The sequence below is a fragment of the Streptomyces sp. NPDC005878 genome (genome assembly GCF_040629815.1).
In the GTDB taxonomy this organism is placed as follows: Bacteria; Actinomycetota; Actinomycetes; order Streptomycetales; family Streptomycetaceae; genus Streptomyces.
On record NZ_JBEXWK010000014.1, the window covers coordinates 1 to 57,671 of the forward strand.

The window sequence follows — 57,671 nt, forward strand, 5'->3', positions numbered from 1 at the left end:
GCGTCGTGTCTGCGGAGCAGACCGCGCGCCGCCGCTACGCGGCGGTAGAAGGAAACGCTCCGCGTTTCCTAGACTGGTGCTCCGCACCAGAATTCCCGCACTTCGTGCGGGAATTGACGGGACTCCGTCCCGGATGCCGGTCCACTCCGTGGCCCGGCCAACGGCACGCGCTCCGCGCGCACCTGACAGCTGGTTAGAGAGGCGGGCTAGACCGGTACCTCGACTCCCCGCTCCTGTAGGAGAACGAGAGCCTTGCCGATGCAGTCATTGACTGAGATCCCGTCAATCCGGACAGGATCGGACAGAGGCCCTCCCGTCGCGGCGAACGTCCACTGGCGCCGCTCACGCTCCGGATCGACCCTCAAGAGAGCGTGGATTCCCTGCTCCCCGAGCCACTCCATCACGAGGATCGCCACGTCCTCCACACCGCTGTCAGGATCCGACTTGACCGATCGTCGCCTCACTCTGTCAACGACAGAACCCTACCGGTTCACGCCAACTTCACACAACGGTATGCGTCATACTTGAGAGGCAGATAGGTTATGGGCTGAGAGGCGAGGTCCCCAAACCTCAGCCCCGGGAACCATCGGCGTCTCACTGGCACCACTGAGCGCCGTTCAGTTCTTTTCAAAGCTATCAGTAATTTACGGCAGAATAGAGCCGACAGGATGCCGGAAATGAAGCTGAGGCCGCATCAAGTCGAGGCAGTCGACGCAGTCCTGAGAATGCTCCAGACGCCCTCGGGCAGAATTTCTCCCGGGGGACTGCGTACCCAGGTCATCGCCGCGACCGGATCCGGCAAAACCCTCATCGCCGCCGCCTCCGCCCAGCGCCTCCGGGCGCACCGCGTGCTGGTCCTGGTTCCCACCCTGGACCTGCTGACGCAGACGGCCGCCGCCTGGCGCGCCGGCGGCCGAACCGGAGCGATGGTCGGGGTGTGCTCCCTGACGGCCGCAGAATCAGACGGCATTCCCTGCACCACCGACCCGAACAAACTCGTGGCGTGGCTCAGTGCTCTGGACAGCGTGACCGTGTTCGCCACCTACGCCTCCATCGGCCGCGGCATCCTCCAGCACGCCCACCAAAGCCGGACTGGCACCGTGGGATCTCAACAGGGGGCAGGTCTGGAGCGGTGGCCAGTCGTGCGGGCCGGTGCACTGCCGCTGGCGGCGCAGCCCGCGCACTCCAGGCGGGATTGGCGCGGGATGTGCGGGGGAGACCTGCCCCGCCCGCCGCGCGCTTGACGCTTCATGACCATTGGCCCCCAGCGTCTGTGACGTCTGAGGGCGAAGGGATCTGCCGTGGTGATGTGCAATTACGGTCGGAAATACTCTGTGGGGCCTGACCACGAGGCGGTATGAGCGTTGTAGAGCCAGACTCCGACCTTTGTAATACCCCCCGAATACGCCGAACCATCAAGGGTGAAGTTGTAAGGCACGGTCTCGTTGACTGCGAACTTCCCCTGCGTGGGGCGGTTTTGCATATCAATCAGCATGCTGCCAGCCCACGCTTCGAAGCCTACTTGCGTTCCCGCGCCGCCGATGTCCTTCACCTCTCCTTGGACCTGAACGGAGCGATTGAGCCAGGTGAGACTGCCCCGGGCCGAGTGGGTGCCTAAGCCAGAGGAAACTTCAAAGGTGGTGGCATCGGCGAGGGCGGGGCCTGCGGCGAGCATGGTGACCGCTGCGGCACCCACCAGAGTGGCACCGGCTAGCTTAAGACGCATGAAATCTCCTTATACTCGCGGGAGTCGTGCGTGCATACGAATCTACGCCATCACAATGTCGCACATAGATCATTTTCGGCCAGGATGCCAGTGTCCGAAAGTCTGGCTGTATTGAGCTTCTTCGATGTGGCCACCGATCGGGTGACGGTGCGTGAAGTGAAACGAGCGAAGCCCCCGGGCTATTGATCGAGATGTCTAACGTCTCACTTCCGTTGATTCAGCGTCTTACGGACACCCCAACCGGAACGGGCCACTTCCCCGTTCCGGTTGGGGAGTTCTCGTGTGTCAGGCGGCTGTTCGTCCCGATGGCGCTAACGTCGTGAGCGGCTCCGGAGTCTTTGAGCGGTGACGCCGCTCGGCCAGGCCCGGGCTGGCTCCTACGTACGTGTTCCGCACCCAGAACCGACGACGCAAGGGGAATCGATTCCATGACCGTCACAGCAGCACGCCGCACCATGTCAGCGCGCCGCTCAACCGCCCGCATGGCGGCCGTTGCGGCCCTGTCCGCCGCCGCACTCCTCGGCGGCGGTCTCACGGCCCAGGCCGCCACACCCGCCCGCACGACGAGCGCGGCCGTGCAGCTCGCGCCTGCCGGTGCGCTTGCCACCCGTTGCTACTACAGGGTCAACGCCAGCGGCGGTCTGCTGATCCGCAGCGGTCCCGGCACCAACTACTCGGTCGTCGGGTCCTACGCCAACGGCTCCACAATCCTCGCGTCGGCATCCACCACCAACGGCTTCCGCCAGGTGGGCACCAACCGCTGGGTCTCTTCGGCGTACACCGTCCGCATCACCAGCTATCCCTGCGAGTGACAGGGACCCGCGCCGCCGTTGTCGGTAACTAACGCTCAGCGTGAGGTACTTGAAGGGCGGGTGCGTCGACGCTCGACCGCACAAGCTCTGTCCCAGCTGTCACAGAGCGTTTCGGAGTGCGCTGACGGTCACTTCATCATGGAAGTGTTACGCCGTTTACGGATCGCGCCTCAGACGGTCCGCACCTGGCGGCGACGCTTCATGGATCGTGGTGTCGACGGCTTGTGTGACGAGCCCATGCCAGGGGTCCCGCGCAAGATTCACCGACGCTGATGCGGAAAGGGTGATCGTGAAAACCCTGGAGGAGACCCCCGGGAACGCCACCCACTGGTCAACGCGGCCGGTGGCTGCAGCCACCGGTATGTCGCAGTCGACGGTGTTGAGAATTTGGCGGGCTTTCGCCCTTGCCCCGCACCGTTCCCAGACCTTGCACCACATGCCCGTGCTTGCGGAATCTCGCAAGGTCACGGCCCGGACCACACCCTGCGTCAAGGATCAGCGAAGGCACGGGCAAGGAGCCCGCGAACCGCTCAACACGATCCGCCATCTTCGGAGCATGCACCGCCGCGTAATCGCCGGCGTGGTCGCTCTAGACGGCGACCGACTCCGCTACTGGGTCCGACTGCGCCCTGCGGGATGTGGTGCGTGACTGCACTCCCCCATCCTGGCCTGCCCCTGCACCATCGACCAGCGGCTGGAACGAAGAGGGATCAAGCTCATAGCCCCACCCCAGCGATACAGACGACTGTGCAGTGCCGATCGTCACCCTGAAGCGCAAAGGTCAGTGACGCCGTGCGCCGGGAGCAGGCCACCCGTTGGTTCAAGGGCGCCCGCCGCGCCGAACACCATGTCCAGGAAATCTACGGCCGCGGCTCCGCAGGGGGCGATGTCCCGGATCACGCTTCGGACTCGAGGGGCTTCAGTATCGCCGTGAACTCCTCCAGGAACGCCTGGCGAGAGGTCACCGGCCCCGCGGGGCGGATCACGAACTTCGACAGGCCCGTGTCGATGTAGCGGCGCAGCTGGGACCGGGCGTCGGACCAGCCCCAGCACAGCAGGGTGCGGGGGTCGGGCACATCGGGGCGGTCCTGGCGGAGGCGGGTCAGCAGGGCGTTCACAGCAGCGCTGTCGGTGTCGGGCTGGACGACCGTCAGGTACATACCGTAGTGGTCTTCGTCGATCGTCCGGTTCGCGCGTTCGGCGGCGAGGGCGATGCAGGCACGGCACGCTTCGGCCTCCGGCGGACGGAGGTTGCTGCCGAGCCAGCCGTCGCCGAGACGGCCGATCCGGTCCAGGGCCACGGGTACCCGGCCGCTCAGCCACAGGTCCAGCGCTCTCGTGGGCCGTGGGACCGATGCCTCCTCCAGGTGGAAGAACTGGCCGTGGTGGGTGACGACCCGCTGTGTCAGCAGCGCCCGCACCACCTTCAGTGCCTCTTCGAACACCGCGGCCCGGCGCCCGGCCGGCACGGGGTACATGGTCCGGTCGGGGCGCCGGGCGGGGCGGATCCCGAAGACGGGCAGGACGCGGCCCGGCGCGAGGGCCGCCAGGCTCGCCAGCTGTGCCGCGACCAGGGCCGGGTTGCGTCCGGGCAGGACCAGCACGCCCATACCGAGCTTGAGCCGTGTGGTGACAGCGGCCGCGTGGGCGACAGCAACCAAGGGGTCGAGCGTGTCGGGGGCGGAGACCAGGTCCGAGAACCACACCGAGTCGATGCCGTGCGCCTCCACGTCCGCCACCAGGGCGCCCAGGTCGGGATGGTCCGACCGCGCGGCACGCTCGGGCACGCTGCCCACACCGATGCGGACCTTCATCGCGGCACCCCGGCCTCGGATCCCGCCGCCGCTGCGTCCCTCGTGCCGCCTGCCGGGCGCGGTCGCCTCACGGCCGGGCCCGCAGCAGCCGCCCCAGGGTGGTGGCCTTCGCCAGGACCGTGCCATCGGCCGCGGCGGTGACACCCTCGGCGAGGGCGACGCCTTCGGTCAGGGTCGCCGTCGTGGTGAGACGGCGCCAGGCGTGGACGGGCACGTGGCGGCTCCAGCGGACGCCCAGGTCGAGCGTGATCGGCTGCACGGTACCGAGGCCTTCGCTGCGGAAGACGCACTCCAGAAGGAAGCTGTCGAAGAGCAGCAGGTCCACGGCGGCCCCATGCGTGGCGCCGCCGATGAGCTCGGGGCGGCCCCGGACCCAGACGTCACAGAGCGGTTTGCCGTCCCCCAGCCCGGCCGGGCTGAGCGGGTAGTCCACGGCCCGTACGTCCAGGTGCTTGAAGAACGCCACCTCGTCGGCCAGCCAGGTCACCTCCGGCGCGGAGTCCGGCGGTGAGGCATCGTCGGCGGAGGTGTCGTCCGTGACCAGCCGGGGGTCGAGCATCCAGGCGTCGGCGGTGAAGACGCGCTCGGCGTCCTGCAGCAGGTCGATGCGGAGCAGCTCGCTCTTCCCGCCCTTGCGGATGGTTTCGACTCGGCCCTCGATGGGGCCGGGTGCCGCCGCCTTCGGATAGGCGCCCTGGATGCCGCCCAGAACGAGACCGGTTGCCGCGGCACGGGCCACCTGGCTCGCGAACGCCGCTATGCAGCCGCCGAAGACCCGGTCGGCGAACAGCCACTCCTCGCCGACGACGCCCTGGAAGCCGGAGCCGGACGGTGTGACGGTGAACGCTGTTTCAAGCGACAACATTCTCTCCCTTGATACGGACCACGGCGGCGGCCACGATCCCCTGATGTTCGACCGAGGTCAGCAGCACGACCCGGTCGCCGGGGCCGGAGACCGCCGCCCGCGTCAGGGCGGTGACCAGCTGGAAGGCACCCGCCGCGGAGTGCAGCTGCCCCACCGTCTCTGTCACCGGCGGCAGCGGCGTCGCCTGTGGACACACGGTCGTCAGCGCTGTGGACTCCGCGTCTTCCCATGTCCCCGAGCCCATCGTCGCCCACACCTGCCCGGGCGAGGCGCGGTCCAGCACCCGCTCCGCCGCCCTGCGCACGGCGGTCTTGGTGTCGCCGTCCGTGACCACCAGCGACGTGACGGCGAGGACCTCGGCCAAGCCGCCCGTGGCGTCGGCCTCAAGGCGGACCAGGGCGCAGCCTTCCGCCAGCGGAGCGGTGCCGCTCCGGACCCAGGTGCGTGCTTCGCTCAGTTCCTCGACGGCCCCGGCGAGCAGGACATCCGCCCGGCCCGTCAGCAGCAGTCGCCTGCAGTACCCGAGGGCGAGCAGTCCGGTCGTCGTGCCGCCGGCGAGGGTGGCGTTGGGGCCCTGGAGCCCGTGCCAGATGGCGGTCTGCCCCGCGATGCTGTTCATGGTCGCGTTCTGGATGGACGAGGGCTGCACGTGGTGCGGGCTCTTGCGCTCCCGCGAGGCGCGGTTGACTTCCAGAATGCTCTGGGCGCTGCCGTTCGTCGTGCCCAGGACCAGGCCGGTGCGGGTCGGGTCCACGTCTTCGGTGAGTAGCCGGGTGGCTGCCGCGATGCTCAGGGCGGTCGCGCGGCCCATGGTGCGGGTGCCCTGGCGGCCGAGGTACTCGCGGGGCTCGAAGTCGGGTACCGGCCGGGGCTTGTCGGGCAGCGGACGTCGTGCCGTGGTTCCTTCCGCGAAGGCCTGGTCCTCCGTTCCGTACGGGGACAGGGCCGACCATGCGGTGATGATCACGGCGTCTCCTCGAAGCGGCCGAACACGGTGATCGCGTTGTTGCCGTTGAACGCGAAGCCGTTGTTCTGCACGATCGTCACGTCGGCGGGTACGGAGTGGTTGGGTACGCAGTCGATGGCGCACTCCGGGTCCATGGTGCGGTGGTTGACGGTGGGCGGGAGGAAGCCTTCGTTGATCGCGATCGTGGAGGCGATGGCGCCCAGGGCACTGGAGGCGCCCATGGAGTGTCCGAGCATCGACTTCAGCGAGACGACGGGGGGCGGGCTGTCGCCGTACACCGCCTTGATGGCCCGTACCTCGGTCACGTCGTTGGAGGGGGTGCCGGTGCCGTGGGCGGAGATGAGGTCCACATCGCCGGGGGCCACCCGGGCGTCGCGCAGGGCGGACTCCATGCACGCCTGGATGCTCTTCTCCTCGGGGGCGAAGGCGTGGTGGGCGTCGCAGTTGATCCCGTAGCCCAAGACCTCCGCGAGGATGGTCGCCCCGCGGCCGCGTGCCGAGGTCAGGCTCTCCAGGAGGAGGATGCCCGCCCCTTCGCCGCTGAGGATGCCTTGGCGGTCGGCGTCGAAGGGACGGCAGCGGTCGGGCGACATGATGCCGAGTCGGTGGAACGAGGCGAAGGAGCGCCGGCACACGGCGTCGGCGCCGCCCACCAGGGCGTAGTCGGCGTCGCCGAGCCGGATGGCGTCGAGGCCGTCCCCGATGGCGTAGTTCCCGGCCGAGCAGGCGGTCGGGAACGTTATCGGGGCCACGTTCTGGAGCCCGAACTCCCAGGCGATGGAGGTGGAAAGCCGGTGGGTCCAGGCGCGGTCCACCAGCGCCGGGTCCATCTGGTCGGCTCCGTGCAGGAGGGTCTGCTCGGCCAGCGCGTCGAGATCCTGTGACTCGCCGTCGGCGGTGCCCACCGCGATGTGACCCGGCCGGTCTCTCAGGTCCTCACCGGTCAGCCCGGCCTCAGCCAGAGCCATCGCGGCGGCGGCCACGGCGAAGGAACTGGCTCGGCCGAGCGTCTCCACCGAGGTGCGCGCGATCCAGTCGGCCGGGTCGAACCCGGTGACCTCACAGCCCAGGGAGTGGGCGAATCCGGTGGTGTCGAACGCAGTGAGCGGCGCGACCTCGTTGCGTCCGGACCGCAGCCCTTCGGTGAACGCCGCCGTGCCGATGCCGATGCTCGACACCGGGCCGCGGCCCGTCACCACGACGCGTTCGAGTCCGCTTGTCATGCCTCGGCCAGGACGTCGTGGATCGCGGCCAGGCTCACCATGCGTTTGGCCTTGTCCTGTTCGATGGTGATGCCGAGGCTGTCCTCGATGGCCGTCATTATCTCAAGGACGGCCAAAGAGTCGACGCCGAGCTCTTCGTAGAAGTGCGTCGTCTCCGTGAGTTCGCCGGGCTCGACCTCCAGAATGTCGCAGACGATCTTCTTGACGCTTTCCCGCAGGTCGGGCGTGATCTCTACCATGTCGGTCTCCTCAGTCTTCGGGGCGTAGCGGTCGGTCAGGCGCCCACGACGTGGACTCCGCCGTCCACGTGGACGATCTCGCCGGTGGTCGCGGGGAACCAGTCGGACAGGAGTGCCACGCACGCCTTGGCGGCGGGGGCGTGGTGGGCGGTGTTCCAGCCCAGCGGGGCACGGTCCGCCCAGACGCCGGCCATGTCCCCGAATCCGGGGATGCCCTGTGCGGCGGGTGTGTCCAGGGGGCCCGCGGCCACCAGGTTGACGCGGACTCCCTGGGGCCCGAGGTAGCGGGCGAGGTAGCGGGAGCAGGATTCGAGGCCCGCCTTGGCGACGCCCATCCAGTCATACAGCGGCCAGGCCTGGGAGGCGTCGAAGTCCAGGCCGACGATCGATCCGCCGTCTTTCATCAGAGGCAGGCACGCCACCGACAGGGACTTCAGGGAGTACGTCGAGGTGTGCACGGCCAGGGCCACGTCGTCCCAGGAAGCGTTGAGGAAGTTGCCGCCCAGGGCGGACGGCGGCGCAGCGCCGATCGCGTGCACCACACCGTGCAGCGCCGGTACGTGCTCCCGTACGTGGTCCGGCAGCGCCCGCAGCTGCGCCGTGTCCGTGACGTCCAGGTCGATGACGGGGACCGGGCCGTGCGCCCCGGTGGGCAGCCGCTTGGCGATGCGTTCGGTCAGACCGCGCCGGGGGTAGGCGGTGAGCAGGACGTGCGCGCCCTGTTCCAGAGCGATCCGCGCGATGTGGAACGCGATGGAGTTCTGCGTGAGCACCCCGGTGACGAGGATGTTCTTGCCTTCGAGAATTCCCATGCCCTGCCCTCACCACCCCATGGCCAGGCCGCCGTCCACCGGGAGGACTGCTCCGGTGACGTACGCCGCGTCCGGCCCTGCCAGGAACCGCACGGCCTTCGCGATCTCTTCGGGCGCGGCCGTACGCCCGAGCGGTATGCGTTCCTTGGCCGCGTCCTTGACCTTGTCGCTGAGTGCCGCCGTCATGTCCGTGTCGACGAAACCGGGAGCGACGACGTTGGCGGTGATGTTCCACGGGGCGAGCTCACGGGCGAGCGACCGGGCGAAGCCGACCAGGCCCGCCTTCGACGCGGCGTAGTTGGACTGGCCGCTCTGCCCCTGGAATGCGACGACGGACGAGACGAAGACGAGCCGGCCCGTGCGGGCTCTCATCATGCCGCGAGCCGCGCGTTTGGCGACGCGGTAGGCGCCGGTGAGGTTGGTGTCGAGGACCGCCTCGAACTCTTCCTCGCTCATCATCGCCAGGAGTTTGTCCTGGGTGATGCCCGCGTTGGACACCAGCACCTCGACAGGTCCCTGCCGCGCCTCCACCGCGGCGAAGGCGGCGTCCACGTCCTCGCCGCTCGTCACGTCGCACCGCACACCGAACAGTCCGTCCGGTGCCTGCCCCGACCGTTGGGTCACGGCCACCGTGTCACCGGCGGCCGCCAGCTCCAGGGCGATGGCCCTGCCGATCCCCCGGTTGCCCCCCGTCACCAGTACCGAGCGTGTCACGCTCCCTCCCCGGCGGGGGTGTTCAGCGGTGCGACTGCGCCCAGGGCATCCACCAGGCGCTGAGGCACCGGCGTGCTGCCCGAGCCGTCGCCGGCCACGGTGACGTAGACGATGTGACCGGTCGCGGTGGTCGCGCCCTCCTTTCGGAAGGCGAAGTCGAGGGTGAAGCTCTTCTTCCCGATCCGCGCGGTGCTGACCAGGACCTCGGGCTGGTCCCCGTACCCGATGCCCGCCTGCCAGTCGATCTCCACGTGGGCGACATGCACGTCGACACCCATCTCGGACCAGGTGGAGTACGGCAGCCCCCGCGCGAGGAAGAAGCCGTCCACGGCCTCGTCGACGTGCGCGAGGTACCACATGTTGAACATGACGCCTTGGCGGTCGATTTCAAAGAATCTCGGCTGGATGGGGTGCGCGAACACCTGGTCGTCCTTATTCATGATCTCTGTGCCTTCGTTCGTGTACGGGTCAGTGGGGACACGGCCGGGCGGCCGTCTCACCACGAGAACGCCTCCTCGTCACGGAGATCCACCCCCAGCGTGGCCTTGCCCAGGTATTCCAGGCATTCCTCCGGCTTGGCCGGCATCACCGATCCGTACTGCAGCTCCCGCAGGAGCCGTTCGATGGGCCGGGAGCGGCTGACGGCGGCCGAACCGCAGACCGAGAGGGCGATCCCCGCAGCCTCGTGGCCGAGGTCGGCTACCGCGTACTTGGCGGCGTGCACGAGCGTGTTGGCGGTGGTGCCGCCGCGTTCGCGGTCGACAGCCTCGCCCGCTCGCTCCACCAGGGCGCGGGTGGCATGCAGACGGGCGGCGAGCAGCCCCAGGTTGCGCTGGACGGTGGCGGACCGCGCCCTGCTCGGTGAGGCCGTGACGTGGTCCACGACAGCCTGGCACACGGCCTCGGCGATCCCGAGGTAGGCGCCGGTGTAACCGGCGACCATCCAGTGCGGTTCGCGGATCACCTTCGTCAGGGACAGCCCCTCGATCCCGAGGACCAGCCGGGACGCCGGCACCGTGACGGCGTCCAAGGCCATGTCCGCCGTGCTCGTCCCGTACATGGCCGTGAGATTGTGGATCTCCCCGAAGGTGACGCCCGGGTCGTCCCGGCTCACCAGCAGGTGCGAGACGCGTCCGGGATCGTCGGAGTCCTCCGGCCGGGCGGGGACCGCGTAGTAGTCGGCGATGCCGGCCAGCGAGACGAAGGACTTCCGGCCCGTGATCACGAAACCCGCACCGTCGGCCTGGCGCCCGTAGCGCGTGCGCAGCCCGCGCAGTTTGGCACCGCTGGCCGGTTCGGACGCCGCCGACGCGAACATCTTGCCACCCTCCACCACCTCGGCGAAGAGCCAGGAGCGGAACTCCTCCGCCATCGGTGGCAAGGGGGTGTCCGCGGTTTCACACAGCGGTCCGATGACGGCGTTGTGCATGTTCAGGCCGAGCGCCGCCGCGCCGTTGTGGAACCCGATGACGGACAGCACCCGCCAGTAGTCGGCGAACCCGAGCCCCGCTCCGCCCGCTCTGCGGGGGACGAGCAGGCTCAGGAAGCCGGCGTCGGCGAGCAGCCGGTAGGGTTCCCTCAGATCGCCCTGGCGGTTGTCCACGTCGGCGGCGAGGGCCGCGATCTTGCGGCCCACCTCGTGCGCGCGGTCCAGGAGTTCGTCGAAATCGCCGGGGATCGTCACCCTGTCTCCTTGAGTGGGGGGAAGTTCGCGATCGGTTGCGGGAGGTCGGCCGCGGGCCGTGCCGCGAGCGCCGGACGGTCGGTCTTTCCGCGGTCGTTGAGCGGGAGCGCCGGGACGGCGACCACCCGGTCCGGCACCATGTAGAGGGGCAGCTGGGTGCGCAGCAGCGCGAGGACCTCCCGCTCGGGGAGCGTGCCTTCCACGTACGCCCAGAGCTCGCCTTCGTACGCACCGCTCTTGGCGACGACCGCCACCGCCGCCACTCCGGGCGCGTCGAGCAGCACGCTCTCGATCTCGCCCGGGTCGATGCGGTACCCGTGCCGCTTGATCTGGGAGTCCTTGCGGCCCAGCAGCACGAACTCGCCGTCGGCGGTACGCCGGGCGAGGTCTCCCGTGGGATAGGCGCGGCGCACCACGCCGTCACGGAAGCGGACCCGGCGGGTGGGATCGACGAGGGCGCCGTCCTGCAGGTATCCGAGGAAGACGGTGGCGCCGGCGACGTGGATCTCTCCCTGGCCGGAGGTGGGCCGGCCGTGTTCGTCGAACACCTCCACCGTGTCACCGGGGACCGCGCGTCCGACCGCTGCCTGCTGCGCGGCCGTCCAGGACCGGGGGACGCGGAGGTAGGTGCAGACGTTCGTCTCGGTCGGGCCGTACAGGTTGTAGACCGGCCGGTCGCCGGCGATCCGGAGATAGCTCTCCAGAGCCGCGGGAGGGAAGGGCTCCCCCGCGTACAGCAGGACGCGCAGTGCGGCCAGGGATGTCTTGGCGATGCCGCCGCGTTCCAGCAGACCGACGTAGAGCGAGGGCACCGCGTACAGCACGCTGATCCGCTGGGCGTGGAGCCAGTCGACCACGTCAGCGGGGAACGCCTTGATCCGCTCGGGCATCAGGACCGTACAGGCGCCGACGGCTGCGGCGGAGAAGAGGTCGAACGTGCTCAGGTCGAAGGTCAGGGCGGCCTGTGATCCGATCCGGTCCGTGGGCCGCAGCCCCAACTCCGCCGCGGCCCATTCGGCGAAGTGCGTGACGTTCGCGTGCGACAGCAGCACGCCCTTGGGCGTGCCCGTGCTACCTGAGGTGAACAGGACGTACCCGCCCGCGCGAGCGGCCTCCGGCAGCGGCCCGGCCGGTACGCCGTCGGCTACGCGCAGCAGCCCTATGCCGTCCGCGAGGGCCTCGGTGTGCGCGTCTGCTCCGCCGGACACGGCCTCGACAGCGCCGGCCCGGGAAGAGGCGGTGGTGAGCAGCGCCGTCAGCCCGGCCTGGCGCACCATACGGCGGGTCCGGGCCGTCGGGCTGCGGGGGTCGAGCGGTGCCACGACCGCCCCGGCGCGCAGGGCCGCGTGGATCGCGAGCACCGCCTCGAACGACTTGGGGATGAAGACGCCGATCCGGTCGCCGGGCTCGACCCCCTGGGCGGCGAGTTCGGCGGCCATGGTGCCCACTGCGGCGTCGAGTTCCGCGTACGTCCACGCGCGGTCACCGTCCACCAGGGCAGGACGCCCAGGGTGGGTCAGCGCGGCGCGGGTGAGCAGGCCGTCCAGGCGCCGCTGCGCGCGCTCGGGGGCCGGCCCCGTCAGGCCGGTCACCGGGCCGTTCCCAGCAGCACGCGCAACTGCCGCGCGCCGAGCGCGGAGTCGATGTCGAGGGTCACGGCGTCCGCGGTGTCCTGCGCGCGGGCGGCACGCAGCGTGGCGTAGAGCTGGACGAGGCCGGCGAGGCTCCCGAAAGCCGAGAAGTCCGCAGTGGCGGCGGGGACGACGGCCCCGGTGGCAGCGGGGGCCGGGACAGCAGCCCCGGCCGCTTCGGGGGCTGCCTCCACGCGTCGAAAGAGGAACGCCACGGCCGCGTCGGTGCGGGACGGCGCGGCCAGCGGCTCGCCGTCCCGTGCCAGCCCGGCGTGGGCGGCCAGGGGGCGTCCCTCTGCCGTCACCAGTTCGACGCCGATCAGCAGCACCTGGTCCATGCCGTCATCGAGGATCGTGTCCACCAGGTCCAGGGCCTCGGAGCGCACGTCGCCGCGGAGCGCGACGCAGGTCGTCGGTCCCGTGATGGCGTAGTCGCGGGCGATGACTCCGAGGATCGTCGTGGGCACCGACTGGTAGAACAGCAGGGGGTTGGCGGTCTGCCCGGATTCCAGCAATCGGCTGCCGAGGTCGGAGGTGACGGTGTCGCCGAAGAGCGTCGCCAGAACCAGACCCGTCCGTGCCCCCTGCTTGCCCAGGGTGGCGCCGTCCACGACGTCTGCCAGGCAGCGGTCGACCGCTGCCTTGACCAGCGGGCTGAAGGCGGACTCGACGAACCCGGGCACGCGGCGCGTCTCGGACGGCTCGACGACGAGATGGCCCGCCTGGATGCCCGACGGCACGACGAGTGCCTCGGACACCAGAAGTCGTTCGGTTTGCGTGTCGGTCATGCTCGCTCCCACAGCAGTGCTGTGTTGACCCCGCCGAAGGCGGAGTTCGTCGTCAGGGCGCGCCCGATGCTCGATCTGCGAGCCCCTTCGGTCACGTAGTCCAGGTCGCATTCGGGGTCGGGCAGCGAGAAGTTCGCTGTGGGAGGCAGCAGTTGATGTCTCAGTGCCAGCAGCGTGATCACGGATTCGACGGCTCCGGCCCCTTCGAGGGTGTGCCCCGTCGTCGATTTCGTGGAGCTCGCGGGCACGTGAACGGCCCGCTCGCCGAACACCCGGCGCAGTGCGGCGGTTTCGGAGGTGTCGTTGGAAGGGGTGCCCGTGCCGTGCACGTTGACGTAGTCCACCGCGTCCGGGCCGAGGCCGGCGATCCGCAGTGCGGACTCCATGGCCTGGGCGGTGCCACGGCCCTCCGGGTGCGGACGGCTCGCGTGGTAGGCGTCGGAGGCGATGCCCCACCCCGCGACGCGGGCCAGCACCTCGGCTCCCCGGGCGAGGGCGCTCGCCTCGGACTCCAGCACCAGGCACGCCACTCCGTCGCCGAGCAGCAGACCCGTACGGTCGTGGGAGAAGGGACGTATACGGCCGTCCTTGGCGAACGCGCGCGCCGAGTCGAACTTCGCGAAGAGTTCCCGCTCCACCAGATAGGCGCCACCGCACAGCAGCGCGTCGGCCCGCCCGCGGCTGATGAGACGGCTCGCGTGGACGATGGTGTCGGCGGAGGCGACGCAGGCGTTGGTGAAGGTCAGGCGCAAAGGGCCCAGGCCCAGCGCGCCGGCGAGGCCGTGGGCGAGCTGGCCCGGCACACTGTCCGGGAGGAAGGACGCCTCGGGCCTCTCGGCGGCGCCCTCCACGGAGCGCCAGTACCGTGAGATCGGACGGTAGTCGCCCTGGCTGCCGACGAGGGCGCCGGAGATCCGCGACGGGGCGATGCCCGCCATCCCGATCGCGGCCCTGGAGCAGGCCAGGAGTACGTCGTGCTGGCGCGGTGGGGCGTCGTCGGTGAAGTCGACCCCGGGGATCTGCGGACCGTCCCCCTCATACACGGCCGCGGAGGCACACCGAAACGGCGTGGTGTCGAACCGCTTGACGCCTCGGAAGGCATGGCGGCCCGCGAACGGGCCATCGAGCAGCGCCTGTTCCCCGAAACCGAATGCGGTGAAGACCCCGAAGCCTGTGACGACGACGCGTTGCGACGCGCTCATCGCGGCTCCCCGGGACCGGCGGCCTTCGCGGTCAGCGCGTTCACGTGGGCCGTGATCCGGCTGATGCTGGAGAACGTCTCCGCGCGGGCTTCCCGCAGGTCGAGTTCGATGCCGAACTCGGTCTTCAGGCTGTGGCTGAGCCACGCGAGGGAGAAGGAGTCCACCATGATTTCGGTGTCGTCCGCGACGACTTCCACCCCGGCCAGCGTGCGGCTGTCCACGAGGATCTTCCGTATGTCCTGCGTCGTGATCATCGGGCGCCCCCGCTCTCCGCGGTGGCGACGGAACGCTTCCTGACCACCTCGTCGACGAACTCCCCGAGCGTTGCGGTGAGCATCAACTTCAGCAGTTCGTCCGGGAAATCGATGTCGTACTCCCTTTCGAGTTGGACGGCCACTTCCAGGGCGCCGATGGACTCCAGTCCGACCCCGTCCGGTCCGAGGGACGTGTTGACGTCGATTTCATCGCCGAGTTCCATGCCCACGACATCCTCGATGACATGAATGACGAACTCGAGAACTCGCTGCCGTTCCTCTGACTCCCGAAACTCCGCAGGCATGGCTGTGTCTCCTCAGTTCAACGGTCTGTCGTGATGTCTCCACGGCGGAGACAGCCGGGTACTCGCGCGGTCAGCGCAGCACGTCTCGCAGGACTCGGGCGAACCTCTCCACCTCGGCCATTGAGTTGTAGTAATGCGGTGAGACGCGCACAGCTGCCTCCACGCCGACCGCGTTCATGTACAGGGGTGTGTGGCTGCCCTGGGCGGTCCACACGTTGACCCCGGCGGTGTGTAGGGCGCCTTGGACGTCCCGGGCGGGCATCCGGTCGTGCACGAAGGTGACGATCGAGGCGTGCCGGCTGCCCGGGTCGATCAGCCGGGTCCCCGGCAGCTGGGCAATCGCCTCGCGCACCGCCTCGCGAACCATGCCGGGGCCGTCATCAGTACGGGCCAGATGGTGGCGGGCCGCCGCTTGGAGGCCCATGACGCTGGAGTTCGAACGTTCGGCGTACTCCAGCCTCCGGGCGCCGGTGCTGTGCACTTCGTAGTCGTCGCCGCCGGTCATGTCCGCGATGTGCAGGTCGTAGAAGGGCAGCGCGACAGCCTCACGCAGCCGGGGGCTGATGGCGGCGAATCCCGTGCCGCGCGGCCCCCGAAGGAACTTGCGCCCGGCACCGGTCAGCAGGTCGCAGCCGATCGATGTGGCAGAGACCGGCAATTGGCCGACGGCCTGGCAGCCGTCGACGCCGTAGTAGCACCGCCAGGGGGCGAGGATCTTTCCGATCTCCTCCACCGGTGTCACGATCCCGCAGCCGGACGGCACGTGCGGTACGGAGACGAAGGCCACGTCGTCCCCGATGTGTGTGCTCATCCAGTCCAGGTCCAGGTCACCGTCGGGCAGGACCGGCACGACCTCGACGCGCAAGTCCAGGCGGCGGCGCAGCTCCGTCCAGAGGATGAGGTTCCCCGCGTACTCGTAGGGGGTCACCCAGACGCGGTCACCGGCCGCGAAGGGGATGTGCGAGACCACCGAGGACCAGGCACGCGTGGCGCTGTCGAAGAGGGCGATGTCGTCGCTCGGTGCGTCGATCACCCGCCCGAGCGTTTCGTACACCTCGCGTTCGAGGGTGTCCGCGTGACGCTGTTCGGCCTCGTAGGAGCCGCCGTCGGCCTCCTCCGCGAGGTAGTCGGTGACGGCCTGGGTGACAGCCGCGGGCATGAGGCCGGCACCCGCGTTGTTGAAGTGGACAGGCATGCGTGCACCCTTCGATCAGGAGACCTGGGCGGTTTTCGCCTCGGGCTCGGTCAGCCAGAGGTACGAACTGCGGCGGACGACGACGATCAGTACCAGCGCGACACCGAGGGCGGCGCCGACCAGATACCACGGGCTCGAGGCCGAGCCCCCGTCATCGGTGAGCATCAGGCTCAGCTGGGGCATGGCGATCAGGCCCACGTTGACGCCCGCCGAATACAGCCCCATGTTGCGGCCGGTGACGGAAGGGTCCGACACCTCGCTGACGTAGTGGAGCAGCGCCGGGAAGACGATCATTTCGGCGGCGGTCCAGAGCAGCGTCGCCCCGACGAGCGCGGGTCCCGACGTCGACAGGCCCATCAGCACGAAGCCCGAGGCCGCCAGCACGTAGCCGGCCAGCAGCGAGACGAAGTGGCTCACGTGGCGCATCGCCGTGTTCAGCGGCACCTCGAACAGCACGATGGCCACCGCGTTGACGAAGAAGATCGCACCTGCCCAGTAGCTGGGCAGACCCCGTTCGTGGATCACGTACGCGCTGAGGAAAGTGGGCGGCAGCGCGTACGCGAGGTGGATGGGCAACGCCAGCAGGAAGATCGACCAGAAGCGTGTCTCGCCCTTCAGCGTGGGCGCCGTCAAGCGGCCGCGCGCCGTCTTCCCCTCCTCGGCGACCGTCCCTCCGGAGGTCCTGATGATGAGGTAGACCGCAGTGCCCAGGACGACACAGGCGTTGATGAGGAACAGTCCCACCGGGCGCCAGGCGAACACGAGTCCGCCCAGCGCCGGTCCGATCCCCATGCCCACGTTGATGGCCAGGCGGTTGCAGGAGAAGGCGACCTTGCGGTCCTCCTCCCGGGAGTGACGCACGGTCTCCGCGTACGCCGCAGGCGTGAACGCCTCGTAGAAGAATCCCCAGACGAGGCTGCCGATGATCAGCATCACGGCGCTGTGGGTGAGCGGCAGGACCGCCACCAACGCCGCGTTGCCGACCAGGCCGCTGATCATCACCGTGCGTGCCGACACGAAGTGCAGGACGGGCCCAGCCGCCAGGTCGGCAGCGAGGGCGCCGAGGCCGTAGGCCCCGACGATCGAGCCCACCTGCCCCGCGGAGTAGTCATTCCGCTCCACCAGGTAGGCCGCCAGGAAAGGGAACGCCATGGTGCCGGACCGGAAGAGCAGCGTGGTGATGAACAGCGTGCGCAATTCGGGAGCCAGCCCGCGAACGGCGCGCAGAGTAGTGCGCAGCATCAGATCAGGTACACCTTGTCCTTCAGTTCCTGGATCTTCCGGTAGTCCGTGAGGATGGCCTCCTCGGTCTCCCCGGTCATGAAGATCCGCAGGGGGCTGGTGAGGAGGTCTACCGTGCGGCGGAGCCGGCCGCCCGGCTTCACCTTCACACTCGGGAAGAACACGGTGGGCAGGGCCGCGATCTCGCGTACGACGTCCTCGTCGATTGCGCGCACCTCGCCTTCCTGCACGCTGGGGGCGTTGTAGACCACCGCGGGCTGGCGTCGCGTGTAGACACCGTCGCCGTAGCGACGGAGGAACTCCTCGGGCCGCAGGTAGGACAGTGCGATCAGATCGGCCTGGTTGTGGCCCAGGCAGATCTGGTGGAAATCGGGCTGCATGTTGCCGTTGAGGCGGGCGCCGATCTCCACCAGGGCCGGGCCGTCAGAGGTCATCTTGACCTCGGTGTGCGTGGGCCCGAACCGGATGTTCATGGCCTTGAGGACCTCGTCGACGTACGCGATGAGCTCCGGCACCGGAGAGGCGTCGGCCGGCATCAGGACGTCCTTGTCGTAGACGTTCTTGCCATTGGTGAGGGTCTTCTCGTACTTCCACACACCGCAGACGAAGCGGTGGCCGTCATGGCTGACCGTGTCGACGATGTACTCCTCGCCGTCCAGGTAGGACTGGATGAGTACTTCCCGGTTGGGCAGGTCGAAGATGTCGCGCGAGGCGAGGACCTCCTCGGCGGCCGTGCGCACCTCCTCCGCCGAGCCGCAGATGTAGACCCCGTCAGTGGAGGCGGAACTGAGCGGCTTGATCACCACGGGGTACTGGCCGCGCTCCTCGGCCCAGTTGACCAAGGTCTGGGGGTCGGAGCTCTTCAACTGATCGGCGCAGCGCAGGCCGGCCTCGCGCAGCACTTCGATCATCTGGTACTTGTCGCGACGGGCGGTGGACAGCCGGGAGCCATTGCTGGCCGTGCCGATCAGTTCACTGAGCCGGTCGGACAGCGGCACCCCGGGCTCCTGTCCGGCGAGCACGGCGCTGACGTTGTACGGGCCGAGCTCCTTGACGAGCTGGTCCTCGTCGTGGAACACCAGATCGCCGACGTAGGAGTTCATGTCGGGCAGCAGCATGGAAGTCATCCACTCCGGGGTGCTGCGGACGTGGACTACCTGGGCCCCAAGCCTGGTGAAGGCCGCGGGCAGGAAGTTGCCGGTCGAGTAACCGTCGACGATGGCCGCTACGGGCGGAGTTGACGACAAGGAACTACCTTCTTTCGCGATGATGCGATGGGCGCGGGTCAGTATTCGGTTCCGAAGCGGACCCGCTCCGGCTCGTACAGATCGGCCAGAGCGGTCATGACCGCGGGCGGGTATTCGGCGAGGCGGTGCAGGAAGTGCAGCCACCAGTTCTGTCCGTAGACCGTGGCGATCCGGCAGGGTATGCCACGCTCCCGGTACGACTTGAGCAGCGGCGGCCGGCAGCCGTGCAGCATCTCGATCTCCGTGACGCGCTCCAACAGCCCGCGCTGGTCGAGGAGTTCGAGGAGTTCCGCGTCGTGGGTGGCGACGGCCACGGGATTGCCGTGCGCCACGATGCGCTCCAGGAGCAGGGCGTAGCGGTCGTTCAGTTCGGGACCGCGGGGCAGGGCGACGTCCGGCGCCTCGTTGTAGACGCCCTTCACCAGGCGGATCTTGCGTCCCATGGGCAGGACGGTGGCGAGATCGGCCTCGGTGCGGTGCAGGTGGGCCTGCATCGTCAGGGAGACGTTCTCGTGGTCCTCGGCCAGCCCCTTGAACACGGTGAGGATGTCGTCCACGAGGGACGAGCGCTCCATGCTGATGATGATGCCGATGCCCTGCGGGGCGGCGTCCCGCAGCAGGACGGCGGTGTTGTCGGCGGCGGTCTGGGGGGAGATGAGCGAACCCACGTTGGAGAGGTCGAAGCCCAGCTGGGTGGGGTGGTCGAGGCCGGCGCTGAGGTGGTCGTCGATCAGCGCGGCGTACTCGGTCATCACCTCGCGGACCTCACCGGCGTCGCGCGCTTCCTCGCCCACGAACTCCACGCCGGTCGTGTACCCCTTGGCCTCCAGGAGGGGGAGGCGTTCGAACAGCTCCGCCCGGTCGGCCGCGACGATGTAGCGGCGGGCGGCCGGGGCGAGCAGGGAGGCCAAGAGCGGGTCATCGACGAAGGCGGAACGGCAACGGGTGTCAGCGGCGAGCTGCTTGAGGCCTCTGGTGGCCAGACGGAGCAGGGACGGGTCCAGGGCGGCTGCGGCCTGGGCGTCCACGACGTGGTTCATTGCGTGTCCTCTCGTGTAAAGCGACAGACGGGTTTCCTCGGGCGCCGCGGACAGCACAGGCAGGCACTCGGGCACCTGAGGCACCTGAGGCACCGTGGTCAGCTCAGGCAGCGGTGACGCTCCGGGCAAGGGCTGCCGCCTCGGCGAAGGTTCCGTTGCCGTCGATGGCGGCCGGGTCTCCTCCGTCTCGGCGCCAGGCGCGGTACTTGGAGGCGTAGCTGAGCAGGGTCTCCTGGTTCTCGCGGCCCTTGGTGCGGGTCAGGACGCCCGCCCACAGACCGTCCCAGCGGGCGTAGGCGTGGTCCTCGAGGAGGACTTGGTGGGCCCGCTTCATGTTCCAGAAGGGCACGCCCGTGTTGAGGTGGTGCACCAGGTGGTAGTTGTCGTGGTGCCGCCCCAGCAGGAAACGCTCGATGGCCCAGCCGTGACGGTTGCGGGTCATGAGGATCTGCTTGTTCTCGCTCTCCGGCAGCGGGTAGTGCTCGGCGAGCTCCGACAGCCAGCCGATGGCGATCGCCGTGGTGAAAAGCGGGACGAACCAGAGCAGTGCCAGTTCGAGCAGCCAGCCCTGCCAGGCGCAGAGGCCGATGATGCCCGCCCACTGCAGGAGCAGCACGACGCGCTCGGTGGAAAGGCGGACCGGCATGGAGACCGCGACGTTCTTGGGGTTGAAGAGAATACGGTCCTGAATGACGTAGGAGACGTATTCGAGGGTCCTCATGCCGCACACCGCGAGAGCAATGTTCTTGATGAAGAACTTCTTGTCCGAGACCTGGTGGTCGTAGATGCCGACACCCACGTGGAACTCGTAGTCGGGATCTTTTTCGGGGTCACCCAGGTAACGGTGATGGAACCCGATGTGAGAGTTCCGGTAAGGGTTGTACAGGTGGAGCACTGTGTAACCGGAGAAGAACGTCCCCAACGTGACGTTGAGACGACCGTTCTTGGTCAGAACCTTGTGAGAGGACTCGTGCAGGAGGTTTACGAACGCACGCTGAGTCGATCCGATCAGGATGATGGAGATCGGATAGAACCAGTACGAGATCCCCACGCACAGGTAGACCGACGCCGCCACCAGCAGATAGTCGAAGGCTAACGCCAGCGGGGCATGATAGTTGTCCAGTACACAGAGTTCTTTCAGACGCCTGCGAACTCCGCGATCGAGCTTGCTGAAGTCGAGACTCAGATCGTCGGCTTCTTCTTTGCCGATCGCCTCCTTGCCGACCTCTCCCTTCTCGTTCCCCTCATTGATTACTCGCTGAGCAGACAAGGTAAATCCCTTCCGTAGAGAATGGAATATCCACCTCGGCGCAGCACGAAGCGCCACAGCACATTCAAGGCATGAGGACACTGGCCAGAACAGGCCTGTCAGATCACGCAGAAAACGCCATAAGCGTCGAAAGAGGGAACCGGCTACAGCGATGAGTGTAGACCGAAGACATATGCAGGCACATGTTGAAATTCGCTCCCCCGTTGGAGTCGTTTCGACCCACGGAGTGAAACATGATCTCGCCATCGGGATCAAGGGGGTTCCGGCCGACCGGTGACATCTCGCCGATCAGTCCTGGCCGAAATAGTGTGCAATCCAGAGGGACATAATGCTCATGAAGGGTGTAAGTCGAATGTTCTGTTTGCCGATGATGGCGTGAACCATGTGACTGGATGATGGCGTGAACCACGTGACCGGTCGCGAAACCTTCCGGGCGGCACCACATCGTGGGCGCGGGACGCGGCGACGGGCTGCTCCGAGACAGTTCGGCGCCCACGGGCCGGCGGGGTGGACAAGTCGTAGCGTCCAGAGCCTGATCATTTGAGTACGTGGCGTGCTTGAGCAGCAACGACGGCGACTTCGGCCGGTGTCGTCTTGGCCGCGTTAGCGATGGCGCTGACCGGGTACTCGCTGATCGCACTCACCAGACGGAACCAGACGGAACGGGAGTGGCGAGCGTTCGCTTCACCTGCTTCGACAAGGAGACGCCATGCCCGCTTGGAGACGGTTGTGCGGGAACCACCACTTCAGGGGCCACAAGTCCGTCATGGTCTCCGTCGGACCGCCGAAACGCAGACCGCCGGATTACCGGTCGTTCCCGTCAGGACCACAGATGCTTGAGGGTGACTGCGGGGAGCGCATACGGGCCGCCTGGATGCGGCGCGGTTGATCCTTATGGATCGCGTACCAATGCCCCAAGAGGCTGAGAACGAGGACACGCACACCGTGGATCTTCGGGACGCCGCTGCCGCTCTCGAAGGGCTGCCCGGACGGCTGACCCGATCGTGCCCGCCGCCCCCGTGTAACTACGGTCCCAAAGTTCACCATGCCTCCCGGACTTCGACAATTCATTCATCGTGGCGTTCGCTGACCCACTCATCAAGTTGCGGGGCCGCGCGTGGACGGTCACGCCCACGCGTCGCTGAGCGAGGAGATACGCGTGGCCAGGAGGGCCACCGATTTGGCATCCGCCGTGGCAGCGGGTGACCAGTCGCCCTAGGGGTACGTACCTGGCCCGGGGCCCGGTCGACCAGTAACCATGCACGTCAACTCTGGTTACGGGACTTCCCCATGCTGCGGGGCCAGGCCGGCGACTGCAGACCCCTCTCGCCCGCAGGGTCCAGGAGCGCCCCCCTCAGCGGTGGCCCCGGCCGCCGGGTGCCGCGGAGCCGGCGCCACCGCTGCGGGCGCCCACCCTCATACGGAGCTACAGCCCGTACGAGGTCGTCGCCATCAACCTCTGGATCGCAGACCCGGTACCAGGCGGTGGCCATCGCCCACGACGACTCTCGAGGACCGCCGCGCCTGCCACCTGCGTCTGTGGCCCACCCTGCCCGACGGCGCCCGCACCGACTGGTACTGGTGAAACCCCGCCACGATGACCCGACGGGACTTCACCCCATGACCCCGCCACTTTCCCGGGCCTGCTGCCGCCCGACCTGCCTAGCCTGGAGGCGCTGCGGGCCTGACACGCGATGTGGGTCGGCCTCATCGACCGGGCCATCGCCGATCTCAAGCGGCAGGAAGCCGAACGCGCAGAGGGCCAGCGGCGCCGACCACCACCGCCGGAGTGGACATCGAGCACGCCCTCGGGGGACCGCACCTGCTCATCGCGGTCCACACTGGCGACTGCTGGCTGCTCCACCACGCCAAACGCATGCGCGCCGTCGACCGCGACACCGCCCGCCAGGCCCTGGCCGATGGCATCGAGGCGTGCGGCTTCTGTCGGCCCGAACACCGCACTCGGCATGATCGGCTGACGTGGCACCGGCCGATCGGGGCCGAAGCGGGTGAGGTGCCCGTGGTGACCAGCCTCAACCCGACGGGCAATAGAGCCTCCTCCGCGGAGACCGGACCCGAGGTAGAGGCCAAGGGGCCACATCCTGCGACTGCCCTGCCGCCTTCCTCAGAGACGGCTTCCGCGGCGGACACCTGGACTGCTCGGCTAAGACTTGTCCCGTAACTGATCTCCGAGTCATCGCGGGCGAGGTCGGTCGCTGATCGGCTCGTCCGCCTATCCGGCGAGGTCGAGGTTGTGCAGTCGCGCGATGCCGAGCATGGCGTGATGTACGCCGTCGCCTTTCGATCGCACGCGCAGGATCTTCCAACTCTTCATGCGGGCGAAGGTGTGCTCGACGCGGGCGCGGACCTGCTTGTGGGACTTGTTGTGCGCCTGCTTACAATCAGACAACTCCTCACCTTTGCGGCGCCGGTGGGGCGTTACGAGACCGGTGCCCGAGTAACCGCCGTCAGCAATCGTCATAGTAGTACCGACGGCAGCTTTGGCCCCGGATTCTTCCCATGCCCTACAGTCGTTGCGGTTGCCAGGCAGGGGGCGTCCGTCCACGACGACCAGGCGGGTGTCGGCATCGATGACGACCTGGTGGTTGGTGGAATACCGGTAGTTCTGCGACTGCTCGGCCACCGTGTGGTCGCGGGTGGGCACCAGGGTGCCCGTCCACGATCAGCACGGCGTCCTTGGCGAACCGCTTGCGGGGCTAGAGCGCTAGCATCGGCCCGAGTTGACCGAAGATGCGTTTCGCGGCCGACTTGGACACCCCGAACAGTGGGGCGAGCTGGCGCATCGTCAAGTTCGTCCGCCAGTAGGCCACGACCAGTAGTACCCGGTTCTCAAGCGACAGACCCCACGACCGGCCTCGCCGTACGGGATCCGCTCCTGCGCGCCGCAGCGCGGTCACCAAATTGCCCAACTGGCGAGGACTCAGTCCGGTGAATGGGGCTACCCGTCTCCAAACCCTGACCTGCCGCCCTCCGGCGTCGCGGCCGAGGGCGCCGGCCCCATCGACGTCGGCGTCGCCTTTTTCGACGACAGCCACGCCGAGTGCGCTACTGCGGGGCAATGGATTCAGTTATGACGCTGTTGCATGGCTGAAACCAGTGCGATGCGGCCACCACCAGTGATCCACGATCAGAGGCTGCCTCCCGGCTCCCCCAGTCACCTTGGTGCGGGCTGCGCCGTTCCTCCCGGCCTTCCACGGGAAGCCGATGCCTGTCCGTGTCCCTCGGAGACCGGAACGGCCAGAGGGTGCCCCTATGACTTCGGGCAAGTCTCTGTTGGGGTGGTGGGAGGCTCGGCCACTCAGTCTCCCGTGGTGGTGTCAGCCTCGGGTGGTAGATCCAGCCCGCAGTGGCGTCGGGGGCTCGGACTGCCGGACAGGTGTGTTTGGCGGCGGAGTTCCAGGTCGGACTGGTTGGGGTTCGTGGAGCAACCCTGGCATTCAATGATCAGGGGCAGCGTATAAGGCCGGGGATAGCCCATCTGCTCGTACTTCCTGGTCTGCGCGTCGACCAACTCCAGGGCGCGGAGGCGGCCGTGTGCTTCCAGCCGCGTCACCGCCGTGCAGATCGTGATGGCGTGGGTCTGGACCGCCAGAGCCAGATTCGCCACCGCGCGGGTGAAGCCAACCTCGCCTGCTGCGACGCGGCGTACCGCGGCGGTCTCCGCGAACTCGGTATCCGCCGGCTCCAGCGCCGCCACCGCGTCGATCAGACGCAAGGACATGGGCGGCTCCCCCGGCTGTTCGAAGACCTCGTCCTGCCTGATGACCGCCCAGGCCAGCACGCGCTCAAGCTGGTCGGCTTCCATGCCGGTGGGGCAGGCGGTGATCCGGGCGCGGTCCTGCGTGAGGTAGGAACGCGCCAGATCGGCCGCCTGCCACATCGCTTCGACCAGCTGCTGAGCGGACATGCACGACGCCCCCACAGACGACCCGGCCGTTCGCATGCTCCAGGCCCTCTCCCGCGCGTCCCGGCCTGATCCGGCTACAGGTAGAGTCACGCTCTTCGGGCCCGAGCGGCCGGAGTCCCGGTGAGGCACCACTGACCATGACCGAACGCGCACCCGAACCCGGCCCGGCCGCCCGCGCACGGCTCGACCGGGCGCTGGACCGGCTGGCCGTCACGTTCCGCGGGATGACCGCCCGGGCCGACGAGGTTCAGTGCGACTGCCACTGGGGCAGCCCGGAGGAACTCGCCCTGCTGAAGCTCCCCGACACGGAACTCGACCCCGACCTCCTGCACCGCACCTGGAACACACCCGACTGGAACGACCACGGCGCCGTGCTGCGCCGCGTCCTGCCGCAGTTCGCCCGCGAACTGACCGCCGGCCTCGGCGCCCACGCGTACGACATCGACAATGTGGGCACCTCCTTCCACCGCGCCGCATGGCAGCAGTGGCCCGCGCCGCAGAGCGGCGCCGTACGGGAGTTCCTGCACGCCTGGTGGGCGTACACCCTCCTCACCCCGGACCCCGCCGTCCCCGTGCACGAACTCCTCCCGCTGTGCGCCGAAGCCTCCGGCGACATCGGCCCCTGGCTGGCGGTCTGGGAGGACCTGCGCCACCCGGTCGCCGACCGGCACCTCTGCCACACGGTCGCCCGGTGGGAACGGGACCTCCTGAAGGACACACTCCCCTGGTGGCCCTGGCGCGTCTGGTCGGAAGAGGAAACGGAAGACGTACGGACTGAACTGACCGCCTGGCTCGTACGCGAGGCCCCAGCACGCCTGCGCGCCACCGGCGCGCCCGCCGAACTCCACCACGCCGTACGCCTGCTCGGCCTCACCCACGCCGACCGCTGGGACGACCCGCACGCACCACGCCACCGCTACACCTGACGCAGCAGCCCCGGCCCACCCCACGACCCGCCGCCCCAACTGCGCCGACCAGCGCCGGGGCCAGGGCGGACAGCGGGCCGGGGCCGATCACCGCCCGGCCAAAGCCGCCTTGCACGGTGTCGGCCACACCCCGTCGTCGGCGATCAGCAGCCTCTTCAGGGTCGCTTCACCGGCCCGAGCAGCTCGGCATACGGATCACTGCTCTTCGTGGTAGCGCATGCACTCCCCGCTCGCGTAAACCGTGGGGTCATCCGCGTACCAGGCCTGCTGGAGGGAAAGCTGGATACCGTGATCGGTGGTCTGAATCCCCGGCAGGCCCGGGCGGCCGGGCCGGTCCCGGGCCGGCAGGTCCTTTACCGTCAGGCCCTCGGCCTTCCAGCCTGCGCGGAGATGGGCCAGAGCCGTGAGGTAGTCGGCGCGGGTCGCGTACCGCAGCGTCCAGCTGTAACGCGGCTCGCCGCGCGTGACGTTGCCTTTGTCGAAACCGAAGTCATCGACACAGGAGGTGCTGTCTTCCTCGTGCGCTGCCGCCTCCGGCGTGGCACCGGGCCCGGTGCCCGCCAGCTGAGCGGCGGGCCGCAGCCGCGCGACGGTGTCCATACCGGCCTGCTTGGTACGTACCCCGTGCTCCCGGTAGTCGGTTGCCGAGTACACCCGGCCCCCCAGCGATGAGCAAGCGCCGGTGAGGGACATCGCCAGCAGCAGGGGGAACCCCACGATGACTGCCCGGCGGGCGCGGCGCGGCAAGGAAATCATGTCGGTCGTCGGCATACGGACGATCAAACCCCCCAGGCCACCGCCGCAACACCGCACACCTACTCAACCCGCCCCTGAGTACCCCACCGCGTCACTTTTGGGGAGCTGCAAGCCGTCGTCCTGGGCCTGGCCACGCGATCGAAGACGACACGAGCAGCACGGCACGAGAAATGGCCCGCTACGGGTCTCCGGATCCGCCGCCCGCATCCACGTCATCACCGATCCCGACCCTACACAGCATCGCCCTACCAACCCTGCCCGATGATGCTCTCAGCCTCTCGCCGGCCACAGGGGTGCGACAGTCGACGCCCCGGACCGTCGATGCCGTACCGCCCGTCGAGAGCGGTGTTCTGTGCGCAGGGCGAGGGAACGGTATGCGGGACGAGGCTCGGTCCGGCGGTGGTGTCGGATTCGGCCGCGTCAGCTGAGGACGCCGAGAACGACGGTCACGACATACGTACCGTAGGCCTTCCAACGGTGGGTCATGCGGCAGTATCGCCGCGGCCGCTTCCGCCCGTGATGGGGAATGAGTACATCGCACCACTTGCACGGCAGGTCGCCGTGATACCTGCCGTCCTCCCCCAGCCGAGCCCGCTCCATGTCGCGCACCCTATCGGGCCGGCACGAGAGCACAGCCCCGGCTTGAGCGGCCTCGGCCCGCTGCCGTTGGTGCTGCTCCGAGAGCCGCAACGGCGTGATCCGGGCGGATGTGGCACTCCATCCTGCCGGTGGAGAACATGCCGAGTCTGGCGTCCGGTGGGCGAGCCACGGTTCGCCTCGTGTCCCTAACTCCCCTGGACGCGCGTCCAGCCCGCCCGGGGGCCGGGGGGCTGGGGGGTGATGGCCGGAATTCAGCCTTCTGCGGCTTCGCGGAACGCCGTGGTCTTTCGAGCAGCCTCAGAGAGTTCGGTCACATCCGTGAGAGTCAGGGCGCCGAGAGTGGATGCGTCGCTCCACGCGCAGATGACGGTCTCCCCCGTGAGACCGTCGCGGTATCCGCAGCTCAGGCGACCGCCCAGCGGACCCGCATCGAAGGAGGCCACATCGCGTGCTTTGGCGCCGGCGAAGAAGTTGCGGAACTCCTGGGTGATCGAGTACCTGCGCTTCTCGGCGCGAAGTTCGGAGTCCCACTCCACCGTATTGACGAAGAGGACCGCGTGTACCGAGGCGTCCGAGCCCTTGCCGTAGTACCAGCGCTTCCCGGCATGGGACGTGCCCTGCGCCGCCCCGGCGCGTTCTGCCTCGTCGCCGGTCAGGAGCCGGTATCCGGCGACCTCCTGCGGGGCCGTGACCACACGCGACGCGGGGGCTCCCTCCGCACCTGTCGGTGTGGCGCCACTTCGCGTCTGCGCGGCGCGTGCCTCGGGATGGTAATTCCCGGCGGCGATCACGGTGCCCACGGCAGCGACCACGACCATCACCGCGACCACGACGGCACGACGCCGCCGGTCCGGAACCGACGACTCGCCGTCGACACTCTCCCTGCGGGCTTCCGCGCCCCGCCATGACGCGGACAGCTTCCATACTAGGAACATCACGGCCGCCGTGACCAGCACGACGCCCATCACCTGGCCTGCGGCATAGCTCTTGGACGTCTGATCGATTGACAGCAGGGTCATGTGTGAATCGTATATTCGGTCCTGGAGGCGCCCGCCCGCCTGTCCCCAGGGAGCCGGCGTTGGCCGGTGAGCAGGTCCTCGGACGCCCGCGAGGCGAAACTGTCTCAGGCCCCACTCGGACCTGCCCCGCGTGTCAGGCCACCCTCTCCCTTGAAGAAGTGTCGGCCGGCGATGTGGCTTCGCGTGCCGCCAGCGGGTCCTGGCGCTCATCGGTCCCGCGGTGAATGTACGGCTCGCCCTTCTGGTCGTGGGCGGCGAGTACGTTTACTCGGGCCGTCGTTGTCGGAGTTGCCGTGCGGACCGTCAGCGGCGGGTGAGGCGGCTCGAGCCGAAGCTCCCCGTGACGCCCGCATGCGCGTGCAGCGCCAGCACCTCGCTGCGTACCTGCTCCACTTCGCGGCGTGCCTGCTGCTCGATCAGTCTCCCCTCGACCTGTTCGGCCGAACCACGCCGCCCGCGGCGGCCCACCACGGCCACCAGGCCTGCGACAACGACTCCAAGCCCCACCATAAAACCCGCCAACGCGCCCATTGCTCCCCCGTCCCCGCCAATCAAGAAAGCTCACCCTACGCAAGATCCCTCCCGACAACGCCGTGGAAACCGGACACAGTTGCCTCGGAACGCGCCGTTCGCCGTGGGCAGCAAGCCGTACCGCTCGGACTCAGGCACGGCACCCCACCATGGGCAGCGCGCTCACCGCCGACGGGCGGCTGCCCTCCAGTCGCGTTCACGCCAGCCCCGGAACCTCTCGGCGCGCGCCAGCCCACCGGCGGCGGCAGGACGAAATCCAGGCCGAGCTGTCAGAACCGGCCCCCTGACCCGGCTTCCCGGCCGATCAGTCGTTGATCGGACCTCAATCGGTCGAATCCCTCCTCGAACGAGAACACCCCGTACGGTACGGGTCGTACTTGGAGTTCGCTCCCCTGCGCCGAAGGCCGCCGACCTTCGGGGATGCCCGGGGGGGGGAACCAGCGGCTGCTCGGAAAGGGTCAGGGTGTGCCCGCAAGCGCACGGGGCTCACCAGCCGCGCGCCCATACGGCCGGGTAGCCCAAGGCCCTCCGAGGTCCATGGCCATCCATCGGGCGCGGCGGGCTCCGGAGGTGGCCGACTCTGCCCAGTTGGTCGCCGAACGGGCTGCGGCAGTACAGGACTTGCCGTCCGTCGCGCGCCCGGGTAAGAAGGCTCGCGACGGACGGCACACGCAGGTGCAGGGACAGGGCACTCGGGGTGACCCGGAAGCGACGGGCGATCTCGACTGTGGGCAGTTGCTCGTCGAGAAGGGCGAGAAGTCTCGCCCTGGTGGCGCCGAGCAGCGCCGCCAGGGCGGCGGTTGCGTCAGGGCGGGTGCCGGGGTGCACAGCGTCGCCACTCCACGGGTTGCGTAGGACAGCACCGGCGGTTCCTCCGGGCTGACCGGGGGCGCGGGCGCGGGCTTATGGGCGAAGACGGCGGGCGGGGCAGGCGGTGAACGGAACCGGACAGCGCCAGCGCTCAGCAATCATCTGAGCTCCGGTGACCCGCTTGAACCACCGTCGTTGACCACGCCATGAAGACCAACATCCTCGCCACCGCCGGCCTCGCCGCCGTGACCGCGCTGCTTACTGCCGCTCCGGCCCACGCCGGTATCGCCGACGGGACCCTGAACAACTTGGATGTCCTCGACCACATCTCGGCGCTGAACTCGAACATCAACAGCGATGTGCAGAGCCTGCTGAACAACAATGCGAACACCCGCGCCGACGGCTCGAAGAACAACGCCACCGGCCAGCACGAGTAAACGGCCTCCGTACCAGCTGTTCGCCCGGCTTGAGGTTCGTGGCGTCGACCCTCTGCCTGCGAGGTCGTCGTCCGGCAGTCTGTCGGCTGTCGGCCGGTGCAGGCATCAGGTGATCTCCACCTCCACTTCCACAGCAAGCCCGTTTTACCCGTACTCACCGTAGCCGGGGATAGCCGTCCTGGCGGTGAGCCGCGCTGCCCTCGGTGAGCGCCACATCATCTGGTGCGGCACACCGGCCAAAACGATCGGCCTGACCGGACAGGCCGTCGAGCGAGCGCAGGAAACCTGGCTCACGCTCCGTCGACGGCCCGATGGAGCAAGGGGATGGATCCGTTACTTGCCGCGCCCCCGCTTCGCCCTGCCATAGAGGACCATGGCTCCCAGCACTGCGAGCGCGACCAGCACGATCACCAGTCCTGCCGAGCCGTCGGGATACCAGCGGCCGGCCCCTACTACAAGCATCTTTCCTCCTCTGAGCGGGTGGGGTGGGGTGCGCAGACCGTGTGCACCCCACCCCACCGCGCTGGTGTGATCAAGAAAGACCGTTCTGGACCTGATTTCCTGCGTACTCAGAGACGGTGAAGCACGCGGCCCCCACCACGAAGCCGCCGGCTCCTCCCGTAGGAGCTCCGGCCGCTGCTGCCGCCGGGACGCAGGCGGAACCGAGCGCAGCTGAGACACTTTCACCAGCCAGTACAGCTGCGAATGCCCGGTAGTTGCCGCCTATCAACGCCGCTCCCGCGTCCTTGAACGCTTTCACGCCCGTGGCGCGTCCCGCCCATTTCAAGGAGCCCCGCAACGCTCCGTCGACGGAGAAGAGCCCGTCGGGATCAATGCGATTGGCCGGGTCGCCCTCGGCGTAGAGGTAGGGGTTCTTCTCCTGGCCGGAGGGATCGGGCTGGGTGAAGCGGCCCAGGGTGGGGTCGTAGTAGCGGGCGCCGAGGTGGTACAGGCCGGTGGGGTCCTTGTAGCCGGCGGCGAAGCGGTAGGGCTGGGGGATCTTCTCCGTGGTTGTGCGGTCGGCGCCGCGGGGGGTGTAGGTGTAGCTGTTGACCTTTGTGCCGGTGTCGTCGGTGAGCGCGATGACGGAGCCGAGCGCGTCGGTGAGGTAGTAGTACGAACTTGCGCCGGTCGTCATGGAGTTGAGGGTGCCCTGGGGTTCGCGGTTGAATCCCGTGTCCACGCCGCCGGTGCTGGTGCCGGCCAGGCCCAGGGGGCCGTTGTGGAAGTAGGTGTCGCCCAGGCGGATGCGTTCGCTCTGGTCAGTGGAGGCGTACTGGCCGGTGAAGGTCTTGTTGCCCGTGGTGAGGGAGGTGAGCTGGGAGAAGTCGGTCCATGTCTCGCCGGTGCGGGTGGTCTCGGCGGTCGGGGCGCCGGCGGTCTCGTTACCGGTGGCGTCGTAGGACCAGTTGGTGGTCGAGCCGTCCTTCGCAGTGAGCTGTTGGGCGTCGTTGTAGGTGTAGGTGGTGCGGCTGGGGCAGGTCTGGTTGAGGACACCGCCCTCGGAGGTGGTGTTGCCCGCGCGGTCGTAGCAGTACGCCCACACGACGTCGATGCTCGGTGCTCCGCTGGTGTCCGCGTCGCGGGTGACGGTGAGGCGGCCGGCTCCGTCGTAGGTGTAGGTGGTCTGCCTCTTGGCCGCGGCGTCGGTCAGGGTGCGGATCTTGGTGCTGTCCTTGGTGCCGTTCTGGTAGGAGTAGGCGAGGTCGACCAGGGTGCCCTTGGGGGATGTTGCCTTGATGGTCTGCGGGCGGCCGGACTTGTCGGGGTTGACGGACTGGACGGTGCCGCCGGGGTAGTTCGTCTTCGTGCGGAAGTCGTTGTTGTCGTAGGCGTACGTGGTGGTCTTGCCGGTGGGGTCCTTCAGCTCCCTCAGTTTGTTGACCTCGTTGTAGATGTAGGCGGTGACGGCCGCGGGGTCGCTGTAGGTGTCGACGTTCCCGGCGGGCGTGTAGGTCAGGCGGGTCTGGGAGCCGTCCTGGAGGGTGCGGACCGTCTCCCGGGAGAGCGGGTCGAAGGCGTACTTGATCACCCCGGTGCCGTCCGAGCGCTGGACGAGATTGCCGTCACCGTCGTAGGCGTAGGTGACGGTGTCGTGGGTGGAGGAGACCTTGGTGACGCGGTCGCGGTGGTCGTAGGCGTAGACGGTCTTGATGCCGCGGCCGTCGGTGACCGTCTCGGTACGGCCCAGCGCGTCGTAGGTGTAGGTAGTGGGGCCCAGCGGGGCGGGCGGGGTGGCCTTGTCGAGGTTGCCCTTGCTGTCGTAGTGGAAGGCCGTCGCGACCGACTTGCTGTCGGTCATCTTCGTCGTTGCCTTGCAGGTCTGGCCCTCGAAGCCGCCACAGGTGGGGTTGGAGGGGTTGTAGTCGAAGGTGCGGGTCGCGCCGCCGGTGCCGGTCTGCGCGACGGAGAGGGTATTGCCGGCAGTGTCGTACTTGTACTCGGTCTTCTCGTCATCAGCGGTAGTCACAGTGCCGGGCAAGTCCGTCCCGGCGATGGTTTGGTAACCCGCAGCGGAGGCCGTGGCTCCGGTGGGCAGCTTGGCGGAGGTGGGGTTATTGCGGCTGTCCCAGCCGTAGGTGGTGACGTTGGCACCGGTGCCGTTCACGCCCATCGCGTCGGCGGCGGTGGCCAAGTTGTGGTTGGCGTCGAACGTCTTGGAGCGGGCGTGCTTGAGGGCGTCGGTGACCTTGGTGACCGAACCGTCGCCGTCATGCTCGTACTGCGTGGCATGACGCTCGGGGTCGGTGACCGTGGTCGTACCGGCCGCGGTGGGAGTGTCGGCGGTGTACGCGTACGTGTAGGTGGGGCCGGATTTGCCGGTGCCGTTGAAGCCGGTGGCACGGAGCATCGAGGTGAGGCGGTTGTGGTCGTCGTAGGTGAAGACCGTGACGCGGCCCTCGGGGGTGGTGATCTTGGTGATGCGGCCGGAGGAGTCGTAGCCGAAGACGGTCGCCTTGCCCTCGGTGTCCGCGGTCTTCACCAGGTTGCCGGACGGGTCGAGATCGAAGACCGCGGTGCGGCCGGTGTGGTCCTTGGCCTGCCACTGCGAGGCGTCGGTCTTGAGCAGGTCCACCCAGCGTCCGGAGCGGGTCTCGGTGAGCTTGAAACCTTTCTGCTCGCCGCCCTCGTCGTGCTGGGTGACGGTGATGGTGCCGTTGTTCTTGTCGGTGACCTTCGTCAGACTGCCGTAGGTGTTGTAGGTGTCTTTCGTGCCGCTCTTGCGGTCGGTGAGGGTGTAGGTGCCGTCGGCGTTCTTCTTCAGGTCCATGGAGTAGCCGGCCGGTGTTCTGAGCGTGCCGTCGCTGTTCTTAATGAAGCTCAGGGTGGCCCCGGTGGCGTCATAGAGGATGACCTCGCTGGTGAAGTCGAGGTCGAGGTAGCGCTCGTACTCCTGCCACCAACGCTGCGTCACCCGCCCCGACGGCGCGTCCAGGGAGTTATAGGTACGGGCCAGGCGCAGCTTCTGCCCCACCCCCGCGACCTCGAAGTCGGTGGCCGCCAGCATGAGATTGCCGGTCGAGTAGTCGACGCGTGCTACCAGGGAATCAGTGATACGGAAGTCGGAGATCTGATGCCAGGGGACCGCGCCCTGGCCCTCGGGGACGTATCTGTTGACGGCGGTGTCAGCACGTCTCGGAGCGGCAGAGCCCGAGGATGTGGCGTGCTCCTTCTGGACGCGACGCCAGACGGCGGCCTCCGCTGACGGCTCCTTCTCCGGCTGTGTGGCGACCGGCTTGTTCGTGCCGGTCTTCACCGGCGGCGCCTCGAAGCGCGGGCTCTGCTTGCCCCACGCCGATGCAGGAGCCGGCGCCGCTGACGCGGTGGCTGCCGGTAACGGGGTCAGGGTCAAGGCGCCCGCAATGGCCGCGCCCAGTACAGCGAGCGGGGTCTTTCTCATGCGGGCACGCCGAAACGGCGTGCCGCTGGCACGTAAGGACATGCGACTTCCCCCCAGCAAGACGTGAATTCCGGGAACCCGGCGGCACAGCGGCCACCGGAGCCACACAAGCTGCCACAGAAAACCGCACAAGCGGTCGGTTATACCCCGAAGGACGATGGGCACACCGGGCAGATCTGGTCTTCGCCCACCTCGGAGCGAACAGCCCCTCCTTGCTCGCTCCCGGCCGCCATCAGGGCAAAGCCCCAGGTACATGCCTCCGAGGCATGCGTCGGTCACCAGCGGGGCCAGGCAGTCAGCAACGGCGCATTCCGCACCCACTGCGCCATCAGGCCTACGGGCGGAGGCGGATCAAGTGGCCAGGCCCCCGAGGGCAATGACGCGAGCGTGTCCACCAGGCGTCCATCGTCCTGTTCGCGCGGGTGCGCCCATGAGCTCGAAACTTCCCAATGCCCGCTGGAGGGGAGGCTCCCTTGCCTGCACCTGCCGCCGTTCCCCTGGTGCCCCCACCCTCGGGAGGGGCCGGGGAGTCCCCCACAGGACTGCGCCCAAGGGTGGCTCTATCTGCGGAAGCAGACAGGGCCACACCGTTCGAAACGCGCCTGGGCCATCCTGTTCAGCACCATCCACCAGCCCGTAGGAATCTCCGGTGAATCGGCTGGGTTACGGCTCTGGCTAGTGCGTCAGCGCTGGCTGTTCTTGACCGGCCAGTGCAGCAGATCCCTGATCCGCCACCACAGTCGGACGGCGCGGGCGGTCTCGGTGGCGTAGCTGGGGCCGGCCGAGTTGTTGTCCGCGCTGCGGCCCAGGGGGGTGCCCTCAGGTGAGTACCGCTTGGGGACCTGTTCGCCTTCGCCCATGCCGTCTCCTCTCAGGGGTTCGGAGCCCTGGTTCCGCACCCCTTGCGCAGGTCGTTGTCGGAGCGGGTCTTGGGGCCCCAGCCGATGCCGCTGGCGTAGCCCTGCATCACAGGGTAGTAGGTGTAGGTTCCGCCGCCGTCGTTGCAGCCGACGTGCTGCCCGGTCGTCGCCGACCAGTAACCAGCCCGGGAAATGGCGCGAACCTCCCGACCACCGAAATGGCCGTACCGGCACCACGTCTTCGAACCTGACCATCGCACAGTCCATCAGGGGACGCCGCCAACGCCTGCCTGCGGCATCCACGCACGACACCTCGACGTACGGCGCGGACCCGTCCGTCCCAGCCGGTACGGCCACACAACCCTCAGCGTGCTTGCCCCGCACGACTAGGTTCGCTGTCGAAGAAGTCGAAACGGCTGGGTTCGTTGTCAAACGACTCGACTGGATGACAAGGGACAGCCCTGTCCCGTCTCAAATGATCTGGTCTGCGGGTAGGGCTGTGACCTGCGGCGACCAGATCGATTGAGACGCCGATAGGACGAGAATCTCAGGTGATCTGGTCTCGGGCGGTTGGACGCTGGGTGTTGTCTCAGTTGATCTGGTCCAGTGGTGCGGTTTCGAACTGGGACCAGGGCCGGGTGGTCAGCCACGACTGGTGGTCCCTGAAGATCCTGGCGAGGCTGTCCGGCTGCTCTCGCGCGTCGAAGAACTCGGCGAGGAGTCGATGGAGAGCGATGACGGCCTCGGTGTCGGCCTGGGGCGTGAGTGGGTGGATCCAGCCGCTGGGGGCGAGGTGGCGGACCAGAGCCGGCCAGGTCAGGTTGTGGTCACGTCGAGTCGGACGGCGAGCCATTCCCGGAAGCCGGTGAGCATGCTCCCGGAGGTGCTGGCGTCCAGGCCGAGGATGAAGGCGGTAGTCGTGGCGAAGGTGCCGTCGAGACCATGCCTGGCCGGCTCCCTGCGAACGGCGGTCACGACACCCTGGTAGTGCTTGAACACGCCGAGATGGAGGGCCTGTTGGGATTCGGTCAAGGGGTCGCCGGACGTGCTCCGGGGGTGGCTGGTCATGGTGCCCCGGTTCTTGAGCGGGTAGCTGGACATGTAGCGGTGAACCGTTCCGTAGGACACGTCGGCATCGTGTTCGTCCAGCAGCCGCTCAGCCCGGAGGAGACGAGACGTCCGACCTCTCGGACACTCACGCCGGGCTGGAGAGAGGAGCCCGAAGCTCCACGCGGAGGCAGATCGAGGTGTCGATGGGCAGTCCCGTGCTGGAGTAGCGAAGCTCTTTCGAGTAGTTCGCGATGAGGTCGAGATCCCGCAACTGCCGCTGCAACTCAGAGGTTAGAGCTTCGTCGGAATCAGGGACGAGCTCGTCTTCTTCCTGCTCGGCGAGGTACTCCAGATGTTGATCAACGGCTTCCACCGCCCGGCGGCTGGTCCAATTGGCGAAGTCGTAGCAGCCGAACAGGTAGGCGTGCGCGGCATACAACGTCGCCGTCGCGGCCGACTCGTCCGCATCATCGGGCCCGTCCTGGCCGTCGTTGTGGCAGTACTCGCTGAGCATGTACTCGGCGACACCACACTTCACTGCTGAGAAGGCCGTTGTGTCGCCGAGGACGCCCTCCCATACAGAGTTCAACAGGGGGCGAAGGCCGACGGTGAACGGCGCTTGTTCGTCCTCGGGAAGGGCCTCGTGCCAGCTCATGAGCCGTTCCGCGACACCGGCAGTGAACACGCCGCGTTCGCCGGCCGGCGTCGCCTTCAGCCGCTCCTCCACCAGCACTGAAAGCTCTTGCCACGTGTCCATACGAGCCATCCCCGAGTCGTGAAACCAGCGTGATCACGCCAGCAACGGCGATCATCGCATCCACCAGCGACAACCCATCAAGCGCGGATCCCGCCACGTACAGCGAGATACAGCTGACCCGGCTTCCCCGCCCACGGACCAGATCAACTGAGACGCTGAGCAAATCGGGCCAGATCAACTGAGACAGGAACCAGATCGCTTGAGACGGGACACCCGACCGCCAGACACCCCACTGACCTGCACAAACACCCCGTTGTGATAGCACCCGGCACCCGACTGGGCAGCACAATCTGCAAAAACGACAGCGCGAACCCCGCACCCACCGTCAGCAGCAGGCCGCACTCCCACCAGCACAAACACCCGTCAGATCACTGACACAGCAGCACCGAACCCACCACGACAAACCCACCAAAATCCCCACTGCGCCGCCAGATCCAGGCCCTGGTGGCCGGAGTTCTCACCCTGGCCGCCGCGTTCGCCTTTTACGTCCTGCTCGAACACCCCGCAGCCATTCCCGCTCTCCAAGCCGTCGGCGCACTGGCCGCCACCGCGGGCGCTATCTACGCGTTCGCCAAGCTCGTCAACCCCCGCCCATGACCTGTCGGCTGTCACGTTGGACTCCGCCACGGGGGTCAGCCGGGCGCGCCGCAGGTCGCGGGAGACCTGTCGCGCCGACAGCCCAACCCACGCAACAGCTCCCAGGCGCCCGCCGGAGAGCCCGCCGGAGAGGCCCGCCAGCCTCCGCCGGGACAGATCCGGCCTGGCGGATGTCCGCGAGCGCCTGGCGGAGTCCTGGCGGGCGCTTCACGGCGTCGGCCCGGTTGGCGCTGCGGCTGAGGGCGCGCCTCGTTCACGGGCACCTGCCAGTCGGACCACTCCACAATCCCGCCGTGACGCTGTACGAACACGGACAGGTAGCCACAGCATCCACCCGTGCACTCGGGCTCACCCAGCGCTACACGTCGTCCCTCGCCGGTTGCCCAGAGGGGATACTGGCCATCGACCGGCAATGCCTCCTCGGCAAACGGGCCGCGGCCTCCCTCTCCGATCGCGGCTGCCAGCACTTCCTCGCCATCGATCCGGAAAGACATCTTGGCAACCCATCGGGGGCCTGGTGGCAAGACGCTGATCTCGAGCCAATTGAACACCCAAGCACCCTATGGGAGTACTGGCCACCACAGTTCCGCTCCCACGGCCACAGGATGTGGCCCTCTGACCACCATCAGTCGACCTCAGAGGAGATGAACGCTGCCTGACGAGGCACTAACCAGCGGGATCGGCGCGGCGAACGCTCAACAAAATCGGATCCCACCAGCTTCGCCGGAACCTGCGAGCGGGATCGCCGCGGTCAGCAACCGGCACGCGAGTCAGGCTTACCAGCGTTCAGGAATCTCAGAGCGGGCACCGCGACAGCCACAAGGCCGCCCTCGCCCCGGCCTCCCGCTGACCCCCCGCTCCGGCCGCTGGGACCATCACAATCCCGGCGGCCCCGTCGAATGGCACATGCACCGACGTCAGCGTGCCCCCTCATCCAGCGTGAGCGGGCGCTGTACCACCACCTGCCGGGCTAACCTGCGGTCTTGCGACCGCGAGGCAAGCGGCAGGCTATGCCCGGTCGCGGACGGCCTACCCGGTGCGGACGACGAAGACGGCGAAGATACAAGGAGCGGGACCCACGACGACGGTAAGCGACCTGTCATACCCGCCAGCACACCCCGTCGCGCCGATCCAGAGCACAGGAACGGGCATCCCCACGACAGCCAGCAACAGGTGTGCTACGCCTAACTTTCAGGCTATGACGGCAAATTAGTCACATCATGACAGCCAAGATCCAGACCGCAGCACGGTAAACAGGCAGCTCAGCAAACACCCACCGCGTCACAAACCACTGCCGACCAACCCGCTGCCACCACCCCGACCATTCACAAATAGGAGTGGCCCGGAACGAGAATGCCCGGGCCACTCCTATTTATCTATTTTTGCCGAGTCAACGACTCAAGAGCATTATGCGCAGCCATGACAACCTTCCCCCACAAAGGAGATGCCAAGATTGTCTCGTCGGGCGCATCTCTTCCCGTGCCGGATAGGGCTGCATCAAGGCATGCCCCCAGTCGCACCATTGATTGAGCCTCATCTTCCGAGGCCAACGTGTAGCCGATAGCCGCGTGAGGGTTGTCAAGCACCCCAGCGTCATCGAGAATGTTCACGTTAAGGGTGAGATCCTCGAAATAGCCCGGCCTAGGATACTTCCGCTCAACCCATACTCGCTGTTGATGCTCGGGGTCAGAGAGTGCACGGACAGCCGAGATAACTTCCGCTCTCATCTCCGGCAGCCTCACATATACGGACGGTTTGTTCACGGGTGGTTCCATGATTTCCATTTGCTCCACTCTTCGAGCGGAATGTGGGCTTCACGAGGGTTTTCCTTGATTGATCCAGTGATGGGCTTCCCATCCCTACCGATGATTTTACCACCAGAGTTAATCACGACATGATCCACCTGCTGGTAAGGCTGGGGGTTGCTGGGCTCACCCTTGTCGATGCGAACCCCATTTCCCTTGCCGTCATTCCACCGAACTCCGATACCTTTCCTATTGCGGGCTTCATACTGCTTCAGGGAGTCGGGTACCTTGTCTCGAGCACCTTGGCTCAGCCATTCGTCCGCCGCGCCCGTCGGAGTGTTCTCTGCCTCGCGAAGCGCCGTCCCAAGCCCATCACTGAACCGGTCGACGCCGTCAGCAGTGGTGTACCCGCCGCCCACGATAAGTCCGGTAGAGGCAGCAATAGCGGGGGCCCCAACAAGACAGCCGACGCCTGTAAGGCAGATGGCACCTCCACCGACATCGCCACTCGCGCCACCAAGCATCATCACAACGCCGAGCGCTGATTCACCAGCTCCGGTCCAAACATCAGAGTTGGTGAGAATCGCCTCACTGTAGTTCCCTATGGTATTTGCTGCGTGCTTCATCCAACCCGGAACCCACTTCCACCGGCCTCCTCCGCCGTCGCTGGTAGGTTCGTCCGCGCCGTAGTCCTTATCCCAGGCGTCAAGCGCCTGCCGGCGTTGTTCCTCTTCGGCACGCTGTTTAGTAACAGCGACGAGAAAGGCCTCCACCTCTGCCTGATGGGCCGCTACAGCGTCTTTGCCGGCCGCCGTAGCAGCAGCTCGTGCCTTATTGGCAGCACCCCAGGCGACGTCGGCTGAACTGCGCGCCCAGTTCGCCGACCGCTGCGCGTCCGCCGCAGAGTTGACTGCTCGCGTCGCCGCCTCCCGGGCATCAGCTTCGGCCTGGCGAGCGGTAGCGGCGGATGCGGCGGCGTTGGCGGCTGAGGTCTCAGCTTCCTTGGCTGACAGCTGAGCCTGCTTGGCGAAGCCGTCCGCTTCCCTGGCTGAGTCCTTGGCCTGCTTGGCGTACTCGTCTGCTTCGACAGAAGCCCTACGTGCATTCGCTGCGGCCTCGTTCGCTTCAGCAGCATCCTTCTGTGCGTTGGCAGCGACTCGGGCGGCTTCCGCTATCAGCTGCTCCACCTGCGCCACGTGAGCGGCCTCCAGCTGATCCTTGCGCTGAGCCTTGTATTGCCCGCTCTGGATGAAATTATGGAGGAGATCGTCTGGGCCTTCGAGCGCGATGCGGGCGGCCGCCTTGAGTTCGGGGCCACCAACGCTGACGAGTTGGGTGGCGCGGACGCGTTCGTCTTCCGTACGGGCGGCATATTGGCCACTGTTCAGAAAGTCTCGATACGTCTCGACGTTTTCGGAGTTGAGTGCTGCCCTGCCGGTGTCCTTGGTGACGGGGCCGCCTGTTGAAATCAGCTGGGTGATGTAGAGGCGCAGGTCAGCAGCCATGACCTGGTACTGGCCTGTGCTCAAGAACGTGGCGATCTTTGAGGCGTCACCCTTGAGCGCTTCCTCCGCTCCAGCGCGGACCTGCACGGAGTCGGCGCTGGCCGCCAGATCCTCGACCTGGGTCCGGTCGTCTTGTTCCTTGGCCTCTCGGCGGCCAGTACGCACATATCCAATGATGCCCGCGTCTGCACTGGCAAGGGCTGCCTCGGCGGCGGCACGGCTCCACGGGGCGGCAGACTTCAGCGTCTGGAAAGCAACGTTGCGGCCCTGGGCAGCGATGGCTTTGGTGTCGGCACCGGCCTGCGCCGCTGTGGTTGCCAGCGCCTGTGCTGCGGTATCGACTTCTTTGGCCTGCCTGCTGGCGGCTACCTGGTCAAGAGCCCGCTGGTCGGCTCGGTCCTTGAGGTCCTGCGCCTGGGCAATTCCGCCATTGATGCGAACAGTCAGTTCCTCTGCATCCACCTTGCGTGCCAGTGCGTGCACGGATCTCGCCTTGGCTACTGCTGCAGTGGCTTCGTCTGCCGCTGCCTTGGCTGCCTTGGCGTGGGCAGTGGACTTGGTGGCCGCTGTGGAGGCTTCCCCAGCGTGTGCTGCCGCCTCTTCAGCGGCGGCGGCTGCGTTTTCTGCGTGTGTAGCTGCAGAGTTGGCTGCGTCACGGGACTCGCGCGCCGCTGAGGCCGCTTCACGGGAAAGGCTCTCAGCAGCGTTGGCGGCACGAGTGGCTTCTTTGGCGTGGCGCTTGGCCGAGGCGGCCGCAGACGCGGCTTCACTGGAGTGAGCACCGGCTCGGTCTGCCAAGTTGCTGGCCTGGCTGGCGGAGTCGGCTGCGTTGTCCGCGTCGGCACCCGCGCCGGCTGCGGCTCGTGCCGCGTCTCCCGCCGCGGAGGCAGCGACACCGGCCTGGCCAGCAGCATCGGCCGCCTCCCGGGCACCCTTGGCCGCATTACGGGCGTTTTCGGCTGCCTTGCGCGACGATGCCGCATTGTCGGCGTTGATCGAGGCATGGGCTGCGGCAGTCTGAGCGTCCGCTGCCGCCCGTGCGGCTCCGGCGGCAGCTGCCGCCGCCTGATTGGCCGCGTTCGCGGCAATGCGGGCAGAATTATTCGCGGCACGGGCCGCAGCAATGGCCTGCTGAGCTGCGGCGGCCGCCTGGCTGGCCGCAGTCGCCGCCCGGCGTGCGGCGAGCGCAGCCGTACGGGAGTCGCTTGCGGCCCCTGCCGTCTCGGCGGCGGCCTTCTTTGCCGCCTCCTTGGCCATTTGCGCGGCTGCTACGGCGACCGCCGAGGTGGCCTTGGCGGACGCGGTCTCTGCCGCCGCCTGTCGGCCTGCCTCGGTGGCTTGGGCAGCGAGCTGCGCGACCGTGGCGTACTCCTGGTCGCGGGCACGGGCGACATACTGTCCCACCTGCAAGAACTCACGGACGTCGGCAGCGCTGCCACTGACGGCGAGCCGACCCGCCTTGCGGACGTTGGGGCCGCCCGTGCTCACGATCTGGGTGAGCTGAACGCGGTCGTCCTGTTCCTGCTGCTCGTACTGCCCACGGTCGAGGAAGGCCTTGATGTCAGCGGCGGTGCCGTTGAGAGCGGCCCGGCCGGCCTCCTTGACCTCATTGCCGCCCGTGCTGACGATCTGTGTGACCCGGACACGCTGGTCCTGCTCCAGGGGCGCCTTCCAGCCATCCCTGAGAAAGGCCCTCAGCTCGGCGTCGCTTCCGTCCAGGACCTTCCGGACGGCATCCTGCAAACTGCGGCCCCCGACACTGGCGATCTGCGTGACGGCGAGCTGGTCGTCCTGCAAGGCGGTGGGTACGGCCACCACGTCCAGGAAGTGCTTGACATCGTCATCGCTGCCGGTCAGGGCCACTTCCGCATAGGCCTTGATACCGGGGCCACCGCTCTTCCACAGCTCCAGGACACGGCCCCGGTCGGTGGGCGGAACAGCGCTCGGAGTGTTCGCGCTTACACCACCCTCGTCTGCCGCGGCGGGGGCGGATCCGAGCAGACCCATCACGAGGGCCAGGGGCAGCAGGCTCAAGCACAACGCACGTATCGCGTGCCGCACCTGCCCTCCGCCGACTGGGGCATGAAGTCTTTGTCTCAAAACACACTCACTTCTCTTACCGACACGCGTAGTTGCCGACTGTCGGGGTTCGGAGCCGTGAGCATAACCGGTTCCCTTTACAACCTCTTCACCTTACCCAGAGATGCCCGACAGGGCGGGCAGGCCGAGTTGGCGGGAAATATATTTGATGGTTCATCAAAGTCACTCCGCTCAAGGTCGCGTGACACACATCACGCCAGGGGGGATGGCGGACTGATAACCGGAGGCACGGAGTGCCGGGTACCCTCCTTCCCAGGGGGTTTACTTTTTTATTACATGCGCCAGGGGGGTGCGAGAGCGCGCTCACCCCTGCCCGAAAGGACATCGGTGACTTCTCTCATCCGTAAACTGCTCATAGGCGGAGCCGCCTGCACGATGGCACTCCTCGCCTTGCCGTCTCTTGCCTCGGCCACGTCCTCGGCGCCGAGGTCAAACGCGGCCGATACCGAAACTCCGCCTTCGTCCGTCGAGCGGTTCGCCTACCCGGACGCGGCGAAGGTCCTCGCCGAGAAGGGCATCAAACTCATCAAGGGCGACGGGCACCTCCTGCTCGCCGACTGCAACGCATCCGCCCCGCAGATCAAGGTCAGGAGCGTTGCCGACCAGACCACCGGCAGAGCACCGTTGTACTGCTTCACAGCCAGCAGCAAATCTGGATTCCTCGCGCTTGAACTCCCGCGGGTCACTTCGCTGGAGACTGCGGACCACCCCATTAGTGCCAACCTCACTGCCGATGGGCTGACCAAGACCATCGACGTAGCCGCAGACGATTTCAAGCCGGTGGGTGAGGGCGATGTCCCCTCAGGTGCCAAGCGTTCCACGCTCGTCGAACTACGTATCACCGGCTGAGCAGCCGCATACCCACCATTCCTCTGCCACACGCATAGGACCGACCACCTCACGCGCCCGTGGGACGCATACGAACCGTCTCCTGCTCCGCGCCAGCACCTCAGCTGCCCTTCAAGGCATTCGGGTGCCGAGAAGAAGAACCTGTTAGGAATCCCGCATGTCTTCCAAGAGTTCACGCGCTGCGTGGACCACTGCCCTGCTCGCCGCCGGCATGGCTGCTGGTCTCCTCAATGCCTCCGCCGCCACCGCAATCGCGGGTGCCGACGCCGCCGACGGCACATATGCATTTACCGCGAAGCTGAACATCGGCGACCGGGCCGCCTGTTCCGGCGCCCTGGTCGACGCCCAGTGGGTCATCACCGCCGCGACCTGCTTCAGTGACGGCGGCAAGCCGGTTCTGGCCGGCAAGCCCGAGGTCAAGACCACCGTCACCGTGGGCCGTACCGACCTGGCTCAGGCGACCGGCAGTGTGCAGGAGGCCGTCGAACTGGTCCCGCGCCCCGACCGTGATGTGGTGATGGTCAAGCTCGCCCAGCGCGTCCCGGAGAGCGCGGCCAAGCCGGTCAAGGTCGCCGCCAGGGCCGCGGCGGAAGGTGAGCAGTTGCAGGTCGCCGGGTACGGGCGGACCAAGACCGAATGGGTGCCCAACAAGCTCCACACCTCCGTCTTCACCGTCGCCTACACCGACCCTGCCTCCGTGGGGCTGAACGGCTCCGACAACGCGGTGATCTGCCAGGGTGACGCCGGCGCTCCCGCATTGCGTGGGACCGGTGCCGGTGCGGAGATCGTCGCTCTCAACATCCGTTCCTGGCAGGGCGGCTGCCTGGGAACCGACGAGAACGAGAAGCGCACCAGCGCACTCGACGCCCGCCTCGACGACCTCGCGGCGTGGGTGAGCACCGTGGTATTCCGGGATGCGGCCGCGGCCCCGGCCATTACGGTCGCCGGTGACGACAACGGTGACGCAGTCACCGACCTGTTCACCGTCGCCGCGGACAAGACGCTGAGCGTCCGCAGCGGCGCCCGCAACGGCTTGTTCGCCTCCGCCAGACAGCTGACCGGCGGATGGGGCTTCGGCCAGACCACCGCCGACGACTTCACCGGTGACCGTCTGGCAGATCTGGTCGCCACGAACGCCGGCGGCGACCTGTTCCTGTGGACCGGCAGCAGCAGCGGTACGTACAGCTCGCCGAAGAAGCTGACCAGCGGGTGGGAGTTCACCCAGACCACCGCCGGTGACTTCACCGGCGACGGCAAGGCCGACCTGGTCGCCCGCACCTCCACCGGCGAGCTGCGCCTGTGGCCCGGCAACGGCAGCGGTGCCTTCGGTGCTCCGCGCAAGCTGACCAGTGGCTGGGAGTTCACCCAGACCAACGCTGGCGACTTCACCGGCGACGGCAAGGCCGACCTGGTCGCCCGCACCTCCACCGGCGAGCTGCGCCTGTGGCCCGGAAACGGCAACGGCACCTTCGGCAGCGCGCGGGCGCTCACCAGCGGATGGAACTTCACGCAGACGGTGGCCGGCGACTTCACGGGTGACGGCAAGGCGGACCTGGTCGCTCGCACCGCCGCCGGGGAGTTGCGCCTGTGGGCCGGCAACGGCAACGGCACCTTCGGAAGCGCCACCGTACCCGGGCAGTAGCACCCGTACCGACGGATCAGATGCCCTGACCGATGCGGAGCAGGGGTGTCCGTGTGCCTTACGGACACCCCTCACGGCTCTGGCGCTGCAGTCGTTCTGCGGCGCGTTGTGCCCTTGGCATCGTCGCGGCCGCACCGAGCAGGCGCACCTTCGCGTCGTAGCGGCTCTCACACCGAGCCGCAGGCCATCCATCCCATTCCTGCCTTGGAGAGGCGAGTACTTGTTACCTGTCTCAACCCGCAAAAGGAGAACTGTTCATGGGCACCCATCGCAAACCCCGGGACCGGCGCAGCACACGTGTGCGCGCGGCGATGGTGGGCATGCACACCGCTGGAATGTCCACCGCGCTGTTCGCCTTCGGCGTGCCCAGCCAGGCAGCCGCACAGCCGTCACCTGCGGGGCCGTCCGCACCCGACGCAGTGCCCTCCCCCGCGCAGTCGGCCGCCCCCGACGCACAGCCCTCACCCACGGCACCGTCGGTGACCGCCGGTCAGCCCTCGCCCGGACGGTCGTCTGCGGCTGCCGGCCAGCCTTCTCCCACGAGGCCGCCCACAACTGGCGGACCGCACGCGCCCGTTAGGGTATCCGCGGCTGCCGGTCAGTCCTCAAGTGGTGCGTGGACACGGACTTGGGGTACAGCCCTTGCCACTGCGGGCCCCGCCGCCGAGTCGAAGGTCACCGGAGGGCAGACCATCCGCATGGTGGTGCACACCAGCATCGCCGGCAGGACCGCTCGCATCCACCTGGCCAACACCTTCAGCACGGAGCCCGTGACGATCGGGCATGCCACGATCGCCCGCCAGGACAAGGGGGCCTCGGCCCTGGGCACTCCCGTCTCGCTGACGTTCAACGGTTCCCGCCAGACCGAGATCGCGCCGGGCGCCGGCGTCGACAGCGATGCCGCGGCGTTCCCGGTCAAGGCCGACGAGAACCTCCTGGTCACTCTTTACCTGCCCAAGCCGGTCACGGCGGCTCCGTACCACGAGTACACCCTGACGACGTCCTACGCGTCGGCGCCGGGGGACACCGCTGACCGTGCCGCGGCCAGCAGCGGTGCGAGCTTCCCCGCACGCTTTGGCAACTGGGCCTACCTCAGCGGACTGGACGTCACCGCCGGCGCCGGTGGCGGCACGATCGTGGCGATCGGTGACTCGCAGACCGACGGCGGCCACACCACCCCCGACACCAATCGGCGCTGGATCAACGACTACAGCCGGGCCCTGCAGAGATCCCCGCACCCCAGCGGCATCGTCAACGCCGGGATCTCCGGCAACCGGCTCCTCACCGACAGCACGGGATCCCGTGCCTCCTACGGCCCCTCGGTACTCAACCGGTTCGACCGCGACGCCCTGGCCCAGCCCGGCGTCCGAAAGGTCATCATCTACGCCGGCGTCAACGACATCCTCTACAACAACGCCACCAGCCAGGCTCTCATCCAGGCCATTCACGACCTCGCCCAGCGCGCACACGCCGCAGGCCTGACCGTGACCGTCGCCACCATCCCCCCCTTCAGGGGTGACCCCGACTACACCGCGGCCAAGGAGCAGATCCGTCAGGAGTTCAACGACTACATCCGCACGACCCGCGACATCGACAGCTATGCCGATTTCGACCAGGCCACCCGTGATCCCTTGGACCACACCCGCCTGTTCGCCGGCTACTACACCCGCGGCGACGACCGCCTCCACCTGAACGACAACGGCAACCAGGCCATGGCCAACACCCTGGCGCCTGCCCCGGCCACCCGCCCCGCCCCCCACTTCACCCAGACGAGAGCGGCCGACTTCGACCGCGACGGCACCGCGGACCTCCTCGCCCGCGACAGCCGCGGCACCCTCTACCTCTGGCCCGGCAACCAGGACATCGACGCCCCGAGGCGCGGCGACGGAACCTTCGGACGTGTACGCCGCCTGACCGATGGCTGGAACTTCACTCAGACCACTACCGGCGACTTCAATGCCGACGGCAAGATAGACCTCATTGCCCAGGACTCCGCCAAGAACCTCCAGCTGTGGACAGGCCGGGGCAACGGTGCGTTCGACCGCGCCCGCCGCCTGACCGGCGGCTGGAAGTTCACCCAGACCACCGCGGGCGACTTCAACGGCGACGGCAAGATAGACCTCATTGCCCAGGACTCCGCCAAGAACCTCCAGCTGTGGACAGGCCGGGGCAACGGTGCGTTCGACCGCGCCCGCCGCCTGACCGGCGGATGGGACTTCACGCAGACCACTGCAGGTGACTTCAACGGCGACGGCAGAACCGACCTCGTCGCCCAGGACAGCCGAAGCGACCTCTGGATCTGGAAGGGCAAGGGAGACGGCACCTTCCGCGGCAAGGAACTCCTCAGCCGCAACTGGGCCAGCACCCAGACCACCGCAGGACCCTTCCGCGGCCCGGGCCGTGACTACCTCATCGCCCGCAGCGACACCACTGGCGACCTCAACCAGTGGATTACCACAAACCCGCAGCTCACCAACCCCCTCCGACTCACCGACAACTGGTAACGGCAATATCAGGGCCGAAGTTCTTCCCCTCCTGCCTCAAAGACCCTTCCGCGTCGCCCGAACTCTTGGGCTCTACCGAGCGATACACCCGTGCCGGGCAGCGTCCCTGCCCGGCACGGGCGCTCATGACCGGATAGCCCTGGCGAGGCTGCCACACGCCGGCCGTACTTCCGTTCCGACGGCAGGGGTGTGCGTACATCCGCGCCCACCCCTGCCAGGTCGTCTCCACCACTGCCTGACACAGCAACCCGTACGAGGAGAACCACCGATGACGCCCTCCCGCCCGCGCAGGTACCGGGGGATGACACGCATACGCGGGACGGTGATGGTGGCGACAGGGCTGTCGGCCGCCCTGTTCGCCGTCGACGCCTCCGCCGCGGCGGCCGCCCAGCGGTCCCCGGCGTCATCGCCCGTCGCCGCCACCCGCTCGGCGGCGGCCGAGTGGACCCGTACCTGGGGCACGGCCCTCGGCACGGCGGCCCCCTCCGCCGAGTCCAAGGTCACCGGACGGCAGACGATCCGCATGGTCGTGCACACCAGCATCGCCGGCAGCTCCGCACGCATCCATCTGGCCAACACCTTCAGCACAGAACCCGTGACAATCGGGCACGCCACGATCGCCCGCCAGGACCAGGGTGCAGCCGCCCAGGACACCCCCGTGTCCCTGTCGTTCGGCGGTACGCGTCAAGCGGTGATCGCACCGGGCGAGAGCATCGACAGCGACCCCGTGGACTTTCCCGTCAAGGCCGACGAGAACCTCCTCGTCAGCCTGTACCTGCCCGAGCCGGTGGCCACCGCGCCGTACCACCAGTACACGCTGACGACTTCGTACGCGTCGGCGCCGGGGGATGACTCCGACCTCGCCGCAGCGAGCGGCTCCAAGAGCTTTCCCGCGCGCTTCCCGCACTGGGCCTACCTCAGCGGGCTGGACGTGACCGCCAGTGCCGGCGGTGGCACCGTCGTGGCGATCGGTGACTCGCAGACCGACGGCGGGCACACCACTCCCGACACGAACCGGCGGTGGACCGACGCCTACAGCCGGGCGCTGCAACAAGGAGGGCGTCCCAGCGGCGTCGTCAACGCCGGAATCTCTGGCAACCGCCTGCTGACCGACAGCACCGGTACCCGCGCCGTCTACGGGCCCGCGCTGGTCCGCCGCTTCGACCGCGACGCCTTGGAGCAGCCCAACGCCACGCATCTGATCCTGTACTCCGGCGTCAACGACGTCCTGTACAACGAGGCCACCAGCGAGGCCCTCGTGGCGGCGGTCCGCGACCTCGCGAAGCGTGCGCACGCCGCCGGCCGCACTCTCACCGTCGCCACCCTCCCCGCGTTCGAGGGGAATCCGGACTACAGCGCGGCCAAGGAGCAGGTGCGCCAGGAGTACAACCGCTACATCCGCACGACCCGGGACATCGACAGTTACGTCGATTTCGACCGGGCCACGCGCGACCCGCTCAACCCCACGCGGCTTTTCGCCGGCTACTACACCCGCGGCGACGACCGGCTGCACCTCAACGACAACGGCAACCAGGCGATGGCCGACGTACTGGCCCCCGCCCCGGCCACCCGTCCTGCTCCGCGCTATTCCCAGACCTCGGCTGCCGACTTCAACCGGGACGGCACCGCGGATCTCATCGCCCGGGACAGCCAGGGGGCGCTGTACCTGTGGCCCGGCAATCAGGACATCGACGCCCCGGGCCACGGTGACGGTACCTTCGGTGGTCCGCGTCAGCTGACCGGGGGCTGGAGCTTCACCGAGACCACCGCCGCCGACTTCACCGGCGACGGCAAACCCGACCTCATCGCCAAGGACACCGCCAACAACCTCCACCTGTGGACCGGCCGAGGCGACGGCACCTTCGACCGCCCCCGCCAGCTCACCACCGGCTGGAGCTTCACCGAGACCACCGCCGCCGACTTCACCGGCGACGGCAAACCCGACCTCATCGCCAAGGACACCGCCAACAACCTCCACCTGTGGACCGGCCGAGGCGACGGCACCTTCGGTGGTCCGCGTCAGCTGACCGGGGGCTGGAGCTTCACCGAGACCACTGGCGCGGACCTCACCGGCGACGGCAAACCCGACCTCATCGCCAAAGACAGCCGGGCCGATCTGTACCTGTGGAGGGCGAACGCCGACGGCACCTTCCGCTCCAAGGAGCTTCTGAGCCACGACTGGAACTACACGCAGACCACCCCCGGCGCCTTCCGCGAGCCGGGCCGCGACCACCTCATCGCCCGCAGTGACGCCACCGGCGAGCTCGACCAGTGGGTGAACGACGGGACCGCCCAGCTCACCAGCCGGCTTCGGCTCACCGGCGGGTGGTAGGCGGGCAGCCGCCTCAGCCTCTAGTACGCGGTCGACCGCCTCTACCTACGCAGGCAGGTCCACGTTGGGGGCGGAGGCGTGGGGCAATGCGACGAAGTCGACCTCGGCCGCCAGATGGGCCGTGCCAAGCGTTTCTTGCCGTTGCCGACCAGTACGGCCGGCAACGCGGCCACTTCGGAAGAACGACTGGAGCGCGCTGGCGGGCTTCACCCGACAGCTACCCCGGGTCGAGTAGCCACCGGCGCGGACAGTGGGCAGCCGTACGTTCCGCAACGGTCAACGCTGCCCCGAACACCCTCGGAGCGGAGCCGTTCACCATGCGACGCAGGGAGCTTTGGCACCAGTCGACGAACCTGGGTGTGTTCTAGGCTTTGTCGAGTCCAGCAGCGCCGGTCCCGGAACCAACGACCCCAGGGGGCTGCGTAGGGCATGGCCGAGACGGGTGCTCGCAACCGTCGTTCGATGACACCCTCAACCTCGACAAGAACATCGTCGACCGCAGAGTACCGAGGCCTCCGGCAGCAGTAACGCGGTAAGCCCCATGACCTCCCAAGCCGTGGCACGGAAGAGATCCATGGTCACGCCTACGGGCTTTTCCGTCCCCACCTCTCGGGGAAGAGCTTGACGTTCTGCGCTGTCCGGCGGTGAACGGCGTAGTCGGTAGACACTGGACCGTGAACACCACGGAGTCCACCGCTACGCTTGTTCGCCGCGCAGCTCGCCCGGAAGGTCCCCCTACGAGATGCGATCTCGCCGCGCCAGTGATCGGGATGCTTCCGTCAACCTCACATGGTCGGTACGGCCAGGCCCGAAGCCAACTCCGGGTGCTGGCGCTTCAGTTCGTCGACCAGCAGCCGAAGCGGCGAGGTGGCACTCACGTTGGTGGCAACGACCCGAAGCGGCAGCACGATGCCCTCCCCGGACCGCAGCCCCAGCCGCACTCCCCGCATCTCAACCTGCTTCCGCGCCCCGAACACTCGGACGTTCGCCTGGTCCTTGACCACAGCCGCCGAGACGACGTCCCCCACACGGACGGATCCGGAGGGCGAGAGGCCGCTCTTCAACCCGCTCCGCGGCGTCTTCCAGGCTATGGCCTCGGCATCGACGCGAACCCAGATCTGAGAGGGTAGCGACAAGAAGCGTACGGCGACGAACAGTGCTAGGAGCCCGAGGAACACCTGGGCCGGGACAGACGACAGGCTCACGGCTACGGCGATCAGTGCGCCACCCAAGAAGAGCGATACGTTTCTTGCTTGCCGCATCGTGTACATCCGGATCTTCAACACAACTCCATATCGAGAACGACTCCACAGTGGGTAGCCCCCGCGAATGAGATCAGTCTGCCACCCACGAGGGAACCCAACGGTTTCTACCTACGGCAATGCACCCGGAACAGACACTCAATTCATTACCGTCCGTCTCGCATCAGGTCGGCTCGCCGAGCGACTATATCCTTCCCTCGCCTGAATTTGGAAGTCACCACATCGAGCGCGTTCACGATGTCCGAAATTTCATCAGGCACCACCTTCGGCTCGCAAAGTCGTTCACAGCCAAAAAACCCGGAATGCGCGACTCTGCCTGGCTGCCAATACAATTCCGGCACAGTCCCTCCGACCAGCCGCCCCGCTCCGACACGAATACACCGATCGCCGCGACTGGTTCACGGCGCCGAGGACCGGTTGCGAGCCACACGACCTGTTCGTCGCCGGAGCGCGCGCGAGTTCCTAGCTGCCACCAGCGAGCATCGACTGCAGACGCTGTTCGAACCCGCCTGGCGCACCGTCCTCCGCAGGGGCCCTTCTGTATGCAGACGGCGCGTTCCTCAATCGATGGACTACAGGTGCCCAGGCGAGACAAGAACTGCTCGAACGACGCCGCTACTTTACGAGGAACGCGGTCTTCGTGGATGTAGGCGACAGAACGCTCGCCATTCGGGCCGGACGCGCTTCTAGTCATCCGTTGCGCTGTCTTGTCGCGGCCTGGTCGCTTGCCGGCACACTGAAGCCCCATCAGTCACACCAACGGAGCTTCAGATTTGCTGTCATCACCAAGTGGAGCCGCTAGGGGTCAGCTCTACGCGTCGCCCATCAACCCGTCAGCAATGCGACGAGCCGTATCATCCGCGACTTCACTCCACACCACCAAGCCCATGGAATCAAATTCCTCCATGAGTGCCTGCCGAATATCTTCCATCGAGCGTCCACCATGGGTCCGACGGACATTCGCAACGGCGCGTTCAAATTGCTTCAAGCGCTCTTGAACGCTCGGAATATCCTTGTCGTACTCTGCGGGGTCCACCACTTGCATGCCACCGCCAATCTTTCTCGCAGCCATCCACTACGACTATAGGTCCCTGCGATAGACCTGCTGCAAGTGCGGCATCGCCTCTGGGCCGAAGATGTGCTCAAGCCTCCCGCTCACCTCATCGGTGACCCGGGTCGTTATATGCCCCTCTGCGGTCAATCGGTCATACGTGCATCTACACATACGGAAGATGAGAATCGCCGGGCGGTCACCGGTAGCTGTACGGCTTCCGCCGAACGTGGCAGCAGCGCTTAGGGTATCCGAGTCGCCAGGGCTCACCCGATAAGTGAATAGGTTGCCGGGCTGCCCCACGCCCCCACCGTGGGAATTCCCACGGGCCGCATCGCCGCTCAGTCCATTGGCCTCGATGTTATCGGCATGAGTTGAGCTCGTCCCATGCACGAAGTCCATGGACTCGTTGCAGTTGTGAACGAGTACTGGGGTGGCGCCTGCGAGTACATAGTACGTATGAATGCGCTCGACAGTAAGGTTGTACGTCGTCACCGTCCGCCGGTAATTACGGTTCTTGACGACCGTGAGCAGTGAGCCACTGGGTTCACGGAGCTTCTCGCCGGGCTTGAGGTCGACCGCGTCGACCCACTGCTTACGCGTCGCGTCCCAGTACGGATGGTGCTGGGTCGAGGTGACGACCTTGTCGCCCTCGGCCGTGCGGACCGTTGTGTCCGTGAAGTCCTTGTCCGTCAGCGTCACCTCCACGTGGGTGACCTTCTGCGGCTTGGTCGTGTTCGTCAGCGGGTCCGTGGCCTCGACGGTGTCGCCGACCTTGACCTGGTCGATCGGGACGGCGGCGCCGCCGGCCATCAGGACAGTTGTCGAGGCCGGGAAGCTGTTCGTCTTGCATCCGGGCCCTGCGGAGGCGAGTTCACCTCCGGCAGCGGCCTCGCCCTTGGCGGCCGCCGCCCCCGCCTCCCCCTCGGCCCCCGACTTCGAGACCGCCTTGGAGATGCCCTTGGCGACCTTCGCCGCCGCGCCGACCACCGCCGCGCCGGCTCCCACCGCCGCCAGGGCTTCGCCGCCCGCTGATATCACGGCCCCGGCCGCTGCGGCTGTCGCTCCGAATGTGGCGCCTTCGGCGGCTCCGGTGGCCGCCGCCATCATGACTCCGGCGCAGGCGACGCCTGCCGGGGTGACGCAGGCCGCGACCACCGCCACGATCACCACCGTGATCACGACGACCACGGCGACCGTCTCGATCTTGTCCCAGACCTTCTGCCACCAGTGGTGGTGCTTGGGCTTCTTGGGCGGTGCGGGCCGGGTGTCGTACACGGTGCCGGTCGTGGCCGTGTACGTGGCGTACGCGTCCTCGCTCTTCGTCTCCGGCGTGGAGTCCCGGCCGCACTTCTCCGGGTTGAAGTCGCAGACCGTCCGTCCCGTGGGGTCCGCGTTGTTCAGCGGGGAGTTGTCCGCGTACGCGTAGCCGTTAAGCGCCTGGGGGTCGGCCGCGTCGAAGACCGGGTCCACCGACAGGAAGCGACCCAGGTTCGGGTCGTACTCGCGGGCGCCCAGGTTGGTCAGACCCGTGTCCGTGTCCACGGTCCCGCCCACGAAGCCCTTGTCGCCGGGCCAGGAGGCGGGAGTCGGGCCGCCGCGGTTCTGGCCGAACGGGGCCGTCGGCCTGCGCTGGACCGTGAGCGTCGCCGAGTCCACGGCGACGTTGTCCGTGCCGTGCGGGTCGGAGGCCAGGTAGGTGAGGCGGCCGTCGCTCGTGCGGGCCAGGGTCAGGGAGCCCGGGACGCCGTAGTAGCGGGTGGCGCTCGTCGCGTTGGTGTCCTTGTTCAGGACCACCTCGGTGCCCGGCAGGTACAGCGTCGACGTCGTCGGGTCGTGGCGCAGCAGCTGGTTGCCGTCCGCGTCGTAGACGAAGTCCGTGCCCTTCTCCGTCTGGGTCTTGGTGACCGTGTCGAGTTTGCCCTCGTCGGTCCAGGTGAAGTTCTGCGTGCCCGCGACTGTGGTGTGGGCGGTGGTGTTGCCCGCCTCGTCGTAGGCGAAGGTCTCGGTGCTGGTGCCCTTGGCCGGGCTGCTGGCGGTCATCGACTGGACGGCGTGCGGGTGCGGCTGGCCGGGCGCCGGGTAGGCCTGCGTGTGGGTGACGTCCTTCGTCGTGTCACCGGTGACGTCGTGGTCGACCTCGCTCGTACGGTTGCCTGTCAGGTCGTATCCGTAGGACTGCCAGTACGGGTTCGGGCCGCCCAGGTTGGCCGCGCTCGGCGTGGTGTGGGTGCAGCCGCCGATGCCCGCGGCCTTCGGGGCGGGTTCCGTGGTGGTGCCGCCCTTGTCGGTCCACGCCTCGGTGAGCCGGTTCAGGTAGTCGTAGCTGAAGCACTGCGTGTCGGTCTGGCCGGTGTCCTGGACGTCCGAGGCGGAGGTGACCGCGCCGGACGGGGTGTAGGTGTAGCTGGTGACGTCGACCGGCGTGGTGCCGTTCTCCTTGTCGAGTGTCGACTTGAGCACCCGGCCGGTGGCGGGGTCGTAGCTGTTGGTCTGAGAGACCTGCTTGGGCACGTCGCCGAGGAGGCTGCGCTGGACCTGGCCGTACGGCGTGTACCACATGCCGCTGATGTAGTCGGCTCCTCCACCGACCAGCATCGGCTTGCCGGCGAGGTTGTAGGAGTAGTAGACGGGCTCGGCGGCCAGGCCTCCCGCGGCGGGCATGGTGGCGGTGTCCAGCAGACCGGTGTTCGGCGTGTACGCCGCGGTGGTGGTGTAGGTGCCGGCCAGTTTGCCCTCGGCCGCCGGAATCGTGACCGTGCTGCCCGTGGGCCGGTACGCCACGTCGTAACCGGTGACCGCGTTGGTGTACGCGTTGCCGTTGCTGTAGCGGGTCGACGATGTCGGCTGTCCCTTGGCCAGGGTGTCGTACGTCCACGAGGCCAGCTTCGTACCGCTCGTCGACCCGGCATACTCGGCCGTCTTGCGGCCCAGTTCGTCGTAGGTGAACGCCAGTGTCTTGTGGCGGGCGTCCGTGACCGAGGTGAGCCGGTCGAGGTCGTCGTACCCGTAGGTGGTCGTGCCGGTGTCCGGGTCCGTGGAGGAGGCCCTGCGGCCGCGCTGGTCGAAGGTGGTGCTCCACTTGTTGCCCGCGCTGTCGGTCACCTGGTCCTGGTTGCCCGAGGCGTCGTAGTGGTAGCGCGTGACGTCGGACGGGCCGGTGGGCGTGCCTCCGTGGTACTGGCGGAGCTCGACCGTGCGGCCGCGCGCGTCGGTGAGGGTGCTGGTCGCCGAGGCGCCGGGCGGCGGGGTGACGTCGACGCGGTCGACGCCGGGGTACGCGGTGCTGCTGCGCCACTGTTCCACGGCGAGGCTGGAGAGGGTCTGCGCCACGGGGCGGCCCATGCCGTCGTAGAACGTGCCGGTCTGCGACGGCACCTGGTCGTCGTTGACAACGAACAGCGAGGGGGTGGGGTTGGTGGTGTTGTAGTAGGGGGCGTTGGTCTTCACCGTCCAGCCATGGGTGTCGTAGAAGGTGTCCGACACCAGCCGGCCGGTCCCGCCGTCAGCGCTGCTCTGCTGCTCCTGGCGCAGCCGCAGCAGCCCGTCGTACAGCTTGTAGTCGATCGTGTAGGAGTTGTCCTCGCGGAGCGTCTCGCTGGTGACGACGCTCGGGGTGCCCTTGTTGAGCGCGTAGGTGAAGCGCTTGTTGGCGCTCTTGCTCGCCTTGGGCCGGCCGGGCAGCCAGACGGCCGCGAGTCTGCCGAGCGGGTCGTACGCCAGGTCGGTGATGCGGCCGTTGGCGTCGGTCGTGGTCAGCGGGGCAGCCCGCAGCGGGTCATAGGTGGTGGTGCTCTTCCAGCCCGCGGTGGCCGGTGCCACGACCGGCTGAGTGCTCGTGGCGGAGGTCGGCAGCACGCCGGTCGCCGGGCTGTAGGCGGTGGACGTGGTGGCGCCGAGCGCGTCGGTCACGCTCGTCACACGGCCGTAGCTGTCGTAGGTGCTCGTGCCGATCGTCTTGAACTGGGCGGTGCCGGAACTGTCGTAGTGGTCGAGGACCTGGGTGGACGTGGCGTCGCCCGTGCCCAGGACGTAGCCGAACGGCTTGTTGTCGTACATGCTGCGGTTGTCCGCGAGCGTGTTGTCCGCGTTCGGCGTGCTGTCACAGCTTCCGGCGATCTTGATGACCTCGGACGGGAAGGCCATCATGTTGGCCCAGGGCGTCGCGTTCTGCGCGTAGCTGGTCTTCGTGCAGACTTCCGGCGTCGCCGAGGTGCCGTCGCCCTTGTCGTCGACCGCGACGACGCGTCCGTCCGTGTCGTACGAGGTGTCGATCTCCGAGGTGCGCCAGGTCTTGGCGGCGCGCAGCGCACTCGTCTGAACCTTGGCGGTGCCCCCGAGCCGGGCGGTCAGGTCGGGCAGACCGGCCCGTTTGTGGGTGGCGGTGACGCGGCCTTCCCAGGGGGTACGGAAAGTGGCTTCCTGGATGGATCCGCCGGCCGTGTCGTAGGCCCGGCTCTCACGGACGACACCGGCCAGCTGATCGTCGTCGGTCACCGAGACGCCCGCGGAGTCCGTGACGGTGACCGACTTGTGGGAACCGTCGGCCTTCAGGTCCCCGTTCATACCGCGCAGGTAGAGGGAGGAGCTCTGCGTCAGTACCTGGGGTGCGGTGCCGGTGTGGGTGACGACCTCGCCGTAGCCGCGGAACTGGCCCCAGCTGCGGTTCTTGGGGTCCATCAGTTCTTCGTCGTCGTGGTGCCAGGCCGCGCCGCCCCGGTACTCGTACGAGGTGGACTTGGCGGCGGCGCCGAGCGTGGAGTTGTCGACCTCGGTGACCTGTTCGACCACATGCTTGTGGAACCAGTCCAGGGTCGGGTCGCTCGCGCCCTGCGGGACCCAGTACACGGGGTAGCAGGCCATGGTGTTGCTGTCGGGCGAAGCGGGCATGTGGGTGCCCTTGACGCACTCCGGCGACTTGTAGGTGATATTGATCTGGGCGCCGGCTTCGGTGACGATCGCCTTGACCCGGTAGCGGTTGATCGGCGGGATGTTGTCGGTGGTCGTGTCGACCCGGTTGGCCAGGCGTGTCCCGTAGAAGGTGACGGCGGGCAGCCCGAGCGTGCCGCCGTCCTTGCCGGTGTGGGTGATCGACGCGAGCCACAGGCCCGGCTTGTTGGTGTCGCCCGTGGCCGGGAACTGGTGGGTGAGGTCGTAGGTGTCCGCCTGGGAGTACGCCGAGCCGACCAGCACCTGGGTGGTGATGGCCGCCAGCCGCCTGGTGGTCCAGAACGATGGCGCGTGGTTGGAGCACGTGCCGGTCGAGGCGCAGTTCTGGTCGAATGGCACATCGGGCCAGTGGGTGGCGGTGCTCGCGGTGGGCGGCGTGTCGGGACAGGTGAACGTCGAGTCGGAGACACAGCGCTCCGCCGTGGTGAAGATGATCTGTGCGGCGGCCTTGCTCCCGGCGACCGCGTCCGGCACCCGCTGCCCGTAGGAGATGGTGGTGAGGTACCCGCCGCGGATGTAGGGCGTCAGG

General features: G+C 67.8%; 47 protein-coding genes and 1 pseudogene (1 of these 48 running past the window's edge). 12 read left to right on the forward strand and 36 right to left on the reverse strand.

What is annotated here, in order from left to right; genetic code table 11:
- The first annotated feature begins 677 nt into the window (after window positions 1–677).
- Window positions 678–1,244, forward strand: a complete 567-nt coding sequence (locus ABZ404_RS20900; RefSeq protein WP_358831033.1) for a DEAD/DEAH box helicase family protein — start codon at window positions 678–680, stop codon at window positions 1,242–1,244.
- 71 nt (window positions 1,245–1,315) lie between these two features.
- On the opposite strand, the gene ABZ404_RS20905 is transcribed toward ABZ404_RS20900, so the two are convergent.
- Window positions 1,316–1,726 carry a hypothetical protein gene (locus ABZ404_RS20905; RefSeq protein WP_358831032.1) on the reverse strand — a complete coding sequence of 137 codons (411 nt, stop codon included), beginning with the start codon at window positions 1,724–1,726 and terminating at the stop codon, window positions 1,316–1,318.
- Window positions 1,727–2,154: 428 nt separating this feature from the next.
- Between ABZ404_RS20905 and ABZ404_RS20910 the strand changes: the two genes are divergently transcribed.
- A complete protein-coding gene (locus tag ABZ404_RS20910; protein ID WP_358831031.1) occupies window positions 2,155–2,538 on the forward strand; it encodes an SH3 domain-containing protein in 384 nt (127 codons plus the stop codon).
- Window positions 2,539–2,676: 138 nt separating this feature from the next.
- Complete coding sequence (locus ABZ404_RS20915; RefSeq protein ID WP_358831030.1) at window positions 2,677–2,811, forward strand: helix-turn-helix domain-containing protein; 135 nt, start codon at window positions 2,677–2,679, stop codon at window positions 2,809–2,811.
- A 623-nt stretch (window positions 2,812–3,434) separates the two neighbouring features.
- Here ABZ404_RS20915 and ABZ404_RS20920 read toward each other — a convergent pair.
- The 19 genes from ABZ404_RS20920 to ABZ404_RS21010 form a co-directional block, all read right to left on the reverse strand.
- A complete protein-coding gene (locus ABZ404_RS20920) occupies window positions 3,435–4,352 on the reverse strand; it encodes a TIGR03854 family LLM class F420-dependent oxidoreductase (RefSeq protein ID WP_358831029.1) in 918 nt (305 codons plus the stop codon).
- Window positions 4,353–4,419: 67 nt separating this feature from the next.
- Window positions 4,420–5,217, reverse strand: coding sequence for an acyl-CoA thioesterase domain-containing protein (locus tag ABZ404_RS20925; protein ID WP_358831028.1), 798 nt, complete (start codon window positions 5,215–5,217; stop codon window positions 4,420–4,422).
- Window positions 5,204–6,184: a beta-ketoacyl synthase N-terminal-like domain-containing protein gene (locus ABZ404_RS20930; protein WP_358831027.1), complete on the reverse strand. Its 981-nt coding sequence runs from the start codon at window positions 6,182–6,184 to the stop codon at window positions 5,204–5,206. The genes ABZ404_RS20925 and ABZ404_RS20930 overlap by 14 nt, the downstream gene beginning before the upstream one ends.
- A complete protein-coding gene (locus ABZ404_RS20935) occupies window positions 6,181–7,407 on the reverse strand; it encodes a beta-ketoacyl-[acyl-carrier-protein] synthase family protein (RefSeq protein ID WP_358831026.1) in 1,227 nt (408 codons plus the stop codon). Before ABZ404_RS20935 ends, ABZ404_RS20930 begins: the two co-directional genes overlap by 4 nt.
- A complete protein-coding gene (locus ABZ404_RS20940; protein WP_358831025.1) occupies window positions 7,404–7,646 on the reverse strand; it encodes an acyl carrier protein in 243 nt (80 codons plus the stop codon). The genes ABZ404_RS20935 and ABZ404_RS20940 overlap by 4 nt, the downstream gene beginning before the upstream one ends.
- Window positions 7,647–7,681: 35 nt before the next feature.
- A complete protein-coding gene (fabI, locus tag ABZ404_RS20945; protein WP_358831024.1) occupies window positions 7,682–8,458 on the reverse strand; it encodes an enoyl-ACP reductase FabI in 777 nt (258 codons plus the stop codon).
- A 9-nt stretch (window positions 8,459–8,467) separates the two neighbouring features.
- Entirely contained in the window at window positions 8,468–9,172 is a 705-nt protein-coding gene (gene fabG / locus ABZ404_RS20950; RefSeq protein WP_358831023.1) for a 3-oxoacyl-ACP reductase FabG, read from the reverse strand.
- Window positions 9,169–9,612 carry a thioesterase family protein gene (locus ABZ404_RS20955; protein WP_358831022.1) on the reverse strand — a complete coding sequence of 148 codons (444 nt, stop codon included), beginning with the start codon at window positions 9,610–9,612 and terminating at the stop codon, window positions 9,169–9,171. Before ABZ404_RS20955 ends, fabG begins: the two co-directional genes overlap by 4 nt.
- A 56-nt stretch (window positions 9,613–9,668) precedes the next feature.
- Window positions 9,669–10,856, reverse strand: a complete 1,188-nt coding sequence (locus ABZ404_RS20960; protein ID WP_358831021.1) for an acyl-CoA dehydrogenase family protein — start codon at window positions 10,854–10,856, stop codon at window positions 9,669–9,671.
- A complete protein-coding gene (locus ABZ404_RS20965) occupies window positions 10,853–12,448 on the reverse strand; it encodes an amino acid adenylation domain-containing protein (RefSeq protein ID WP_358831020.1) in 1,596 nt (531 codons plus the stop codon). The genes ABZ404_RS20960 and ABZ404_RS20965 overlap by 4 nt, the downstream gene beginning before the upstream one ends.
- Window positions 12,445–13,275: a ketosynthase gene (locus tag ABZ404_RS20970; RefSeq protein WP_358831019.1), complete on the reverse strand. Its 831-nt coding sequence runs from the start codon at window positions 13,273–13,275 to the stop codon at window positions 12,445–12,447. The genes ABZ404_RS20965 and ABZ404_RS20970 overlap by 4 nt, the downstream gene beginning before the upstream one ends.
- A complete protein-coding gene (locus ABZ404_RS20975; RefSeq protein WP_358831018.1) occupies window positions 13,272–14,477 on the reverse strand; it encodes a beta-ketoacyl-[acyl-carrier-protein] synthase family protein in 1,206 nt (401 codons plus the stop codon). The genes ABZ404_RS20970 and ABZ404_RS20975 overlap by 4 nt, the downstream gene beginning before the upstream one ends.
- Complete coding sequence (locus ABZ404_RS20980; RefSeq protein WP_358831017.1) at window positions 14,474–14,731, reverse strand: hypothetical protein; 258 nt, start codon at window positions 14,729–14,731, stop codon at window positions 14,474–14,476. The genes ABZ404_RS20975 and ABZ404_RS20980 overlap by 4 nt, the downstream gene beginning before the upstream one ends.
- Window positions 14,728–15,036 carry an acyl carrier protein gene (locus tag ABZ404_RS20985; protein WP_358831016.1) on the reverse strand — a complete coding sequence of 103 codons (309 nt, stop codon included), beginning with the start codon at window positions 15,034–15,036 and terminating at the stop codon, window positions 14,728–14,730. Before ABZ404_RS20985 ends, ABZ404_RS20980 begins: the two co-directional genes overlap by 4 nt.
- Before the next feature lie 70 nt (window positions 15,037–15,106).
- A complete protein-coding gene (locus tag ABZ404_RS20990) occupies window positions 15,107–16,231 on the reverse strand; it encodes an aminotransferase class V-fold PLP-dependent enzyme (protein ID WP_358831015.1) in 1,125 nt (374 codons plus the stop codon).
- A gap of 15 nt (window positions 16,232–16,246) precedes the next feature.
- Window positions 16,247–17,473, reverse strand: a complete 1,227-nt coding sequence (locus ABZ404_RS20995; RefSeq protein ID WP_358831014.1) for an MFS transporter — start codon at window positions 17,471–17,473, stop codon at window positions 16,247–16,249.
- The gene (locus ABZ404_RS21000) at window positions 17,473–18,720 is read right to left on the reverse strand and encodes an ATP-grasp domain-containing protein (RefSeq protein WP_358831013.1); all 1,248 of its coding nucleotides are present in this window, start codon (window positions 18,718–18,720) and stop codon (window positions 17,473–17,475) included. Before ABZ404_RS21000 ends, ABZ404_RS20995 begins: the two co-directional genes overlap by 1 nt.
- Window positions 18,721–18,758: 38 nt before the next feature.
- On the reverse strand, window positions 18,759–19,760 hold the full coding sequence (locus tag ABZ404_RS21005) for a proline dehydrogenase family protein (RefSeq protein ID WP_358831012.1): 1,002 nt from the start codon (window positions 19,758–19,760) through the stop codon (window positions 18,759–18,761).
- Window positions 19,761–19,863: 103 nt separating this feature from the next.
- Window positions 19,864–21,030 (reverse strand): fatty acid desaturase family protein, encoded by a 1,167-nt coding sequence (locus ABZ404_RS21010; protein ID WP_358831011.1) that lies wholly within the window; start codon window positions 21,028–21,030, stop codon window positions 19,864–19,866.
- A 1,789-nt stretch (window positions 21,031–22,819) separates the two neighbouring features.
- On the opposite strand from ABZ404_RS21010, the gene ABZ404_RS21015 reads away from it, so the two are divergent.
- Window positions 22,820–23,212: a DUF6233 domain-containing protein gene (locus ABZ404_RS21015; protein ID WP_358990670.1), complete on the forward strand. Its 393-nt coding sequence runs from the start codon at window positions 22,820–22,822 to the stop codon at window positions 23,210–23,212.
- A 51-nt stretch (window positions 23,213–23,263) separates the two neighbouring features.
- On the opposite strand, the pseudogene ABZ404_RS21020 reads toward ABZ404_RS21015, so the two are convergent.
- Together ABZ404_RS21020 and ABZ404_RS21025 are read right to left on the reverse strand one after the other, a co-directional pair.
- Window positions 23,264–23,975 (reverse strand): annotated as a pseudogene (locus ABZ404_RS21020) (transposase).
- Between the two features lie 374 nt (window positions 23,976–24,349).
- Window positions 24,350–24,958: a hypothetical protein gene (locus ABZ404_RS21025; protein WP_358831009.1), complete on the reverse strand. Its 609-nt coding sequence runs from the start codon at window positions 24,956–24,958 to the stop codon at window positions 24,350–24,352.
- A 137-nt stretch (window positions 24,959–25,095) separates the two neighbouring features.
- Here ABZ404_RS21025 and ABZ404_RS21030 point away from each other — a divergent pair, with 137 nt between their 5' ends.
- Window positions 25,096–25,884 carry a hypothetical protein gene (locus ABZ404_RS21030; protein ID WP_358831008.1) on the forward strand — a complete coding sequence of 263 codons (789 nt, stop codon included), beginning with the start codon at window positions 25,096–25,098 and terminating at the stop codon, window positions 25,882–25,884.
- 195 nt (window positions 25,885–26,079) lie between these two features.
- Here the strand turns inward: ABZ404_RS21030 and ABZ404_RS21035 are convergent, their stop codons facing one another.
- The 3 genes from ABZ404_RS21035 to ABZ404_RS21045 all read right to left on the reverse strand — a co-directional run bounded on the left by ABZ404_RS21035 (window position 26,080) and on the right by ABZ404_RS21045 (window position 28,790).
- Window positions 26,080–26,655: a hypothetical protein gene (locus ABZ404_RS21035; RefSeq protein WP_358831007.1), complete on the reverse strand. Its 576-nt coding sequence runs from the start codon at window positions 26,653–26,655 to the stop codon at window positions 26,080–26,082.
- A gap of 836 nt (window positions 26,656–27,491) precedes the next feature.
- Window positions 27,492–28,259, reverse strand: coding sequence for a hypothetical protein (locus tag ABZ404_RS21040; protein ID WP_358831006.1), 768 nt, complete (start codon window positions 28,257–28,259; stop codon window positions 27,492–27,494).
- A gap of 303 nt (window positions 28,260–28,562) precedes the next feature.
- The gene (locus tag ABZ404_RS21045) at window positions 28,563–28,790 is read right to left on the reverse strand and encodes a hypothetical protein (protein WP_358831005.1); all 228 of its coding nucleotides are present in this window, start codon (window positions 28,788–28,790) and stop codon (window positions 28,563–28,565) included.
- A gap of 1,016 nt (window positions 28,791–29,806) precedes the next feature.
- On the opposite strand from ABZ404_RS21045, the gene ABZ404_RS21050 reads away from it, so the two are divergent.
- Complete coding sequence (locus ABZ404_RS21050) at window positions 29,807–30,037, forward strand: hypothetical protein (protein WP_358831004.1); 231 nt, start codon at window positions 29,807–29,809, stop codon at window positions 30,035–30,037.
- 333 nt (window positions 30,038–30,370) lie between these two features.
- On the opposite strand, the gene ABZ404_RS21055 is transcribed toward ABZ404_RS21050, so the two are convergent.
- From ABZ404_RS21055 to ABZ404_RS21080, 6 genes are all read right to left on the reverse strand, one after another.
- Window positions 30,371–30,499: a hypothetical protein gene (locus ABZ404_RS21055; RefSeq protein WP_358831003.1), complete on the reverse strand. Its 129-nt coding sequence runs from the start codon at window positions 30,497–30,499 to the stop codon at window positions 30,371–30,373.
- A 70-nt stretch (window positions 30,500–30,569) separates the two neighbouring features.
- Entirely contained in the window at window positions 30,570–33,794 is a 3,225-nt protein-coding gene (locus tag ABZ404_RS21060) for an RHS repeat-associated core domain-containing protein (protein ID WP_358831002.1), read from the reverse strand.
- A gap of 827 nt (window positions 33,795–34,621) precedes the next feature.
- Complete coding sequence (locus tag ABZ404_RS21065) at window positions 34,622–34,798, reverse strand: hypothetical protein (RefSeq protein WP_358831001.1); 177 nt, start codon at window positions 34,796–34,798, stop codon at window positions 34,622–34,624.
- A 589-nt stretch (window positions 34,799–35,387) separates the two neighbouring features.
- Window positions 35,388–35,651, reverse strand: a complete 264-nt coding sequence (locus ABZ404_RS21070) for a hypothetical protein (RefSeq protein ID WP_358831000.1) — start codon at window positions 35,649–35,651, stop codon at window positions 35,388–35,390.
- Window positions 35,615–35,926 carry a hypothetical protein gene (locus ABZ404_RS21075; protein ID WP_358830999.1) on the reverse strand — a complete coding sequence of 104 codons (312 nt, stop codon included), beginning with the start codon at window positions 35,924–35,926 and terminating at the stop codon, window positions 35,615–35,617. Before ABZ404_RS21075 ends, ABZ404_RS21070 begins: the two co-directional genes overlap by 37 nt.
- A gap of 67 nt (window positions 35,927–35,993) precedes the next feature.
- Complete coding sequence (locus ABZ404_RS21080; RefSeq protein WP_358830998.1) at window positions 35,994–36,605, reverse strand: hypothetical protein; 612 nt, start codon at window positions 36,603–36,605, stop codon at window positions 35,994–35,996.
- Window positions 36,606–37,049: 444 nt separating this feature from the next.
- Here ABZ404_RS21080 and ABZ404_RS21085 point away from each other — a divergent pair, with 444 nt between their 5' ends.
- Window positions 37,050–37,202, forward strand: coding sequence for a hypothetical protein (locus ABZ404_RS21085; RefSeq protein ID WP_358830997.1), 153 nt, complete (start codon window positions 37,050–37,052; stop codon window positions 37,200–37,202).
- Between the two features lie 293 nt (window positions 37,203–37,495).
- On the forward strand, window positions 37,496–37,861 hold the full coding sequence (locus ABZ404_RS21090; RefSeq protein ID WP_358830996.1) for a hypothetical protein: 366 nt from the start codon (window positions 37,496–37,498) through the stop codon (window positions 37,859–37,861).
- Between the two features lie 717 nt (window positions 37,862–38,578).
- On the opposite strand, the gene ABZ404_RS21095 is transcribed toward ABZ404_RS21090, so the two are convergent.
- On the reverse strand, window positions 38,579–38,986 hold the full coding sequence (locus ABZ404_RS21095) for a hypothetical protein (RefSeq protein ID WP_358830995.1): 408 nt from the start codon (window positions 38,984–38,986) through the stop codon (window positions 38,579–38,581).
- Entirely contained in the window at window positions 38,962–42,486 is a 3,525-nt protein-coding gene (locus ABZ404_RS21100; protein ID WP_358830994.1) for an ALF repeat-containing protein, read from the reverse strand. Before ABZ404_RS21100 ends, ABZ404_RS21095 begins: the two co-directional genes overlap by 25 nt.
- A gap of 393 nt (window positions 42,487–42,879) precedes the next feature.
- Between ABZ404_RS21100 and ABZ404_RS21105 the strand changes: the two genes are divergently transcribed.
- The 4 genes from ABZ404_RS21105 (at window position 42,880) to ABZ404_RS21120 (ending at window position 49,879) form a co-directional block, all read left to right on the forward strand.
- Window positions 42,880–43,401 (forward strand): hypothetical protein, encoded by a 522-nt coding sequence (locus ABZ404_RS21105; protein ID WP_358830993.1) that lies wholly within the window; start codon window positions 42,880–42,882, stop codon window positions 43,399–43,401.
- A gap of 157 nt (window positions 43,402–43,558) precedes the next feature.
- Entirely contained in the window at window positions 43,559–45,043 is a 1,485-nt protein-coding gene (locus tag ABZ404_RS21110) for an FG-GAP-like repeat-containing protein (protein WP_358830992.1), read from the forward strand.
- A 704-nt stretch (window positions 45,044–45,747) separates the two neighbouring features.
- A complete protein-coding gene (locus ABZ404_RS21115) occupies window positions 45,748–47,547 on the forward strand; it encodes an FG-GAP-like repeat-containing protein (RefSeq protein WP_358990673.1) in 1,800 nt (599 codons plus the stop codon).
- Window positions 47,548–47,848: 301 nt separating this feature from the next.
- Window positions 47,849–49,879 (forward strand): FG-GAP-like repeat-containing protein, encoded by a 2,031-nt coding sequence (locus tag ABZ404_RS21120; protein ID WP_358990675.1) that lies wholly within the window; start codon window positions 47,849–47,851, stop codon window positions 49,877–49,879.
- 785 nt (window positions 49,880–50,664) lie between these two features.
- Here ABZ404_RS21120 and ABZ404_RS21125 read toward each other — a convergent pair.
- The 3 genes from ABZ404_RS21125 to ABZ404_RS21135 all read right to left on the reverse strand — a co-directional run.
- A complete protein-coding gene (locus ABZ404_RS21125) occupies window positions 50,665–51,162 on the reverse strand; it encodes a hypothetical protein (protein WP_358830988.1) in 498 nt (165 codons plus the stop codon).
- Window positions 51,163–51,952: 790 nt separating this feature from the next.
- Window positions 51,953–52,213 (reverse strand): hypothetical protein, encoded by a 261-nt coding sequence (locus ABZ404_RS21130; RefSeq protein WP_358830987.1) that lies wholly within the window; start codon window positions 52,211–52,213, stop codon window positions 51,953–51,955.
- Between the two features lie 9 nt (window positions 52,214–52,222).
- A protein-coding gene (locus tag ABZ404_RS21135; protein WP_358830986.1) for an RHS repeat-associated core domain-containing protein crosses the window boundary here: on the reverse strand, window positions 52,223–57,671 show its 3' portion. 1,475 nt of this gene lie beyond the right edge of the window; 5,449 of the gene's 6,924 nt are visible here — the last part of the coding sequence; its start codon lies off the right edge, out of view; its stop codon occupies window positions 52,223–52,225.

Excerpts from the sequence above, each read along its gene's own strand:
- ABZ404_RS20900 (WP_358831033.1), top strand. The coding sequence starts at position 678 with ATGAAGCTGAGGCCGCATCAAGTCGAGGCAGTCGACGCAGTCCTGAGA.
- ABZ404_RS20905 (WP_358831032.1), bottom strand. The coding sequence starts at position 1,726 with ATGCGTCTTAAGCTAGCCGGTGCCACTCTGGTGGGTGCCGCAGCGGTC.
- ABZ404_RS20910 (WP_358831031.1), top strand. The coding sequence starts at position 2,155 with ATGACCGTCACAGCAGCACGCCGCACCATGTCAGCGCGCCGCTCAACC.
- ABZ404_RS20915 (WP_358831030.1), top strand. The coding sequence starts at position 2,677 with ATGGAAGTGTTACGCCGTTTACGGATCGCGCCTCAGACGGTCCGCACC.
- ABZ404_RS20920 (WP_358831029.1), bottom strand. The coding sequence starts at position 4,352 with ATGAAGGTCCGCATCGGTGTGGGCAGCGTGCCCGAGCGTGCCGCGCGG.
- ABZ404_RS20925 (WP_358831028.1), bottom strand. The coding sequence starts at position 5,217 with ATGTTGTCGCTTGAAACAGCGTTCACCGTCACACCGTCCGGCTCCGGC.
- ABZ404_RS20935 (WP_358831026.1), bottom strand. The coding sequence starts at position 7,407 with ATGACAAGCGGACTCGAACGCGTCGTGGTGACGGGCCGCGGCCCGGTG.
- ABZ404_RS20940 (WP_358831025.1), bottom strand. The coding sequence starts at position 7,646 with ATGGTAGAGATCACGCCCGACCTGCGGGAAAGCGTCAAGAAGATCGTC.
- fabI (WP_358831024.1), bottom strand. The coding sequence starts at position 8,458 with ATGGGAATTCTCGAAGGCAAGAACATCCTCGTCACCGGGGTGCTCACG.
- ABZ404_RS20955 (WP_358831022.1), bottom strand. The coding sequence starts at position 9,612 with ATGAATAAGGACGACCAGGTGTTCGCGCACCCCATCCAGCCGAGATTC.
- ABZ404_RS20970 (WP_358831019.1), bottom strand. The coding sequence starts at position 13,275 with ATGACCGACACGCAAACCGAACGACTTCTGGTGTCCGAGGCACTCGTC.
- ABZ404_RS20975 (WP_358831018.1), bottom strand. The coding sequence starts at position 14,477 with ATGAGCGCGTCGCAACGCGTCGTCGTCACAGGCTTCGGGGTCTTCACC.
- ABZ404_RS20980 (WP_358831017.1), bottom strand. The coding sequence starts at position 14,731 with ATGATCACGACGCAGGACATACGGAAGATCCTCGTGGACAGCCGCACG.
- ABZ404_RS20985 (WP_358831016.1), bottom strand. The coding sequence starts at position 15,036 with ATGCCTGCGGAGTTTCGGGAGTCAGAGGAACGGCAGCGAGTTCTCGAG.
- ABZ404_RS20990 (WP_358831015.1), bottom strand. The coding sequence starts at position 16,231 with ATGCCTGTCCACTTCAACAACGCGGGTGCCGGCCTCATGCCCGCGGCT.
- ABZ404_RS20995 (WP_358831014.1), bottom strand. The coding sequence starts at position 17,473 with ATGCTGCGCACTACTCTGCGCGCCGTTCGCGGGCTGGCTCCCGAATTG.
- ABZ404_RS21005 (WP_358831012.1), bottom strand. The coding sequence starts at position 19,760 with ATGAACCACGTCGTGGACGCCCAGGCCGCAGCCGCCCTGGACCCGTCC.
- ABZ404_RS21025 (WP_358831009.1), bottom strand. The coding sequence starts at position 24,958 with ATGTCCGCTCAGCAGCTGGTCGAAGCGATGTGGCAGGCGGCCGATCTG.
- ABZ404_RS21030 (WP_358831008.1), top strand. The coding sequence starts at position 25,096 with ATGACCGAACGCGCACCCGAACCCGGCCCGGCCGCCCGCGCACGGCTC.
- ABZ404_RS21035 (WP_358831007.1), bottom strand. The coding sequence starts at position 26,655 with ATGCCGACGACCGACATGATTTCCTTGCCGCGCCGCGCCCGCCGGGCA.
- ABZ404_RS21040 (WP_358831006.1), bottom strand. The coding sequence starts at position 28,259 with ATGACCCTGCTGTCAATCGATCAGACGTCCAAGAGCTATGCCGCAGGC.
- ABZ404_RS21045 (WP_358831005.1), bottom strand. The coding sequence starts at position 28,790 with ATGGGCGCGTTGGCGGGTTTTATGGTGGGGCTTGGAGTCGTTGTCGCA.
- ABZ404_RS21050 (WP_358831004.1), top strand. The coding sequence starts at position 29,807 with ATGAAGACCAACATCCTCGCCACCGCCGGCCTCGCCGCCGTGACCGCG.
- ABZ404_RS21055 (WP_358831003.1), bottom strand. The coding sequence starts at position 30,499 with ATGCTTGTAGTAGGGGCCGGCCGCTGGTATCCCGACGGCTCGGCAGGA.
- ABZ404_RS21065 (WP_358831001.1), bottom strand. The coding sequence starts at position 34,798 with ATGGGCGAAGGCGAACAGGTCCCCAAGCGGTACTCACCTGAGGGCACC.
- ABZ404_RS21070 (WP_358831000.1), bottom strand. The coding sequence starts at position 35,651 with ATGGCTCGCCGTCCGACTCGACGTGACCACAACCTGACCTGGCCGGCT.
- ABZ404_RS21080 (WP_358830998.1), bottom strand. The coding sequence starts at position 36,605 with ATGGACACGTGGCAAGAGCTTTCAGTGCTGGTGGAGGAGCGGCTGAAG.
- ABZ404_RS21095 (WP_358830995.1), bottom strand. The coding sequence starts at position 38,986 with ATGGAAATCATGGAACCACCCGTGAACAAACCGTCCGTATATGTGAGG.
- ABZ404_RS21110 (WP_358830992.1), top strand. The coding sequence starts at position 43,559 with ATGTCTTCCAAGAGTTCACGCGCTGCGTGGACCACTGCCCTGCTCGCC.
- ABZ404_RS21120 (WP_358990675.1), top strand. The coding sequence starts at position 47,849 with ATGACACGCATACGCGGGACGGTGATGGTGGCGACAGGGCTGTCGGCC.
- ABZ404_RS21130 (WP_358830987.1), bottom strand. The coding sequence starts at position 52,213 with ATGGCTGCGAGAAAGATTGGCGGTGGCATGCAAGTGGTGGACCCCGCA.